Origin of the sequence: Streptomyces sp. TSRI0107, assembly GCF_001905845.1 — a bacterium.
Taxonomy (GTDB): domain Bacteria; phylum Actinomycetota; class Actinomycetes; order Streptomycetales; family Streptomycetaceae; genus Streptomyces.
Genome location: NZ_LIVZ01000001.1, coordinates 1 through 57671 on the forward strand (window position 1 = coordinate 1; position 57671 = coordinate 57671).

A 57671-nucleotide genomic window follows, 5' to 3' on the forward strand; every position below is an offset into this window, starting at 1 on the left:
CGAGGGCTTGTCCTCAGTTGCTCGCGTCCACTGTGTTGGTTCTGAAACCACGAACAGCCGTCGTAGCCGATGTGTTGCGGCTCCGGTTGTCAGTTTCATAGTGTTTCGGTGGTCATAGCGTGAGGGAAACGCCCGGTTACATTCCGAACCCGGAAGCTAAGCCTCACAGCGCCGATGGTACTGCAGGGGGGACCCTGTGGGAGAGTAGGACGCCGCCGAACAATTTTTGGGAAAACCCCCGTGCCATTCGGCACGGGGGTTTTCTGCGTTTCAGGGCATTACCCAGGTGTGGTCGGGGTTCTTTCGTCGACCCCGACCCTTCTCACATCAGAGGCGACCTGCCGTCTTGAGAGCCAGATATGCATCCGCCAGTGCTGGGGCCAGGTCGGCCGGCGTTGCGTCGACGACGGTGACGCCGTGGCGGCGAAGTTGTTCGGCGGTGCGGTTGCGTTCCGACTGGGCCTGGGCGGCTGCTGCGGCCTCGTAGATGGACTCGGTGTTTCCGCGGGCCTTTGCCATCCCGGCGATGTGCGGATCCGCTACAGACGCCACAAGAACCGTGTGGCGCTGCGTGAGCTGAGCCAGGACCGGGAGCAGGCCTTCTTCCATGGGGGCCGCGTCGAGAGCGGTGAGCAGGACGATGAGGGAACGACGCGGGGCCGTGCGGAGTGCGGTGGCGGTGAGGCCTCGGGCGTCCGTTTCAACCAGCTCCGGCTCGAGGGTGGCCATGGCGTTGACCAGGGCCGGGAGGACGTCGCCAGCCGTGCGGCCCTGGACGAGGGCGCGGATCCGGCGGTCGTAGGCGAGAAGGTCGACGCGGTCGCCGGCGCGGGAAGCGAGGGCGGCCAAGAGCAGTGCCGCATCCATGGAGGCGTCAAGGCGTGGGGCGTCGCCCACGCGGCCTGCGGAAGTGCGGCCGGTGTCCAGGACCAGGAGGATGTGCCGGTCGCGTTCAGGGCGCCAGGTGCGGACGGCGACCGTGGACAGGCGGGCCGTCGCGCGCCAGTCGATGGAGCGGGTGTCGTCTCCGGGGACGTACTCACGGAGGCTGTCGAATTCCGTGCCTTCGCCGCGCGTGAGCACGCTCGTACGCCCGTCGAGTTCGCGGAGTCGGGCGAGCTTCGAGGGGAGGTGCTTGCGGCTGGTGAAGGGCGGCAGGACGCGGACCGTCCAGGGGACCTTGTGGGTGCCCTGGCGGGCGAAGAGGCCGAGGGGGCCGTACGAGCGGATGGTCACTCGGTCCGCCTGGCGGTCGCCGCGGCGGGTGGGGCGTAGGCGTGTGGTGATGCGGCGGCGTTCGCCCGGTGGGACGGTCAGGCGGTGACGCGAGGCCGTCACCTCGGTGCCGGGCTGCCAGCTGCTCGGTGGCCATGCGTCCCGGAGGTGGGCGCGGAGCGGTCGGCGGGAGGGGTTGGTGACCGTGAGGGTGACGTCCGCGTTGTCGCCCAGGCGTGCCGAGGTGTCGCCTGAGCGGGTCAGGCCGAGGCTGCGTACGGGTGCCGCGAGGGCGAAATCGCAGGCGCAGGCGACGGCCAGGGGGCCGTTGACGGCGAGGATGCCCGCCCAGCTGGGTTCCAGGATGCCGACGGGGAGGGAGCCGAGGGCCGCCAGGAGGGCGGCGCGTCCGGTGAGGGCCATCAGCGGGGGACGGGGACGTGGGCGAGGATCGCGTTGATGACCGAGTCGGCCGTCACGCCTTCCATTTCTGCCTCCGGGCGGAGCTGGACGCGGTGGCGGAGGGTGGGGAGGGCCAGGGCCTTCACGTCGTCGGGGATGACGTAGTCGCGGCCGGTCAGCCAGGCCCAGGCGCGGGAGGTCGCGAGGAGGGCGGTGGCGCCGCGCGGGGACACGCCGAGGGTGAGGGACGGCGATTCGCGGGTGGCTCGGCAGATGTCGACGACGTAGGCGGTGATCTCGGGGGAGACCGTCGTCTTGGCGACCGCGGCGCGGGCGGCTTCGAGGTCGGCGGGGCCGGCGACCGGGCGTACGCCGGCGGCGACGAGGTCGCGGGGGTTGAAGCCCTGGGCGTGGCGGGTGAGGACGTCGATCTCGTCCTGGCGGGAGGGGAGCGGGATCGTCAGCTTGAGGAGGAAACGGTCCAGCTGGGCTTCGGGGAGGGGGTAGGTGCCTTCGTACTCGACCGGGTTCTGGGTCGCGGCGACCAGGAACGGCTCAGGGAGCGGGCGGGGGGTGCCGTCGACGGTGACCTGGCGTTCTTCCATGGCTTCGAGCAAGGACGACTGGGTCTTCGGGGGCGTGCGGTTGATCTCGTCGGCGAGGAGGAGGTTGGTGAAGACCGGGCCGGGCTGGAAGGAGAACTGGGCGGTGCGGGTGTCGTAGACGAGGGAGCCGGTGATGTCGCTCGGCATCAGGTCCGGGGTGAACTGGACGCGCTTGGTGTCGAGTTCCAATGCGGATGCGAGGGCGCGGACGAGCAACGTTTTGGCGACCCCGGGGACTCCTTCTAGTAGGACGTGTCCGCGGCAGAGGAGGGCGACGACGAGACCGGTCACGGCGGGGTCCTGGCCGACCACGGCCTTGGCGATCTCGGCGCGCAGGGCTTCCAGGGAGGCTCGGGCGTCGCCCGGGTCCCCGGTCCGCCCGGCGTTGTCAGTGGTCGGGTCCATCATGAACGGCGTACCTCTCTTTCGAGGGCGTCGAGTTGGTCGGCGAGTGCGATGAGGGCCGTGTCGTCGCTGGGCGGCGGGCCGAAGAGCAGGGATTGCAGGGACTGTCCGTCGCCCTGGAGGTGCGCGGACAGCGCGGGGAGCAGGGCTTCGGGCGTGTGAGCCCGGGCGACGGGGACGCCTACGAGGGGGGCGAGGCGCGTGCGTGTGGTGGAGCGGAGAGCGGCGGCCGCGCGGTCGCGGGCGTTGGCCTTGCGGTAGAGGCGGGCGCGGCCTTCGACGGTTTCGGAGGCGCGGATCGCCACGGGGAGTTTTTCGGGGACGAGCGGGCCGAGTCGGCGTGCCCGCCACAGGGCGGCGACGGCCGCGGCGATGAAGAGCTGCAGCGTGCCCCAGAGCCAGCCGGAGGGGAGCAGGTCCACGAGGGTCTTGTCGTCGCCGGTGTCGGTGGCGGAGGCGTCGGAGAGCGAGGGGAGGTACCAGACCAGATGGGGGCGGGAGCCGAGGAGTTGGAGGGCGAGCGAGGCGTTGCCCTGCTCGTCGAGGTGTTCGTTGTGGAGGATGTCGGGCGCGCCGAGGACGACGGTGTCGCCGCTCCCGGAGGGCTGCGGAACGCGGATCAGGGTGGCCAGGCGTTCGCTGCGGTAGCACTGGTCGGCTTCGAGGTGGGTGGTGGTGTAGCGGATGCCGCCGGTGTCCGCGGTGCCGGCGCGGCGGGCGGCGGGCAGGTCGCAGTCGGGAGTGAGTGTCGAGTCCGGGCTGGTGACGGGGTCGGCGGTGACGCCGGGGGCGAGTCGTTCGACGGATGCGCTGCCGGCGGCGATGAGGACGGTGCGTCCGCCGGACCCGGCGGTGGCGGCGTGCAGCCGGTTCTGCTGGTCGGCGGTCAGGAGGTCGGGGACGGCGACCAGGAGGGTGGTGTCGGGGGCGACGGCGGCGCGGGCCTCGTCCAGGGTGGTGGCGACGCGTGTGGAGACGCCTCGGTCGGCGAGGAGTTCGGCGACGGCGCGACTGCCCTGGGGGTCGGCGGAGCGGGGGTCGAGGTTGCCGTGCCGGGTGTCCGAGCGGATGACGGCGATCGTCACGGCGGCCGCCAGGAGCAGTACGACGGCGAGGGCGACGCCTCGTGTCCGGGTCCACAGCTGTCTGGCGGTGGTCGAGACGGAGGTGGTCGCGGGCGGGGCCTCGGTGGTCATTCGGCGGCCCCCTGGGTGGTGTGGTGGGGCTCGTTGTGGGCGCTGCTGCTCGGCAGGTGGGGTTTGGTGCGCTCCAGGTCCCGGTCGAGGTCGGCGATGCGCTGGTACGACTGCTGGGTGGCTGTTCGGCCGCCGTACGTCACGTCGTCGAAGTCGCGGGCGGCGGTGCGCAGGCGGTCGGTGTGGGAGGGCAGGGCGTGTCCGGCCTCGGCCGCGGCCTCGTCGGCGGTGCGGCCGGGGCGGGTGTCGAGGAGGGCGCGTTCCTCGAGGGAGCGGACGATGGCCCGCATGCGTTCCTGGACGGCCTGGTTCCAGTGGCCCTGGGCGGCGTGGGCGTCGGCGTTGGCGCGGTGTTCGGCGGCGCTGCGGGGGCGGTCGTCGAACAGGGCGGCGGAGGAGACCGGCCGGCGGCGCGGGGTGCCGAGGCGCCACCACAGGGCGCCGAGGACGGCCAGGACGACGAGGACGACCATGACGAGGCCGACCGTTCCGCCGGGGGTGGCGGAGGAGGCGGCGTCGAACAGGCCGTCCATCCAGTCCCAGAAGGCGTTGAGGGCGCGTTCGAGGGGGTTGGGGTCGTCCTCGTGGTACATGCGCCTGGACAGCTCGCGCCGGGCCGCCTCGCGGGCGGGGTCGCGTGGGATCGTGACCGGCGGTTCGTCGTCGGAGTGCGTGAGCGACAGCGCGGACAGGTCGCCGCCGGCCGCTGCGGCGGCGCGGGGCAGCGCCGACGCAGCGGTGAGGAGTTCCCCCGTCAGGTTCACCGCATCAGCTCCCGGGCGTGCCGGGGGAGGTGGGACCGGAGCCCTGGACACCGGCGGCGCGGGCCAGTTCGAGGTCGAGGGCCTCACGGCGGATGCGCTGGTCGATGTAGAGGAGCACGGTGACGCCGGCCGAGATCGGGAACGTGATCATGGAGCCGATCACCGAGCCGATCCCGCTGACGATGAGGAACGTCCAGCCGAAGTCGCCGGTGCCGTCGAGGAAGCCGCTGATGCCGTCGCCGCTGAGACCGGCAGCGAGGAACGTGAACGGGATGACGACGATCGCGGCGACGATGTTCGCGATGATCGTGGCCAGCAGCTGGATGCCGAAGACCCGCCACCAGGAGCCGCGCACCAGCTTGGCGGACCGGCTCATGGCCTTGGTGATGCTCTGCTTCTCCAGCATCAGGGCCGGGGAGGCGAGGGAGAAGCGGATCATCAGCCACACGGCGACGACCGCGCCGGCGAGGCTGCCGAAGACGGCGAGTGCGGCGCCGCCCCCGCCGCCGCCCGCGAGGGTCACGAGGATGCCGGGGAGCGCGCCGGCGAGGGCGACGCCGACGGCGATGACGAGCAGCAGGAAGATCAGGCCGAACAGCTTCGCGACCTGCGGGCGGGCGTCGCGCCAGGCCTCACCGGTGGTCACCGGCTTGCCGAGCACGGCGCGGCTGGTGACGGTCGTCAGCAGGGCGGTCGCGGCGACGGTGCCGATCAGGGAGATGACGAAGAGGACACCGGAGCTGAGCATGGCGTCGCCCATGGCCTCGGTCAGTTCGTCGAGGGTGGCGCTCGGGTCGCCGAGGGCGTCGGTGTCGGCGTAGTCCTGCAGGAACAGGCCCTGGAGCAGGATGACGACGATCTCGATGACGACCGCGACGGTCAGCGAGATGCCGAGGACCGTGCGCCAGTAGGTGCGCATGGTGGAGACGGCACCGTCGAGGATCTCGCCCACGCCGAGCGGGCGGAGCGGGATCACGCCGGGCTTGGCGGCGGGCGGGGGGCCGCCCCAGGGGGTTCCCCAGCCGCCGTAGCCGCCGGGGCCGGGCCCGCCCTGCCAGTTGCCGTGGGGGCCGGCGGGGCCTCCCGGAGGCGGGGTGCCCCAGCCCGGGCCGGGCGGTGGGGGCGGTGGGGTCTGGCCGGGGGCCTGGGGGCCCGTGGGCGCGGACCACTGGGCGGGTGGCGGCTGCTCCTTGGACCACTGCGCGCCGGGGCTCTGTGGGTGCGTGCCCGGCTGGGCGGGCTGCTCGGGGGCGGGCCGGTCGGCCGGCTCGTCGGGGCCGGGCTTGCCGGGCTCGTGCCCGTCGGACGGGGAGGATCCGGGCGAGGCCCAGCCCGGAGTGTCGTTCATCGTCGCTCCTTCACGGTGCCCGTCCGCGGTCGCGGTGGCAGGTTGGCAGACATCGTGCCACGGGGCGGTGGACGGGGGACCGGCCGCGGTGGGGGCTGTGCACCTTCAATTGTCCGACGGAATGCGGGCAGACTGACTGCATGGCTGATCAGCAGGCGCAATCCGTCGAGGACAAGCGGCCGACCGGGGTACCGGTGCTCCGGTGGGAAGAGCCACCGGAAGGTCCGGTGCTGGTGCTTCTGGACCAGACCCGGCTGCCGAGCGAGGAAGTCGAACTGGTCTGCACGGACGCATCCGCGCTGGTGGAAGCGATCCGTTCGCTCGCCGTGCGCGGGGCGCCGGTGCTGGGGATCGCGGGGGCGTACGGGGTCGCGCTCGCCGCCGCGCGAGGGTTCGACGTGGACGACGCGGCGGTCGCGCTGGCCGGTGCCCGGCCGACCGCGGTGAATCTCTCCGTGGGGGTGCGCCGGGCACAGGAGGCGTACCACGCGGCGCTGGCCCGAGGCGGTGATGCCGGGGAGGCCGCCGCTGCGGCGCTGGCGGCGGCGCGGCGGCTGCACCGGGAGGACGCCGAGGCCAGTGTCCGGATGGCCGAGCACGGTCTGGCGCTGCTGGACGAGCTGCTGCCCGGCGGGGGGCACAGGATCCTCACCCACTGCAACACCGGGTCGCTGGTGTCGGGCGGGGAGGGGACGGCGTTCGCGGTGGCGCTCGCGGCGCACCGGCAGGGGCGACTGCGGCGGCTGTGGGTGGACGAGACCCGGCCATTGCTGCAGGGGGCCCGGCTGACGGCGTACGAGGCGGCGCGCAGCGGGATGGCGTACACGCTGCTCACCGACAACGCGGCGGGGTCGCTGTTCGCGTCGGGGGACGTGGACGCGGTGCTGATCGGCGCGGACCGGATCGCGGCGGACGGGTCGGTGGCGAACAAGGTGGGGAGCTATCCGCTGGCGGTGCTCGCGCGGTATCACCATGTGCCGTTCATAGTGGTGGCGCCGGTGACGACGGTGGATCTGGGCACGGCGGACGGGGCGGCCATCGAGGTCGAGCAGCGCCCCGGGTACGAGGTGACGGAGGTGATGGCGCCGCAGGCGCAGGTGGCGGGGCCGGGCGGTGGGATGCCGGTCGCTCCCCTGGGGACGCAGGCGTACAACCCGGCGTTCGACGTGACTCCGCCCGAGTTGGTGACGGCGATCGTCACCGAGGTGGGAGCCGTGTCCCCGGTGACGGCTGAGGGGCTGGCCGAGCTGTGCGGAAAGGGCCGGGCCTGATCGACGTGACCGACGTGAGCGGCCCCTCTCCCCGCGGCGACACGGGGGGGAGAGGGGGCGCGACCGGGAGGTTGCCCCAGCGTGGCTTTCGCTGCGAAGCCGATGCGTCAGCCTGATGCGCTCACTACTCTGCGGCAGATTGATCGGGAGGTCGCATGAGTGACTACACGGCACACGCGCGCCGGGCTGAGGAAGTCCTCGATGAGCTTGAGCGGAAGACGAAGGGACGGCTTGGGCCCGAGAGCATGATCAGAGTGGCCCAGGTGCAGGCCATCCTGGCTCTCGCGGCCGCGATCAATGGCCGGGACGGGGACCGCGCCCAGGGTGGCCAAGTTTCTTAGGCGTGCCCGCCCGCCGGATGCGCGACATCCTTGGCCGACATCGAACGGTGATGGACGCGGGCAGACAGTGATGGCCTCGTACGACTATCGTCACTGGTCAGTGACGCTGCTCACCTGGATCTTCGCCACCGTTATGAGAATGGGATGATGTCGTTTATGAAGGGACGAGTCCTTGTCGTCGACGACGACAGCGCACTGGCCGAGATGCTCGGCATCGTGCTGCGTGGTGAAGGTTTTGAGCCGTCTTTCGTAGCTGACGGCGACAAGGCGCTGGCCGCTTTCCGGGAGACCAAGCCCGATCTGGTGCTGCTGGACCTGATGCTGCCCGGACGGGACGGCATCGAGGTGTGCCGCCTGATCAGGGCGGAGTCCGGAGTGCCGATCGTGATGCTCACGGCGAAGAGCGACACCGTCGATGTCGTCGTGGGCCTCGAGTCGGGTGCCGACGACTACATCGTGAAGCCGTTCAAGCCCAAGGAACTGGTGGCTCGGATCCGGGCGCGGCTCAGGAGGTCGGAGGAGCCGGCGCCCGAGCAGCTCGCCATCGGTGACCTCGTGATCGACGTGGCCGGTCACTCCGTGAAGCGGGACGGGCAGTCGATCGCGCTGACGCCGCTGGAGTTCGACCTGCTGGTGGCGCTCGCGCGCAAGCCGTGGCAGGTGTTCACCCGTGAGGTCCTGCTGGAGCAGGTGTGGGGTTACCGGCACGCGGCGGACACCCGGCTGGTCAACGTCCATGTGCAGCGGCTGCGCTCCAAGGTCGAGAAGGACCCGGAGCGGCCGGAGATCGTGGTGACCGTCCGTGGTGTCGGTTACAAGGCGGGGCCGAGCTGACGTGACCGGAGACAGTGCCGCTTCGGCGCCCGGCCGGTCCGGGGCCCGCGCGGGGCGGCCTGTCGGCCGGAAGGCGGCGGGCTCCCGCTGGGCAAGGTTTCTGGAGGGCGGACTGCTGCGGGGCGGAGTCCAGGGCAGCCCGGTCCTCCGGCTGTTCATGCGCTGGATACGCCGTCCGCTGCTGCCGGTGATGCGGCTGTGGCGGCGCAACATCCAGCTGAAGGTCGTCGTCACGACGCTGCTGATGTCGCTCGGCGTGGTGTTGCTGCTGGGCTTCGTCGTCATCGGACAGGTGCGCAACGGGCTGCTGGACGCCAAGGTGAACGCGTCGCAGAGCCAGGCCACCGGCGGGTTCGCCGCGGCCAAGCAGCGCGCCGAGGAGGCGGCCAGCGGCGCCACCGGCGAGGTGGCCGTGGTGGACGGACGGTCCTCGCAGAACGTCATCCAGTGGATGAGTGATCTCGTCTCGTCCCTCTCCAGCGGCGGTCAGGGCGCCTTCGACGTGGTGACGCTGCCCGCCGGGGACGGCACCGAGGGCGGGCGCGCCTCGCGTGCCTCCGGTGGGGTCAAGGCCACCGAGAGCGTGCCGGAGGATTTGCGTGAGCAGGTCGCCAGTGGTGCCGGGGCCTTTCAGAGCTACACCCGCGTCGTCTACGGGCCGGGCAAGGACTCGCAGCCCGCGCTGATCATCGGCAAGCGGGTCAACGACCCGAACGGCGACCCGTACCAGCTGTACTACCTCTTCCCGCTGACGCAGGAGGAGGAGTCGCTGAGGCTGGTGAAGGGGACGCTGGCGACGGCCGGGCTGTTCGTCGTCGTGCTGCTCGGGGCGATCGCCTGGCTCGTGGTGCGCCAGGTCGTCACGCCCGTGCGGATGGCCGCCGGGATCGCCGAGCGGCTGTCGGCGGGGCGGCTCCAGGAGCGGATGAAGGTCACCGGCGAGGACGACATCGCGCGGCTCGGCGAGGCCTTCAACAAGATGGCGCAGAACCTTCAGCTGAAGATCCAGCAGCTGGAGGACCTGTCGCGGATGCAGCGGCGGTTCGTGTCCGACGTGTCGCACGAGCTGCGTACGCCGCTGACGACCGTGCGGATGGCCGCCGACGTCATCCACGAGGCACGGGAGGACTTCGACCCGGTCACCGCGCGGTCGGCGGAACTGCTCGCCGACCAGCTGGACCGGTTCGAGTCGCTGCTGGCGGACCTGCTGGAGATCAGCCGTTTCGACGCGGGCGCGGCGGCGCTGGAGGCCGAGCCGATAGACCTCAGGGAGGTCGTCCGGCGGGTCGTCGACGGCGCCGAGCCGCTGGCCGAGCGCAAGGGCACCCGGATCCGGATCGTGGGCGATCAGCAGCCCGTCGTCGCCGAGGCGGACGCCCGGCGGGTGGAGCGGGTGCTGCGCAATCTCGTCGTCAACGCCGTGGAGCACGGCGAGGGCAAGGACGTCGTGGTCAAGCTGGCCGCGGCCGGCGGGGCGGTCGCGGTGGCGGTGCGGGACTACGGCGTCGGGCTCAAGCCCGGCGAGGCGACCCGGGTCTTCAGCCGGTTCTGGCGCGCCGACCCGGCACGGGCGCGGACGACGGGCGGTACGGGTCTGGGGCTGTCCATCGCCCTGGAGGACGCCCGGCTGCACGGCGGCTGGCTGCAGGCCTGGGGTGAGCCGGGCGGCGGCTCGCAGTTCCGGCTGACGCTGCCGCGGACCGCGGACGAGCCGCTGCGGGGCTCGCCGATACCGCTGGAGCCGAAGGACTCGAGGCGCAGCCGTGAGCTCAACGACGCCGGTGTGCCGCGCGGCGGTGAGAAGAGCGCCACCGTGCCCGCGCAGACCTCGGTCGGCGGGCCGGTGCGGCCGCTCGACTCGATGGCCCCGCGGATGGCCTTGGCTCCGACCGCCGATCCGACGGCACTGCCGGGCAACGGCGCGCGTGTGGTGCCCCGGCCCGTGGGAGGGGCGCGCCGGCCGGAGGAGCCGGCGTCGGGTCCGGTCTCGGGGCAGCCGTCGGACGCGGAGCCCGATGAGTCGAACGAGCAAGGGGAGGCATTTCGTGGGCGCTGACCGCGAGGGGGGCGCTCGGCGCGGACCGTCGCGCGCGGTGGCGTACCTCGCCTGTGGGGTCGTACTGCTGGCGGGGTGTGCGTCGATGCCCGACCACGGGGATCTGCGGGGGGTGGAGTCCACGCCGCGGCAGGACGCGCAGGTGCGGGTGTTCGCCGTGCCGCCGTCGGACGACGCCCTGCCGCCGCAGATCGTCCAGGGCTTTCTCGAGGCGCTGACCAGCGACGACCCCAACTACGAGACGGCGCAGCAGTATCTGACGGAGGCGGCCGACGACGCGTGGCACGCGCAGCGGTCGATCACGGTGCTCGCCAACGCGCCGAACATCGAGGTCGACTGGGCGACCAACAAAGAGAACAGCGACACCTTCTCGTTCCTGCTGACCGGCAAGAAGGTCGCCACTGTGGACGCGCAGCAGTCGTACTCGCCCGCGAGCGGGGAGTACAGCCAGCAGATCCTCCTCAAGAGGGAGAAGAAGAGCGGGCAGTGGCGTATCGACCGGCTGCCGCAGGGAGTTGTGCTCGGCCAGTCGGACTTCCAGCGGAACTACATGTCCGTCAACAAGTACTACCTGGCGAACAACGCCCAGACGGACACGTCCGCGCAGCTGGCGGCGGTCGCCGACCCCGTCTATGTGCGCCAGCGGGTGGATCCGACGACGCAGGTGGTGCGTTCGCTGCTCAACGGGCCCACGCGGTGGCTCGATCTGGGGGTCCGGTCGAGTTTTCCGACCGGTACGCGGCTGAAAGCGGGCGCGACCGACCTGACGCCCGATGAGAGCAACAAACTGACCGTGCCGTTGAACGACAAGGCCGCCCGGGTGGGGCTGGCCAAGTGCAACGAGATGGCGGCCCAGCTGCTGTACACCCTGCAGGACCTCACGCCCACGGTGGACGAGATCGAGTTGCAGGCGGGCGGCGCGGAACTGTGCACGCTCGATGCCGACGGGGCGACCGCGGTGGCCACCCGGGGCCCGGAGCGCAGCCCCGAGTTCCTGTACTTCCTCGACGGCGACCACCGCGCGGTGCGGATCCGCAGCGGCAGCAAGACCGCCGGCGCCGAGCCCGTGCCGGGGCCGCTGGGCGAGGGCGCGAAGGCGTTCCGCTCGGTGGCGGTGTCGCGGGACGAGCGCAGCGCGGCCGGAGTCGGCCTGAACGGTACGGAGTTGTACGTCGCGCGGATGGAGCCGGGCGCGCCGCTCGGCGAGCCCGTGCTGAGAAGTGCCGGCAAGACCGAGGACGACCGGCTGACCACGCCCAGCTGGGACGGCCGGGGCGACCTGTGGATCGCCGACCGCGACCCCGCCGCCCCGCGGCTGCTGCTGCTCCAGGAGGGCAAGGGCGAGCCGCTGGAGGTCGGGACGCCCGGGCTGGAAGGGCGCGTGAAGTCGGTGCGGGTGGCCGCCGACGGGGTGCGCATCGCGCTGGTCGTGGAGAAGGACGGCGCGCAGTCCCTGCTCGTGGGCCGGATCGATCTGGACGAGAAGGTCGGTGAGCGCTCGGGAGTGACGGTGCGTGAGCTGCGCAATGCCGCCCCGGAGTTGGAGGAGGTCACCACCATGTCGTGGAGTGGTGACGGCCGGCTCGTGGTGGTCGGGCGCGCGAAGGGAGGCGTGCTGCAGTTGCGGTACGCCCAGGTCGACGGCTCCACGCCGAAGGGGCCCGCGCCGGACGCGCTGACCGGGGTGAAGGAGATCGCCGCGTCCGAGGACGAGCGGCTGCCGCTGGTGGCGTACTCGGACGACGGGATCGTGCGGCTGCCGTCGGGCGAGCAGTGGCAGACCGTGGTCAAGGAAGGATCGGCGCCGGTCTATCCGGGGTGAGACGGGGTCTGTCCACGTTTTGCCCTCAGACGGCCGTTCTCGTGCGGGGTGACCCGGCGGGGGCGGCCGTTCCGCTGGGCGGGTCCGGAGTTTTCCACAGGGGGTTTTCCACAGGGGTGGCCGGCTTCTGCGGGCGTTGGCAGAGTGGTGCGCATGCGGGGGTGGTGGCAGGACCTCACCGACCTGGTGCTGCCGGCCGAGTGCGGAGGCTGCGGCAGGCCTCGAACGGTGCTCTGCCCGGAGTGCCGAGCGGCGCTGAGCGGGGCCGCGCCGTGCCGGGTGCGGCCGGTGCCGGAGCCGCCGGGTCTGCCGGCCGTGCACGCGGCGGCCCGGTACGGGGACGAGGTGCGGGCCGTGCTGCTGGCCCACAAGGAGAGAGGTGCCCTCGCTCTCGCCGGTCCGCTCGGCGCGGCTCTGGCGGGAGCCGTGCGGGCGGGACTGAGGGAGGCGCGGGGGAGTGACGGGGGTGTGTCGGCCGATGGGGTGAGAACGGGGGAGCCGTGCGGCCCGGTGCTGGTCGTCCCCGTGCCGTCGGGGCGCCGGGCGGTGCGGGCGCGCGGACATGATCCGGCGCGGCGGATCGCGCTCGCGGCGGCGGGGGAGCTGCGGCGGACCGGGACGCGGGCCCGGGTGCTCGCGGTGCTGCGGCAGCGGCGGGCGGTCGCCGACCAGTCGGGGCTCAACTCCCGGGAGCGGCTGGAGAACCTGGCGGGCGCGCTGGGCCTGGTGCCCGGCGGGGCGCGGCTGCTGCGGGAGGGGCCGGTGGTCCTCGTCGACGACCTGATGACGACGGGCGCGTCCCTGACGGAGGCGGCGCGCGCGGTGCGGGCGGCCTCGGTGGCCGGATCCGGCGGACATGGGGGGCCGCTGGATGTGGCACACGAAGAAGAGGCATCGGTTGTGTACGGGAGAGGAACTCGGGAAAGGACTGGGGCACGGACGGCTGGAGCAAAGGAAGGGAGCGCGGGCCGGAAGCGGGTCGGCCCCGGAATGGCGGGGCTGAACGGAGCCGGTGAAGTGATCTGCGCGGCGGTGATCGCGGCAACGCCGGATTCTTTCGAAATAAACCGGAACTGACTGCGAACTTGCATCGTTGCAGCTAGTGAGAGGCTCAATTCACCTGAACGGAGGTACGCCGCGGTAGAGGGTGACGACATCCGTCCAGGCGAGATATGTTCGGTTGTGAGGGAAAGCCGCAGGCCACACCTCTCATATCCGAATGCCGTGCCGCGTGTTTTTGAATCACCAGGCAGGCTGGGGTGCAGATCTCGCCCATGGGGGAGGAGGAGGTGGACGTCACCGAGTCCGAGGTTCCGGGGCCCACCGGGACCTGGTGCACAAGGGAGATGCTCCGCCATTGATGCGGAGCGATCCGGGAACGGAGTTCTGCGTGGACATCGTCGTCAAGGGCCGCAAGACCGAGGTGCCCGAGCGGTTCCGCAAGCACGTGGCCGAGAAGCTGAAGCTGGAGAAAATCCAGAAGCTCGATGCCAAGGTGATCAGCCTCGACGTCGAGGTGTCCAAGGAGCCCAACCCCCGACAGGCCGACCGTTGCGACCGAGTGGAGATCACGCTCCGCTCCCGCGGTCCGGTGATCAGGGCGGAGGCGGCGGCCAACGATCCGTACGCGGCACTCGACCTGGCAGCGGAGAAGCTGGAAGCCCGGCTCCGCAGGCAGCACGACAAGCGGCACACACGCCGCGGGGTCCGTCGGCTCACCGCAGCCGAGGTACCCAACCACGTTCCGGGCGCGGCGACGCTCAACGGCAATGGCGGCGGCCTTGCGGCGGACGAGCCGGAAGGCGTGCCGACCAAGAAGATCGGCTCGCTCGAGGTGCAGGGCGAGGGCCCGCTCGTCGTCCGAGAGAAGACGCACGTCGCCGCCCCGATGACCCTCGACCAGGCTCTCAACGAGATGGAGCTGGTCGGGCACGACTTCTACCTCTTCGTCGACTCCGAGACCAAGGAACCGAGTGTCGTCTACCGGCGGCACGCATACGACTACGGCGTGATCCATCTCCGGACGGACACGATGATCACCGAGCCGCCCTCACCCGAGGCGGGCGGTTCGCTGGGCGGCTGACCATTCCGGACGACAGCTGATGCCGGTGCCCCTGGAGCGCGCGTGCGCCCCCAGGGGCACCGGTGTGCGCCCACTTCGCCCACCGCTTCGTCACCGCGGTGTCGTCCGGGCATGAAATCATGGCCGTACGGCCCAACGGGTGGGCCGTTGCCTTGGGTTGGCGATGGCACAGGACCACAGGCCTAAGCCTTCAGGGGGAGGAACGATGGCGGACAGCTTCGGACCGATGCAGGCCGAGAACGCCGACGACGGCGCGGACGGCATGGGGCCGGGAGCGCGGCCGGGAGCGGGGCCGGACGTGGGCTCCTCACGTCAGGAGCCGATCCGTGTCCTGGTCGTGGACGATCACGCCCTCTTCCGTCGGGGCCTGGAGATCGTGCTCGCGGCCGAGGAGGACATCCAGGTCGTCGGCGAGGCGGGAGACGGGGCCGAGGCGGTCGAGAAGGCCGCCGACCTGCTGCCCGACATCATCCTGATGGACGTACGGATGCCCAAGCGGGGCGGCATCGAGGCGTGCACCTCCATCAAGGAGGTGGCACCCAGCGCCAAGATCATCATGTTGACGATCAGCGACGAGGAAGCCGACCTCTACGACGCCATCAAGGCGGGCGCCACCGGATACCTCCTCAAGGAGATCTCCACCGACGAGGTGGCCACCGCCATTCGCGCGGTGGCCGACGGACAGTCGCAGATCAGCCCGTCCATGGCGTCGAAGCTGCTCACCGAGTTCAAGTCGATGATCCAGCGGACGGACGAGCGCCGGCTGGTGCCCGCGCCGAGGCTCACCGACCGGGAACTGGAAGTGCTCAAGCTCGTGGCCACCGGGATGAACAACCGGGACATCGCCAAGGAGCTGTTCATCTCCGAGAACACCGTGAAGAACCACGTGCGCAACATCCTGGAGAAGCTTCAGCTGCACTCCAGGATGGAGGCCGTCGTCTACGCGATGCGGGAGAAGATCCTCGAGATCCGGTGAGCGCGGTCAGTCCAGGGCTCGGGCGAGTTCCCTGGTCAGAGGTTCGCGCAGGTCAGGGGCGTCCACCCGTTCCACCCGTACGTTCGTGCAGTCCACCCATGTCGCCGCCTCCAGCAGGGCCCGCGCCACGGCCGGGACCGCCTTCGGGCCGTCGAGGGTGACCTGCTTGGCGACCAGGGTGCGGCCCTCGCGGGCCGGGTCGACACGGCCGACCAGCCGGCCGCCGGCCAGCACCGGCATCGCGAAATATCCGTGCACCCGCTTCGGCTTCGGGACATAGGCCTCCAGGCGGTGGGAGAAGCCGAAGATCCGCTCCGTCCGGGCGCGCTCCCAGATCAGGGAGTCGAACGGGGACAGCAGGGTCGTGCGGTGCCGGCCGCGCGGGGGCGTCTCCAGCGCCGCCGGATCCGCCCAGGCCGGCTTGGCCCAGCCCTCGACCGTGACCGGGACCAGGCCGGAGTCGGCTAGCACCGCGTCGACCTGGTCGCCCCTGAGCCGGTGGTAGTCGGCGATGTCCGCGCGGGTGCCGACGCCCAGCGCCTCACCGGCGAGACGGACGAGGCGGCGCAGGCACTCCCGGTCGTCCAGGTCGTCGTGCAGGAGCGCCGGCGGGATCGCTCGTTCGGCGAGGTCGTAGACCCGCTTCCAGCCGCGGCGCTCCACGCAGACCACCTCGCCGTACATCAGCGCGCGCTCCACGGCGACCTTCGTGCCGGACCAGTCCCACCACTCGCTGGTCTTCTTCGCGCCGCCCAACTCCGTGGCGGTGAGCGGGCCGTCCGCGCGGAGCTGCTTGATGACCTGGTCGTAGGTGCCGTCCGGGAGGGCGTGGTTCCAGTGCGGGCGGTCGCGGTAGGCGCGGCGGCGGAAGGCGAAGTGGGGCCACTCCTCGATGGGGAGGATGCAGGCGGCGTGGGACCAGTACTCGAAGGCGTGCGGCTGTGCCGTGCCCCCGGGATGCCAGTAGGCGCTCTCCACCGTTCTGCGGCCCACGGCGCCGAGGCGGGCGTAGGGGACCAGCTCATGGGAGCGGGCGAGGACCGAGATCGTGTCGAGCTGCACCGCGCCGAGGTGACGGAGGACGCCGCGGACACCGGCGCGGCGGTCGGGGGAGCCGAGGAGGCCCTGGGCGCGCAGGGCGATACGGCGGGCCTCGTCGGCGGAGAGGGTGGTGGAGGGGCGCGGGGTCGTCATGCCCTCGAACGATAGGCGGTGGCACTGACAGCGGGGGCTGAGCTGCGGATTCCTCAGGAACTGCGCGGACGGGCCGGGAGGTAGGGGGCCGTCGAGGGCAGCGAGAGGTCGCAGGGGAGCAGGGAGCCCACCCAGCAGTCGCGGCGGACGCCGTTGTTGTTGAGGGCCGCGCGGAGGGTGCCTTCGAGGGTGAAGCCGGCGCGCCGGGCCACCGCGCGGGAGGCCGAGTTGCCGACCTCGGCGCGCCATTCGAGGCGGTCGACGGGGATGTGGGTGAAGGCCCAGTGGGAGACGGCCACGGTGGCCTCGGTGATGTAGCCGTTGCCGCGGTGGCGGGCGGCCGCCCAGAACCCCAGTTCGGCCGTGCCCAGGGAGCGCATGGTGACGCCGAGCATGCCGGCGAGGTCCCCGTCGGGGAGGAAGGCGCCGAAGGTGAACATCGAGGAGGTCGCCCAGCCGTCGGGGACCTGCTGCTCGACGAAGGCCTGGGCGTGCTCGGGGAGGTAGGGGGAGGGGATCGTGGTCCAGCGCTGGATGTCGGGGTCCTGACAGGCCGCGTACACCGCGTCCGTGTCGTCCGGGCCGACCGTACGCAGCAGCAGGTGGGCGGTGGGGATCGTGACGGGGTCCATCGGCCGATTCTGCTCCATCCGTGCTTCCCGGCAGGAGGGGGCCGCCCGATGGAGGCTGCCGCCCTGTGGAGAGGGCCGCCCTATGGGTGAGCGGGCGATCACGAATCGTGCAATTCGTCTGCGGGGCGCGGCACCATCCGCGACGCGCGGACGTTGTCCCTTGTGAAGGCCGTCGTCGCGGCAGGCCTCCCGGCGCGGCCGGGTCCTCGCATACGATGGCCGTTGCTCAGTAGTCAGAAGGAAAACCGACCGTCCCAGGCCCGACCGGCAAGGAGACCAACCCCCGTGTCCGTCCTCTCGAAGATCATGCGTGCAGGCGAAGGCAAGATCCTGCGCAAGCTGCACCGCATCGCGGACCAGGTCAACTCCATCGAAGAGGACTTCGTCGACCTCTCCGACGCCGAGCTGCGCGCCCTCACGGACGAGTACAAGCAGCGGTACGCCGACGGCGAGAGCCTGGACGACCTGCTCCCCGAGGCCTTCGCCACCGTCCGGGAGGCCGCCAAGCGCGTCCTCGGCCAGCGGCACTACGACGTGCAGATCATGGGCGGTGCCGCCCTGCACCTCGGCTACGTCGCCGAGATGAAGACCGGTGAGGGCAAGACCCTCGTCGGCACGCTCCCGGCCTACCTGAACGCCCTCTCCGGGAAGGGCGTCCACCTGATCACGGTGAACGACTACCTGGCCGAGCGCGACTCGGAGTTGATGGGCCGCGTCCACAAGTTCCTGGGCCTGAGCGTCGGCTGCATCCTCGCCAACATGACGCCGGCTCAGCGTCGCGAGCAGTACGCCTGCGACATCACCTACGGCACGAACAACGAGTTCGGCTTCGACTACCTGCGCGACAACATGGCCTGGTCGAAGGACGAGCTCGTCCAGCGCGGCCACAACTTCGCCATCGTCGACGAGGTCGACTCCATCCTGGTCGACGAGGCCCGTACACCGCTGATCATCTCCGGCCCGGCGGACCAGGCCACGAAGTGGTACGGCGACTTCGCCAAGCTGGTCACCCGCCTCAAGCGCGGCGAGGCCGGCCAGCCCCTCAAGGGCATCGAGGAGACCGGCGACTACGACGTCGACGAGAAGAAGCGCACGGTCGCCATCCACGAGTCCGGCGTCAGCAAGGTCGAGGACTGGCTGGGCATCGACAACCTGTACGAGTCGGTGAACACGCCGCTCGTCGGTTACCTGAACAACGCCATCAAGGCCAAGGAACTGTTCAAGAAGGACAAGGACTACGTCGTCATCGACGGCGAAGTCATGATCGTCGACGAGCACACCGGCCGTATCCTCGCCGGCCGCCGTTACAACGAGGGCATGCACCAGGCGATCGAGGCGAAGGAAGGGGTGCCGATCAAGGACGAGAACCAGACGCTCGCCACGATCACCCTCCAGAACTTCTTCCGCCTCTACAAGCGCCGCGACCACAACGGCAAGGAAGTCCCCGGACTCTCCGGCATGACCGGTACGGCCATGACCGAGGCTGCGGAGTTCCACCAGATCTACAAGCTCGGCGTCGTCCCGATCCCGACGAACAAGCCGATGATCCGCAAGGACCAGTCGGACCTGATCTACCGCACCGAGGTCGCGAAGTTCGAGGCGGTCGTCGACGACATCGTCGAGAAGCACGAGAAGGGCCAGCCGATCCTCGTCGGTACGACGTCGGTCGAGAAGTCCGAGTACCTGTCGCAGCAGCTGTCGAAGCGCGGCGTCCAGCACGAGGTGCTCAACGCCAAGCAGCACGACCGCGAGGCGATCATCGTCGCCCAGGCCGGCCGCAAGGGCGCCGTGACCGTGGCGACCAACATGGCCGGCCGTGGTACGGACATCAAGCTCGGCGGCAACCCCGAGGACCTCGCCGAGGCGGAGCTGCGCCAGCGCGGCCTCGACCCCGAGGAGCACATCGAGGAGTGGGCCGCGGCCCTGCCCGCCGCCCTGGAGCGTGCCGAGCACGCGGTCAAGGCCGAGAAGGAAGAGGTCGAGGCGCTCGGCGGCCTCTACGTCCTGGGCACCGAGCGGCACGAGTCGCGCCGTATCGACAACCAGCTGCGCGGTCGTTCCGGCCGTCAGGGCGACCCGGGCGAGTCCCGCTTCTACCTGTCGCTCGGCGACGACCTGATGCGGCTGTTCAAGGCCCAGATGGTCGAGCGCGTGATGTCCATGGCGAACGTGCCGGACGACGTGCCGATCGAGAACAAGATGGTCACCCGCGCGATCGCGTCCGCCCAGTCGCAGGTCGAGCAGCAGAACTTCGAGACCCGTAAGAACGTCCTGAAGTACGACGAGGTCCTGAACCGGCAGCGCGAGGTCATCTACGGCGAGCGCCGCCGTGTCCTGGAGGGCGAGGACCTGCACGAGCAGATCCAGCACTTCATGAACGACACGATCGACGCGTACGTCGCCGCGGAGACCGCAGAGGGCTTCGCCGAGGAGTGGGACCTGGACCGGCTGTGGGGCGCCTTCAAGCAGCTCTACCCGGTCAAGGTCACCATCGAGGAGCTGGAGGAGGCGGCCGGTGACCGCGCGGGCCTGACCGCCGAGTTCATCGCCGAGTCCATCAAGGACGACATCCTCGAGCAGTACGAGGCGCGTGAGGCGCAGCTCGGCTCCGAGATCATGCGTGAGCTGGAGCGCCGGGTCGTGCTGTCGGTCCTCGACCGCAAGTGGCGCGAGCACCTCTACGAGATGGACTACCTCCAGGAGGGCATCGGCCTGCGCGCGATGGCGCAGAAGGACCCGCTGGTCGAGTACCAGCGCGAGGGCTTCGACATGTTCACCGCGATGATGGAGGGCATCAAGGAGGAGTCCGTCGGCTACCTGTTCAACCTGGAGGTCCAGGTCGAGCAGCAGGTCGAGGAGGTCCCGGTCGAGGACGCCAAGCCGGTGGCCGACCTGGAGAAGCAGGACGCGGTGCCGGCGCAGGCGGGTGCCCGCCCGGAGATCCGTGCCAAGGGCCTGGAGGCCCCGCAGCGGCGGAACCTGCACTTCACCGCGCCGACCGTGGACGGCGAGGGCGGCACCATCGAGGGCGACTTCGCCGAGGACGAGCCGGTGCGCTCCTCCGCCGACGGCCTCACCCGCGCGGAGCGGCGCAAGCAGGCCAAGGGCGGGCGGCGCCGCAAGAAGTGACGGCGCCGTAGCGTCGTCGTAGGGCCGAAGGGCCGGGTCACCCACGGGTGCCCGGCCCTTCGGCATGCCAGTCAGTCGTCGTCCGCGCGGGGGCGGCGCGGGCCGTCCAGTTCCACGGCCGTGCAGCGCCAGCGGCGGTCCCGGCCCAGTTCCAGGCGGAAGGCCATGGCGCGCAGACGGTCGCCGGTGCGGATGCGGGCGAAGGCCTCGAAGGCGCCCGGACGGGGCTCGTAGTAGCCGATGTCGCGGAGCACGGGGCGGGGGCCGGGGGAGCGCAGGGGGCCGGTCTCGGCGAGCCGGGTGAGGTCGTCGTAGGCGTGTCCCAGCGTGTACCCGAGCATCGAGTGGACGGGGCGCCGGCCGCTGAGGACCAGCAGCAGACGTTCGGCGAAGAGGTCGGTGGGGCGGGGCTGCGGGACCGGGCGGCGCGGGGTCTGGGGCGGGACCCTCAGGGGCGCGTGCGGTGTGTGCGGTGCGGCCGTGCGGACGCCGTCGGCGGGGTGCGCGTGGGGCGCGGGCGGAAGGGTGCCGGGCGGCGCCGTGCGGGGCGTCTGGGGGCGGGCGCCGGGCGGCGGCGTAAGGGGCGCCGCCGTACGAAGTGCCGGTGCGCCCGTGTCGGCAGACCCCGGGCGCCAGGCGCGGGGCGGGTTGGCGCCCGGGCGGCGGGTGTCCCGGCGGGAGTCGCGCCGGTTCGGAGGGCGGGTGCCGGGGCGGTCGGCGGGGTGGTGCTGGGCCCTGGTCATGACCTTGTTCATGGGATCCCCGTGTTTCGCCGGGCCCGGAGATACCGGGCGGTAACTTGCTGGTGGTGATCTTGTACGGGGCGGCGGACCCGGCGGCAAGGACTCCGCAAGTCGGGGTCGGGGCCCGGGAACATTCACTTATCTGGGTGATCTCAAGGGGGAAAGGCCTGGTGGGCGAGGTGCGGCGGGTGAATTCGCGGGCCTCGGGTGGACGGCTTGCAAGGCCCGGGCAGAGACCCGAAAGGGGACGCCCGCACGTATCCTGAAGGCTCTTCGAAGCCTTGCGGGGCCCTCCGACCACGAAAGAGGCGGCCAGCCATGCGCGTCTACGTCCCCCTGACCCTCCCTGGTCTCGCCGAGGCGTACAAGACGGGAGAGCTCGGGGCGGGACCGCTCCTCGCCTACGCCGTCACGCCCGCGCTGCGCGAGTGGTACCTGTCCGACGACATCGAGGAACTGGAGTACGCGGCGCTCGGCCGGGCCGCGCTCGCCTCGCTGCGGCGGCTCGCGGAGGACGCCGCGGCACCGCGCCGGCGGGTCGTGGTCGCCGTCGACGTACCGGACGGCGCGGCCGTGGCCGACCCCGACCGGGCGCTCGACCCGGCGGCGCTCGGCGAGGTGCGGGTGGCCGGCGCGGTGCCGCTGGCCAAGGCGGCCTCCGTGCACGTCGACGCGGAGGACGCGGAGGCGGACGTGGCCGCGGCCGTGCAGGCGCTCGAGGCGGCGGACGGCGGGGACGACGACGCGCAGTTCGTGGTGGACGGGGCCGATGACCACGAGCTGCTGTGGTTCGCGACGCAGGAGATCCCGAACCTGGTCGGGCAGGGCCGCTGAGACCCCCTTTCCACCTGGGCTTCTCTTGATTGTCAGTGCCGGCGGGTACGGTTTTCGGCATGGGGAAGCTGGAAGCCGCGCACATCGTGTGGGACTGGAACGGCACGCTGTTCCACGACAATGACGCGATCATCGGGGCGACGAACGCGGCGTTCGCCGAGCTGGGGCTGAAGCCGATCACGCTGGAGCAGTACCGGGCGCTGTACTGCGTGCCGGTGCCGAAGTTCTACGAGCGGCTGATGGGGCGGCTGCCGACGGACGCGGAGTGGGAGGTCATGGACGGGACCTTCCACCGGTACTACACCGAGCACCGGGTGCGGTGCGGGCTCACCGAGGGCGCGGTGGAGCTGCTGGCGGGGTGGCGGTCGGCGGGGCGGAGCCAGTCGATCCTGAGCATGTACGGGCACGACGACCTCGTGCCGCTGGTGCGCGGCTTCGGGATCGAGAGCCACTTCATACGCGTCGACGGGCGCACCGGGCCCTCCGGGGGCAGCAAGGCCGAGCACATGGTGCGGCATCTCGCGGCGCTGGCCGGGGTGAACCCCGAGCGGACGGTGGTCATCGGCGACGCCGCGGACGACGCGGTGGCCGCGCTGCACGTCGGAGCGCGGGCCGTGCTGTACACCGGGGGGTCGCACAGCCGGGGCAGCCTGGAGTCGGCGGGCGTGCCGGTGGTGGACACCCTTCAGGAGGCGGTCGCGGAGGCGGAGCGGCTGGCGGCGGCCTGAGGCGCGGCCCTGGTGCGGCCGCACCCCCGGTCGGGTGACCGGTGCGCGGCCGCATCCCGGTCCGGTGACCGCCGCGGTCAGGTGTTCGCCGCGGTCAGGTGACCGCCGCGGTCAGGTCACCGGCGCCTTCGCGCGCAGGATCGTCAGGAACTCGCGCATCCAGGTGGGGTGGTCCGGCCAGGCGCGGGACGAGACGAGGGTGCCGTCGACCACGGCCTCGGCGTCCTGGAAAGTGGCGCCGGCGGACTGCATGTCCAGCTCCAGCGCGGGGTACGCGGTGACGCGGCGGCCGCGGAGGCCGTCCACCGCCGCGGTGATCAGGGGGCCGTGGCAGATCTGGGCCACGGGCTTGTCGGCATCGAAGAAGGACTTGAGGATCTTGCGGAGTTCAGGGTCGTTGCGGAGGTATTCGGGCGCTCGGCCGCCGGGGATGACCACGGCGGCGTACTGGCCGGGGTCGACCTCCGAGAAGGCGAGATCGGCGGGCCAGGAGTAGCCGGGTTTCTCGGTGTACGTGTCGAAGCCGGGTTCGAAGTCGTGGACCACGAACCGGAGCTTCTTGCGGGTGGGGGCGGCGATGTGGACCTCGTAGCCCTCTTCGAGGAGGCGTTGGTAGGGGTACAGGACTTCGAGGGACTCTGCGGCGTCGCCGGTGAGGATGAGGACTTTGGCGGGCATGTCGGGCGGCTCCCGTCCGGGTTGGCGTCAGGGGCAACGTGCACTCGCGGGTGCGGTCTTGCCAAGAGGACGCGCCGGTTTTGAGGCACCCCGGCGCCGAGACCGGCGTCCCGGCGCCGCGCGACAGCGCGCGACTGCCTGCGGCCGAGCGCCCGGGACTGTGCAGACTGTCAAAGTTCCCGGCCTGGTTTTGTACACATACGGCTCATGACGGGCCCCCGGTAAGGAGCGATAGCCTTGGTGGCGTGATCAGCGCGATAGTTCGCGGGGGCATCGTCGCCCCTGCCCTGCGCCCGGGACGCACGGACGACATCCGTGACCGGGCGGTGGTCGCTGGTCTTCACGGGCGGGTCGGGGCGTTCGAGGCCCCCGCCAAGGCGTCGTACGCGTCGGAAATGGCCGATTACCCCCCGCTCATCTCACCTCGCGGCATAGCGTCGAACCAGACCGGACACCCCGCGTCTCGGCGCCACGCCCGAAGGGCAGAGACCGTACTTCCTTCTACGTCACGCAACGGCGCGCGACAGGAGCCAGAGGACAATGCAGACCAAGCTGGACGAAGCCAAGGCCGAGCTGCTCGACAGGGCCGCCCGGGTAGCTGAGAACAGCCCGGTCGGGGGGCACCTACCGACTGGGACGACGGAACACGGCACCCCCGACCGGGAGGCCGTGCTCGCGTTCCTCCAGCGCTACTACCTGCACACCGCCCCGGAGGACCTCGCCGACCGTGACCCGGTCGACGTCTTCGGAGCCGCCTACTCCCACTACCGACTGGCCGAGAACCGCCCCCAGGGCACGGCCAACGTGCGCGTCCACACCCCGACCGTCGAGGAGAACGGCTGGACCTGCAGCCACTCCGTGGTCGAGGTCGTCACCGACGACATGCCCTTCCTGGTCGACTCCGTCACCAACGAGCTGACCCGGCAGGGACGCGGCATCCATGTCGTCATCCACCCCCAGATCGTCGTGCGCCGCGACGTCACCGGCCGGCTGATCGAGGTGCTGCCCACCCGTCCCACCGGTGACCTGCCGCACGACGCGCACATCGAGTCCTGGATCCACGTCGAGATCGACCGCGAGACCGACCGCGCGGACCTGAAGCAGATCACCGTCGATCTGCTGCGGGTGCTGTCCGACGTGCGGGAGGCCGTCGAGGACTGGGGCAAGATGCGCGACGCCGCCGTGCGCATCGCCGAGGGCCTGCCGGACGAGCCGATCGCCGGCGACCTGCCCGGGCAGGAGATCGAGGAGGCCCGCGAGCTGCTGCGCTGGCTGGCCGACGACCACTTCACGTTCCTCGGCTACCGCGAGTATCAGCTGCGCGACGACGATTCCCTCGCCGCCGTCCCAGGAACCGGCCTCGGTATTCTGCGCTCCGACCCGCACCACGCCGGAGACGACCAGCACCCGGTCAGCCCGTCGTTCGAACGGCTGCCCGCCGACGCCCGCGCCAAGGCGCGCGAGCACAAGCTGCTGGTCCTGACCAAGGCGAACAGCCGGGCCACCGTGCACCGGCCGTCGTACCTGGACTACATCGGCGTCAAGAAGTTCGACGCGGACGGGAACGTCGTCGGTGAGCGGCGCTTCCTCGGACTGTTCTCCTCCGCCGCCTACACCGAGTCCGTGCGCCGGGTGCCGGTGATCCGCCGCAAGGTCGACGCGGTGCTGAAGGGCGCCGGTTTCTCGCCCCACAGCCACGACGGGCGTGACCTGCTGCAGATCCTGGAGACGTACCCGCGCGACGAGCTGTTCCAGACGCCGGTCGACGAGCTCCAGGCCATCGTCACCTCCGTGCTGTACCTCCAGGAGCGCCGGCGCCTGCGGCTCTACCTGCGCCAGGACGAGTACGGCCGCTACTACTCCGCCCTCGTCTACCTTCCGCGCGACCGCTACACCACCGGCGTGCGGCTGCGGATCATCGACATCCTCAAGGAGGAACTGGGCGGCACCAGCGTCGACTTCACCGCCTGGAACACCGAGTCGATCCTGTCCCGGCTGCACTTCGTGGTCCGCGTGCCGCAGGGCACCGAGCTGCCGCAGCTGTCCGACGCCGACAAGGAGCGCATCGAGGCCCGCCTGGTCGAGGCCACCCGCTCCTGGGCCGACGGCTTCGCGGAGGCGCTGAACGCCGAGTTCGGCGAGGAGCGCGCGGCGGAGCTGCTGCGCCGCTACGGCAACGCCTTCACCGAGGGCTACAAGGCCGACCACAGCCCGCGCAGCGCGGTCGCCGACCTCGCCCAGCTGGAACGTCTCGGCGAGGACCAGAACTTCGCGCTCAGCCTGTACGAGCCGGTCGGCGCCGGCCCGGACGAGCGCCGCTTCAAGATCTACCGCAAGGGCGACGCCGTCTCCCTGTCCGCGGTGCTGCCGGTCCTCAACCGGCTCGGCGTCGAGGTGATGGACGAGCGGCCCTACGAGCTGCGCGGCGCGGACCGCCGGGTCGCCTGGATCTACGACTTCGGCCTGCGCATGCCGAAGCCGCAGAGCGGCGGCGCGGACGGCGCCTACGCCAGTGACGACGCCCGTGAGCGGTTCCAGGACGCGTTCGCCGCCACCTGGAACGGCCAGGCGGAGAACGACGGCTTCAACGCGCTGGTGCTGAGTGCCGGGCTGAACTGGCGGCAGGCCATGGTGCTGCGGGCGTACGCGAAGTACCTGCGGCAGGCGGGGTCCACGTTCAGCCAGGACTACATGGAGGACACCCTCCGCGACAACGTCCACACCACGCGGCTGCTGGTCTCCCTGTTCGAGGCGCGGATGTCGCCGGAGCGGCAGCGCGCCGGGCACGAGATCGTCGACGCCCTGCTGGAGGAGCTGGACGCGGCGCTCGACCAGGTGGCGAGCCTCGACGAGGACCGCATCCTGCGGTCGTTCCTGACCGTCATCAAGGCGACCCTGCGGACCAACTTCTTCCAGAAGACCGAGGACGGCACGCCGCACGACTACGTGTCGATGAAGTTCGACCCGCAGGCCATCCCGGACCTGCCGGCGCCCCGCCCGGCGTTCGAGATCTGGGTGTACTCGCCGCGCGTCGAGGGCGTGCACCTGCGCTTCGGCAAGGTCGCGCGCGGCGGTCTGCGCTGGTCGGACCGGCGCGAGGACTTCCGCACCGAGATCCTGGGCCTGGTCAAGGCGCAGATGGTGAAGAACACGGTGATCGTGCCGGTCGGCGCCAAGGGCGGCTTCGTCGCCAAGCAGCTGCCCGACCCGGCCGTCGACCGCGACGCGTGGCTGGCCGAGGGCATCGCCAGCTACAAGACGTTCATCTCGGCACTGCTCGACATCACCGACAACATGGTGGCCGGAGAGGTCGTGCCGCCCGCCGACGTCGTCCGGCACGACGAGGACGACACCTACCTCGTCGTCGCCGCCGACAAGGGCACCGCGACGTTCTCCGACATCGCCAACGAGGTCGCCGAGAAGTACAGCTTCTGGCTCGGCGACGCCTTCGCCTCCGGCGGCAGCGCGGGCTACGACCACAAGGGCATGGGCATCACCGCGCGCGGCGCCTGGGAGTCCGTCAAGCGGCACTTCCGCGAGCTGGGCGTGGACACGCAGACCGAGGACTTCACGGTCGTCGGCATCGGCGACATGTCCGGTGACGTGTTCGGCAACGGCATGCTGCTCAGCGAGCACATCCGCCTGGTCGCCGCCTTCGACCACCGGCACATCTTCATCGACCCCGACCCGGACGCGGCCGTCTCCTACGCCGAGCGCCGCCGCGTCTTCGAGCTGCCCCGCTCCAGCTGGGCCGACTACAACACCGACCTGATCTCCGCGGGCGGCGGCGTCTTCCCCCGCACCGCCAAGGCGATCCCGGTCAACGCGCACATCCGTGAGGCGCTGGGCATCGAGGGCAAGGTCACCAAGATGACCCCGGCCGACCTGATGAAGGCGGTCCTGCAGGCGCCGGTGGACCTGCTGTGGAACGGCGGCATCGGCACCTACGTGAAGTCCAGCACCGAGTCCCACGCGGACGTCGGCGACAAGGCCAACGACGCCATCCGCGTCGACGGCCAGGACCTGCGCGTCAAGGTGGTCGGCGAGGGCGGCAACCTGGGTCTGACCCAGCTCGGCCGGATCGAGTTCGCGCGGCACGGCGGCCGGATCAACACCGACGCCATCGACAACAGCGCGGGTGTGGACACCTCCGACCACGAGGTGAACATCAAGATCCTGCTGAACGGCCTGGTCACGGACGGCGACATGACCGTCAAGCAGCGCAACCGCCTGCTCGCCGAGATGACCGACGAGGTCGGCCGGCTGGTGCTGCGCAACAACTACGCGCAGAACACGGCGATCGCCAACGCGCTCGCCCAGTCCAAGGACATGCTCCACGCCCAGCAGCGCTATCTGCGCCACCTGGTGCGCGAGGGCCACCTGGACCGGGCCCTGGAGTTCCTGCCGACCGACCGCCAGATCCGCGAGCGCCTCGGCAGCGGCCACGGCCTGACCGGCCCGGAGACGGCCGTCCTGCTGGCGTACACGAAGATCACGGTCGCCGAGGAACTGCTGCACACCTCGCTGCCGGACGACCCGTACCTGCGCAGCCTGCTGTACGCGTACTTCCCGACGGCGCTGCGCGAGCAGTTCCCGCAGTACATCGACAGCCACCCGCTGCGCCGTGAGATCACCACGACGGTGCTGGTCAACGACACGGTCAACACCGGCGGTACGACGTATCTGCACCGGATGCGCGAGGAGACCGGCGCGTCGCTGGAGGAGATCGTCCGGGCGCAGACCGCGGCCCGCGCGATCTTCCGCTCGGCGCCGGTGTGGGACGCGGTCGAGGCGCTGGACAACAAGGTCGAGGCCGAGGTCCAGACCCGGATCCGGCTGCACTCCCGCCGGCTGGTGGAGCGCGGCACGCGCTGGCTGCTCAACAACCGGCCGCAGCCGCTCCAGCTCGCCGAGACCGTCTCGTTCTTCGCGGAGCGGGTCGAGCAGGTCTGGAACGAGCTGCCGAAGCTGCTGCGCGGCGCGGACCTGGAGTGGTGGCAGAAGATCCACGACGAGCTGACCGACGCCGGGGTGCCGGACGAGCTGGCCACGCGGGTGGCCGGGTTCTCCTCGGCGTTCCCGACGCTGGACATCGTCTCGGTGGCCGACCGCATGGGCAAGGAGCCGCTGGACGTCGCCGAGGTCTACTACGACCTCGCCGACCGCCTCGGCATCACCCAGCTCATGGACCGCATCATCGAGCTGCCCCGCGCGGACCGCTGGCAGTCCATGGCCCGCGCGGCCATCCGCGAGGACCTGTTCGCCGCGCACGCCGCCCTCACGGCCGACGTGCTGACGGTGGGCAACGGCACGTCCACGCCGGAGCAGCGGTTCGAGGGCTGGCAGGAGCGGAACGCGGCGATCCTCGGCCGCGCCCGCACCACCCTGGAGGAGATCCAGAGCTCGGACGCCTTCGACCTCGCCAACCTGTCGGTGGCGATGCGGACGATGCGCACGCTGCTGCGGTCGCACGCGTAGGCGTACGAGGTCTACGACGTCGTAGGCGTACGGCGTGAGAGGGCGCCCCGGGCCTCACAGGTCCGGGGCGCCCTTTTCGTTGCCCAGCGCTCAGCGCAGCGCGCTCGCCAGCAGGCGGGCCGCCCGCCGCACCCGGGGCCGCGCCATGCGCCGTACCACCGGGCGCACCACCCGCGCGGTCATGCCCACCGGGCGCCAGCGGACCTGGAGGCGGCCCGTGCCGCGTTCCTCCGGTTCGACCCTGATCCGGTGCGGGGCGGCACCGGAGTGGTACTCGACGCGGGCCGTGATCGGGGTGAAGGTCTCGGGGGCCAGCAGGACGCCCTTGTGGTGGAGCCCTTGGTGTGTCAGGCGCAGCACGGGGTGGCGGGCGCCGTCGAAGCCGTGCAGCGGGATCGGGGCGGCGGCCAGGTCCAGGTGGACATGGCCCTCGTAGACGCCCGGACCGACCGGGGACAGGCGGAACGGCACGCTCATGCGCCGGCGGCCGGGGGACAGGAGCAGGGTGGCGGCCTGCGGGCCCAGGGGGAGGCGCAGGGCGGGGTCGTAGGTGCGGACCGTGAGATCCACGGAGGCGCCGGGGCCGGGCGCGACCTCGACGACCTCGTGCCGGAGCAGCGCGAAGGGGAAGGGGCAGGTGTCGGGGGCCAGGTCGGTCAGGTCCAGTTCGCGGCGGCCCCAGGCGTTCTCCGGGAGGCGGTCGCCCCAGTACGTACGGCCCTCCTCGTCCGTGACCAGGTCGCGCGGGCCGACCGCGTGTCCCAGGCCGCGTGCCGCCAGCCGGGCCTCCGGCAGGCGCAGGTCGCGCACCAGCTGGAGCACGACGCGCTCGGGGCGCGGGAGACGGGCGTACGCGCCCGGCGTGAGTGTCGCGAGATACGGGTTGACGATCTCCGCGAACCCCGCCAGCCACTCCTCGTCACGGTAGGGCAGGTCACCGGCGTACATCCGGAAGTCGTGCTTGAGGAACTTGTAGTCCTTCTCCTCGTACAGCGCGGCGTGCCCGCTGCGGGCCAGGAAGTCGTCGACGAGCCGCTGGACGTGGACGCGGTCGCGGACGTTGTCGAGTTTGTGCCGCTGGTTGGAGATGGAGGCGGTGTCGGCGGACGCGAGCGGGGCGATGTACCAGCGGTAGACCGGCTGCGGGATGACGGTGAAGGCGCGGGCCAGGCAGTAGGCCTGCGCGGAGAACAGCTGGTCCTCGTAGTGGATGCCCTCGGGGAAGCGCAGCTCGTGGCGGTCGAGGAAGGAGCGGGCGTACATCTTGCTGGTCGCCAGGTGCTCGAAGAACAGCCGGGGTTCGGCGGCGATGCCGGGCACGGTGCGGCGCTCGGCCACCAGGTGCGGCATCCACCGCGAGCGGTTCCCGGTGTCCGCGCGGACCCGCTCCACCGCGCCCATCACGAAGTCGACGTCCCGTTCCCGGTGCGCGGCGAGCAGCAGCTCCACCGCGTCCGGCGGCAGCTCGTCGTCGCTGTCGAGGAACATCACGTACGGCGCGCGGGCGATCTCCAGGGCACGGTTGCGCGGCACACCGCATCCGCCGCTGTTCTGGTCGAGGCGCAGATGCAGGACGCGGGGGTCCTCCGCGGCCAGCCGCCGCGCCACCTCGGGGGTGGCGTCCGTGGAGTGGTCGTCGCTGATGACGATCTCGATGTTGGCGTGGGTCTGGCGGCGCACGGAGGCCACCGCGCGGGGGAGGCGTCCGGCGTCGTTGTAGACGATGACGGTCACCGTGACGTCGGGGGCTTCGGGAGCCTTCGGGACTGCCTGGCTCATGACGCGGTCGCCTCCTGCGGATTCGGGGCGGGGGTGCGGTCGTCGACGGGGACGACCGGCGGCAGCGCCTCCTCGGGCTCGCCGAGGAAGACCCGGCGTACGACCCGCTCGGCGGCGTGTCCGTCGTCGAACTCGCAGAACCGGCGCCGGAACACCGACCGGGCCTTGGCCGCGTCCTGGTCGCGCCAGGCGTCCGAGGTGAGCACGGCGGTCAGCTCGGCCTGGGTGCGGGTCACCGGGCCGGGGGCCTCGGCCATCAGGTCGAAGTAGACGCCGCGGGTCGCCACGTACGTCTCCCAGTCGTCGGCGTGGATGACGATCGGCCGGTCCAGGTTGGCGTAGTCGAACATGATCGACGAGTAGTCGGTGACGAGCGCGTCGGCGGCCAGGCACAGGTCCTCGACCGGGTCGTAGGCGGAGACGTCGAGGACGCGGCCCGCGCGGCGCAGGCCGGTGAGCGGGGACACCGCGCCGTCGTGGAAGTAGTGGGCGCGCACGAGCAGCACCGTGTCCTCGCCCAGCTGCTCGGCGAGCCTGACGAGGTCCAGACGCGGGGTCCAGCCGGCCTCGTAGTCGCGGTGGGTGGGGGCGTAGAGGATCGCCCGGCGGCCGGGGGCGATGCCCAGGCGGGCGCGGATCGCGGCGATGTCGGCGGCGGTCGCGCCGTAGTAGACGTCGTTGCGCGGATAGCCGTGGTCGAGGGAGACGAACCGGGACGGGTAGGCGCGCTCCCACATGCGGGTGGTGTGGCTGTTGGCGGAGAGGCTGTAGTCCCACTTGTCGATCCGGGCCAGCAGGGCGTTGAAGTCCATGCCCTGGGCGGTGGCCGGGTAGCTCATCTGGTCGATGCCCATGCGTTTCAGCGGGGTGCCGTGATGGGTCTGGAGGTGCACGGCGTCCGGTCGCTTCACCACCGCGTTGGCGAAGTTGACGTTGTTGACCAGGAACTTCGCGCGTCCCAGCACCTCCCAGTAGCGGCTGCTGCCGACGACGACATGGTCGGTGCCGGGCGGCAGCAGGCCCACGCGGTCGGCGGCGACCACCCACACCGGGTGGATCTGCGGGGCCAGCTCGGCGAGCTTGGCGGCGATGGCGGCGGGATTGCAGGCGACACCGCGGTGCCAGTACGCGGCGAACACCGCCAGGCCGGGGTCGACCGGGCGGGCGAGCGCCCTGCGGTACTGGTGGGCGCGGACCCGCGTGCCGAGCTGCCGTTTGCCCGCGCGGAGGGCCTTGCGGCCGGCGCGGCGGGCGTGGTTGGCGGTCTGGAGGGCGCGGTAGCGGGCGTAGCCGTCCGTCTCCAGGAGGCTGCGGCGCAGGCCCTCGGGGCCGGCCGGGTGGCGCAGGCCCTCGGGGCGGTGGCGGACGGCCGCCTGGGAGGCGCGGTGGAAGTAGGCGCGGGCGTCCTGCTCCGGCATGCCCGCGCGGACGAAGGTGCGCAGGCTGTCGCGGACCATCAGGTGGTACAGGACCCCGTGCGGCGCCGTACGGGAGCGGGCGCGGTCCAGCAGGGCCTCGTAGCGCTCCAGGGCGGCCAGGTGGTCGTCGAGGGTGCGTGGCGGGAGGCTCTCCGGGCGCAGCTCGCGGTGTTCGAGCGCGGGGTGGTTGAGGCAGGCGATCCGCGTGGCCGTGAGGAGGGCGGTGTGGGCGGCGTACGCCTCGTCGTCGGCGGCGAGGTCGTCGGCGTGGGCGCGCCAGTGGTCCGCACGTATGAGGCGGTTGCCGACGAGCGGGGCCAGCCGCAGCAGGTCGGGCAGGTCGTCGAGGGCGGTCTCGGCGCGGCCCGCGCGGGCCAGCAGGCGGCTGTCGGCGGACGGCCTGCCGGAGGTCCGCCAGGTGGTGCGGACGTGGTCGAAGAGCAGCACGTCCACCGTGTCGGGGAGTTCGGCGGCGCGGGCGGCGAGCAGGGCGGCGGCGCCCGCGGGGAGGCCGTCCCTCGCGGGGACGAAGTGCAGCCACCGTCCGGCCGCCCGCGCGGCGCCCGCCGCTCTGGCCGCGGCGTCGCCGGTGCCGTCGGGCAGCGGGACGACCACCGCGCCGGGGGCGTGTTCCCGGGCCGTCTCCCGGGCCCAGTCGCCGACCGCGGCCACGATCACCTCGGCCCCGGGAGCCGGGTCGGCGGTCAGGGAGTCGAGGAGGCCGGTCAGATGGCCTCGAGTGTTCGGGCCGTGTACGACGACGCTGAGCTCGGGTGGCACGGCGGACTCCCTTCACGCGTTCGGGGCCTCACACGGTGATGACCTATCGGTCATCGTGGCACTAAAACGATGAAAGGGTTAAACGGGGTTGACCCGGTCGGTGCGGGGAGGGCCGGAACGGGCTCAGGAAGCGCCGGCCTTCGCCCCCTCGCCGGCCTTCGCCTCCTCGGGAGCCGCGACCGGCTTCGGCTTCGGCTTGGCCTTCGGCTTCGGCTTGGCGGTCTTGTCCCCGGTGAAGGCCTCGTACTCCTTCATGACCTCCTCCGTCGGCCCGTCCATCCGCAGTTCGCCGCGCTCCAGCCACAGCACCCGCTCGCAGGTGTCGCGGATCGACTTGTTGTTGTGGCTGACGAGGAAGACCGTGCCGGCGTGCTTGCGCAGCTCGCGGATACGGGCCTCGGAGCGCTTCTGGAAGGAGCGGTCGCCGGTGGCCAGCGCCTCGTCGATGAGCAGCACGTCGTGGTCCTTCGCGGCGGCGATGGAGAACCGCAGCCGGGCGGCCATGCCGGAGGAGTACGTGCGCATCGGCAGGGTGATGAAGTCGCCCTTCTCGTTGATCCCGGAGAAGTCGACGATCTCCTGGTAGCGCTCCCTGATCTGCTCCCGCGACATGCCCATCGCCAGCCCGCCGAGGTGGACGTTGCGCTCGCCGGTCAGGTCGTTCATCAGGGCCGCGTTGACGCCGAGGAGGGAGGGCTGGCCGTTGGTGTGGATACGGCCGTTCTCCACCGGGAGCAGTCCGGCGACCGCCTTCAGCAGGGTCGACTTCCCGGAGCCGTTGGTGCCGATCAGGCCGATCGCCTCGCCCTTGTACGCCACGAACGACACGTTCCGCACCGCGTGCACCCGGCGCACGCCGGCCGCCTTCTCGCTCTGCTTGCGGCGCAGGATGCGGTTGAGGGCGGCGGTCGCGGTGCCGCGGCCGGCTCCGGTGCCGTTGACGCGGTACACGATGTCCACGCGGTCGGCGATGACGGTGGGGATCTTCTCGCTCACGTTGTCAGCCACGGCCGTACGTCTCCTCAGCCTTCCAGAAGTAGATGAAACCGCCGACCCCGGCGAGCAGGGCCCAGCCCGTCGCGAGCAGCCACACGTGGGGCGGCAGCTGGCCCGCCTGGAAGCTGTCGATGAGCGCGAAGCGCATCAGGTCGATGTAGACGGCGGCCGGGTTGGCCTGGAGGACGGGGGTCACCCACGACGGCAGGTCGGTGTGCGCGCTCAGGACGTGGTCGATGCTCCACATCACGCCCGACACGTACATCCACGTCCGCAGCACGAACGGCATCAGCTGCGCGACGTCCGGGGTCTTGGCGCCGACCCGGGCCAGGATCATCGAGACGCCCGCGTTGAAGGTGAACTGCAGGACCAGCACCGGGAACGCCAGCAGCCAGGACGCGGTGGGCGGCACGCCGAAGATCAGCAGGATGGCGATCAGCGCCGCCATCGAGAACATCAGCTGCTGGAGCTGCTGGAGGCAGAAGGAGATCGGCAGCGCGGCCCGCGGGAAGTGCAGGGCGCGGACCAGGCCGAGGTTGCCGGAGATGGCGCGGGTGCCGGCCAGGATCGAGCTCTGGGTGAACGTCCAGATGAACACGCCGGTGACCAGGAACGGCACGTAGTCCGGCACGCCCTTCTTGGTCTGCAGCAGCACACCGAAGATCAGGTAGTAGACCGCCGCGTTCAGCAGCGGGGTCATGACCTGCCAGACCTGGCCGAGCTTCGCCTGGCTGTACTGCGCGGTGAGCTTCGCCGTGGAGAACGCGGCGATGAAGTGGCGCCGCGCCCACAGCCTGCGGACGTACTGGGGCAGGGAGGGGCGGGCGCCGCTGACGGTCAGGCCGTGGCGCGCGGCGAGGGCCGCGAGGTCGTCGCCGGCCGGGGCCGGGGTGGTGGTCCGGGCCGGTGTGGGGGGCGGTGTGTCGAGGACCTGGCTCACATCCGCTGCTTTCGGTCGGGGGGGGAAGGGTGCGGAGGTCTTTCCGCTACTGGCTTCGGTGTTCGGTGCGAGCTCTACGTCGGGACGGGACCGTATCGTCGCAACGGGAGCGTAAGTCGTCGGAGCGTCGGAACGCAACCGTTTCGTCGCGGCGCCCTATGCTGTCCGCATGACGACGAACGCCGACGCCCCCCAGCCGCGTCCGCGCCGCCGGGCCCCCGCAGGCGCGGCGGTGCTCCGCGAGGACGTGACGGAAGCCATCCGCGCGGCCGTCTTCGAGGAACTGGCGTCCGTCGGCTACGCGCGGATGTCGATCGAGGGGATCGCCCGCCGCGCGGGCGTCGGCAAGACCGCCGTGTACCGCCGCTGGCGCTCCAAGCTGCACCTGGTGCTCGACATCGTCTCGGCGATCGCCGTGCAGGGCCTGCCCGCGCCGGACACCGGCTCCCTGGAGTCGGACCTGCGGCTGCTGTACGAGGTGACGTCCCGGGCCCTGCGCCACCCCGTCGCCTCGCAGATCATCCCCGACCTCCAGGCGGAGGCGGCCCGCAACCCGGAGATCGCCGAGGCGATGCAGAAGGCGCTGCGGGACGGTCAGGAGGGTGTCGCGCTGCGGATCGTCGCGGCGGCGGAGGAGCGCGGCGAGGTCCGCAAGGGCGTCGACGGAGAGCTGGCGCTGGACCTGATCTCGGGCCCGCTGTACTGGCGCTCGGTGGTGATCCGCAGTCCGAAGCTGCCGAGGGGCTACCTGGCGGCGCTGTCGCACGCGACCGCCGAGGCCCTGAAGGCGCTCTGACGCCGCCCGGTCAGGCCGGTCGGCCGGCCAGCCGGAGCGCCAGCTCGCTCAGCCCGGCGGCCCGCAGCACCCGTTCCCCGAAGCCGGGCAGCGGCACGTGCAGGGGCTCGGTCCACCGCTCGGGTATCGCGCCGGCCCCGTACACCGCTCCGGCGAGCCCGCCGGTGACCGCGGCGACGGTGTCCGTGTCGCCACCGAGGTCGACGGCGGCGCGGACTGCGTCCTCGTAGGAGGACGTGGTGCGTACGGCCCACACGGCGGAGCCGAGGCAGGGCCAGACGGCGCCGTTGAACTCGGTCGCCAGGCCGGGGTGCCAGTCGGGGTCGAGGACGACGGCGTAGCGCTCGCGGTGCCCGGGGTGCACGGCCGTCAGGGTGCCGGGCAGGGCGGCCAGCGGGTCGCCCCCGGTCAGCGCGACGCGCAGCAGCTCGTGGAAGATCGCCGTGCCCTCCCAGGCGGCCCGGTCGCCGTGGGTGAGGGCGGCCAGCCGGCGGGCGGCGTCCATGGTGGCGTCGCGGCCCCGGCCGGCGAAGTGCACGCCGGAGGTGGCGGCCCGCATCAGCGCACCGTTCCCCGCCGCGCGCTGATTCGTCCGGAAGTGGAGTGCCGCGGCCGTGTCCCACGGGTCGCCGCTGCCGAGGACCGCCTCCGTCTGGAGCCCGATGTCCTTCGGCTCGGCCGCCGCCCAGCGCTGGAACCGCCGGAACACGTCCGGCAGGTCGAGCCCGCCGCACTCCAGCAGGGACTCCCCGACGAGCACGGCCATCTGGGTGTCGTCGGTCGCCTCACCCGGGTCCCAGCCGCCGCCTCCGCACATCTCGCCGCCCCCTCCCGGCTGCGGGAAGCGGGCGGTGAAGGCCCCCTCGGGGCCGAACTCGAAGGGGGCGCCGAGGGCGTCGCCGACGGCGGAGCCGACGACGGCACCCACGGCACGCTCGGGCAGGAGACCGGTCATCTCGCGCACGTCAGTCCCGCGCGGCCTCCGGGTGCAGCCGCACCCAGCCCTCCCACGCGGACGTGATCATGTCCTGGACGTCGTGCTTGGCCTTCCAGCCCAGCTCGGTGGCGACGCGCTCGGCGGAGGCGACGACCCGGGCCGGGTCGCCGGGGCGGCGGGGAGTGACGGTCGGAGGACGGCCGTAGCCGGTGATCGCGTTGATGCGGTCGATCATCTCGCGCACGGAGACGCCCTCGCCCCGCCCGATGTTGAGGGTGAGGTCGCGACCGGGGGACTCCTCCAGCGCGCGGGCCGCCGCCACGTGGGCCTCCGCCAGGTCGACGACGTGGATGTAGTCCCGTACGCAGGTGCCGTCCGGCGTCGGGTAGTCGTCGCCGAAGACGCGCGGGGGCGCGCCCTCGGTCAGCTTCTCGAAGACCATGGGGATGAGGTTGAAGACGCCCGTGTCGGCCAGTTCGGGGGCCGCCGCGCCCGCCACGTTGAAGTAGCGCAGGGAGGCGGTGGAGAGGCCGGTCGCCCGGCCCGTCGCGCGGACCAGCCACTCCCCGGCCAGCTTCGTCTCGCCGTACGGCGACATCGGCGCGCACGGCGTCTCCTCGGTGACCAGCTCCACGTCCGGCATGCCGTACACGGCCGCCGAGGAGGAGAACACGAAGGACGGCACCCCGGCCGCGGTGACCGCCTCCAGCAGGACGCGCAGGCCCTCCACGTTCTCCCGGTAGTAGTGCAGCGGCAGGTCCACCGACTCCCCGACCTGCTTCTTCGCCGCGAGGTGCACCACGCCGGTGATGCCGTGCGCGGCGAGCACCCGGCTCAGCCGCTCCCGGTCCAGCGTGGAGCCGACCTCCAGCGGTACGCCGTCCGGGACCCGTTCGGCGATGCCGGTGGACAGGTCGTCGTAGACCACGGTCCGCTCGCCCGCCTCGGTCATCGCCCGTACGACGTGCGCCCCGATGTATCCGGCGCCGCCGGTGATCAGCCAGGTCATATGCGGCTGTCCCCTCGTCAGTTGGCCCCTGCTGGTGCCCGGTGGGTGTCCTCCGGACACAGTGAAGCAGGCGAATGGCCGTGGTGTGACGTGGATGTGACGCCCTGTAGCGGCGGGTCGCCGTCAATCAGCCGTCAATCAGCCGTCAATCACCTGGAAAAGGAGGTTAATAGTACAAAATCGGCTCTGTGTCGCGCATGGAGAACAGCAGCAAACCATCACTTTTCACCCACGTTTCCATCCGACTTCCCACCCGCCTTTCCGCCCGTCCTTCCGCTCGCCTCCTGGCGGTGGCCATCCCCGTCGCCGCCATGCTCGCCGTCGGCCTGTGGGGGCTCGACCGCGGCGGGATGTGGCGGGACGAGGCCGTCACCTTCCAGGTCGCGCGGCGGTCGGTGCCGCAGATCTGGCGGCTGGTGCAGAGCGTGGACGCGGTGCACGGCCTGTACTACCTGCTCGTGCGCCCCGTCCTCGCCCTCCACCCCGGCGAGGTCGTCCTGCGCCTGCCGTCCGTCTGCGCGGCCGCCGCGACCGCCGGCCTGGTCGCCGCCCTCGGGGTGCGGCTGGCCCGGCCGCGGGTCGGGCTGTGGGCGGGACTGCTGTACGCGGCCACCCCCCTGGCCGGCCACTACGCGCAGGAGGCCCGCTCCTACGCCCTGGTCGCGGCCGGTGCCGCCGGGGCGACGCTGCTGCTGGCGCGGGGCATGGAGCGGGGTGCCGCCGGGCCGTGGCGACGCGCATGGGCGGCGTACGGGGCCGTCGTCGCCGTCACCTGTCTGCTGCACATGTTCGCCGCGCTGCTGCTCCTCGCCCACGCGGTGACGCTGGCGCTCGCGCGGGTGCCGGGCCGGGTGTGGCGCGGATGGGGCGTGGCGGCGGGCGCCGCGCTGCTCGTGCTCGCCCCGCTGGCGCTGCTCGCGCAGGGGCAGGCGGCGCAGGTGGGGTGGCTGACGGCGCCCCGGTGGGGGAACGCCGAGCGGCTGCTGCGGCAGTTCGCCGGGTCGTCGGGCCCCGTCCTGTGGGCGTACCTGGCGCTCGTCGCCGTCGCGCTGACGGGGATCCGCCGGTCGCCGCTGGTACGGGTGGCGCTGCCGCTGGCGGTGGTGGCGCCGACGGTACTGATGGGCGTGTCGCAGGTGCGGCCGATGTACGACGACCGGTACGTGCTGTACGCCCTCGCGGGGGCGCCGCTGCTGGCGGCGGCGGGCGCGGACCGCGTCGTGCGGGCGCTGTGCCGCCCTTCTTCGCGTGGCTCCTGCCCGGCCGTGGCGCTCGCCGGAGTCCTCGCCGTCACCCTCGTCTTCGCCCACCAGCTCCCCCTGCACCGTCAGCACCGCACCCTCGCACAGCGCGCCGACGACCTCGCGGCGGTCTCCGCGCTCGCCTCCCGTTCGCTGCGCCCCGGCGATCCGGTGCTGTTCCTGCCGTCGATCGGGCGGCGGGCGGCGCTGGCCTATCCGAAGGGCTTCCGGCGGGCGTGGGACATGGCGCTCGCGGTGCCGGGGCCGCAGTCGGGGACGCTGTACGGCCGTGAGCTGACCGCGCCGGAGCTGCGGCGCAGGCTGGCGGGGGTGGACCGGGTCTGGGTGGTGGCGGAGTCGTACGCCCTCGGCGCGCGCTGGCGTCCGCGCGACCCGGTCGAGCGCGCCAAGCTGGCGGTGGTCGGCGAGGAGTTCGTGCCGCGCACGCGCGAGGTGTGCGGCGGGGTGACGTTCCGTCTGTACGTCAGGCGGAACGCCGGCGCCGAGACACCCCCTAGCGTGCCGCCGCCGCCCTGGCCTCCGTCTCCGCCGCCGCGTCCAGCGCCTCGGTGAGCTGGTCGAGGCGGGCCCGCAGGGCGCCGATCTCCTCGATGCCGAAGCCGGTCGCGGCGGCGATCCGCCGCGGTACCTCCGCCGCCCGCTCGCGCAGGGCGGCGCCTTCCGCGGTGAGCCGGACCTCGACGGAGCGCTCGTCGCGGGTGCTGCGCTCGCGGTGCACGAGCCCGGCCGCCTCCAGGCGCTTGAGCAGCGGGGACAGCGTGCCGGAGTCGAGCCGCAGATGCTCGCCGAGGCGCTTGACGGGCAGGTGGCCGTGTTCCCAGAGCACCAGCATCACCAGGTACTGCGGGTAGGTCAGCCCGAGGTCCTTGAGGATCACCCGGTAGACGCCGTTGAAGGCGCGTGAGGCGGCGTTCAGGGAGAAGCAGATCTGGCGGTCCAGGCGGAGCCAGTCGTCCGCGGGCGTGCTGGTCATGCTCCCAGGGTAGCTCTGGTGAGCCATTTAGTTGTGCACAACTTAATTGTGTGCTCTACTTGTGGTCGTGCGGCGGCCGGACCGAACCGCCGCCACCCGATCCGAGAGGGATGGTTCATCCATGGACGCGCTCTACACCGCCGTCGCCACCGCCACCCACGGCCGCGAGGGCCGCGCCGTCTCCTCCGACGGCACGCTGGACCTGCCGCTGGCCATGCCGGTGCAGCTCGGCGGCAACGGCCAGGGCACGAACCCCGAGCAGCTCTTCGCCGCCGGGTACGCCGCCTGTTTCGGCAGCGCCCTCGGCCTCGTCGGCCGAGCGGCCAAGGTCGACGTCAGCGACGCCGCGGTGACCGCCGAGGTCGGCATCGGCAAGCAGGGCGAGGGCTTCGCGCTCGCCGTCACCCTGCGTGTCGAGCTGCCCGACACCGTCGACGAGGCGACCGGCCGCAAGCTGGTCGAGCAGGCCCACCAGGTCTGCCCGTACTCCAACGCGACCCGCGGCAACATCCCGGTCGAGATCGTCGTCGAGTAGTCGCAGGGCAGCCCCCCGGGGGTGGCCGCCGCCTCACCCCGTGATCCGCGCCAGCACCTCCCCGGTCCGCCGGCTCCACGCCACCACGACCGCCTCCTCGGGCACCTCGCGCCAGCGCGTCAGCAGCAGCCAGCGCACGTGGTAGCGGCGGGCGACGGCGGTGCGCTCGGCGCGGGTCGAGTCCGGGGCGAGGTAGGCCGCCACGTCGGCGACCCGCCGCCGGCGCTCGGACTCGTCCAGCGCCGCGTCGGGCCACGCCGGCGCGGCGAGGTTCGGGCCGTACCCGGCGATCGCGTGCACGGCCCAGTACCCGTCGGTGATCACCACCTCGCCCGGCCGGATGTGCCGCGCGGCCCAGTCGTACGACGGCCAGCGCGGCGGCTGCCGGAAGCCGACCGGGTCCAGCGAGCGGGGCACGACCGCCCCCGCGTGCACGGTGAGGAACCCGACGCAGGCGGCGACCGCCGTGACCGCCGCGAGGAGCCGCCGCCACACCGGCCAGGGCCGGGGCGCCGCGAGCTCGACGGCGAGCGCGAACTGCAGCGGCACGAGGGTGAGGCCGAGGATCCGCCCGTAGGTGTAGTGGCCGCTGAACCAGCCGTACGCCACCACCGCCACCTCCAGCGCGAACATCAGCACCAGAGGGTCCCGCCAGGACTCGCGGCGCGCCCGCAGCAGCAGCGCGGGCAGCCCCACCAGGGCCAGGCCGAACTGGCCGCCGAGGTCGAGGTACAGCCGCCGGTGCATGGCGTCGACGCTGGTGTCGCCGGTCAGCGCGAGCACGTCGAAGTACGGCCAGGCCATGCCGACCAGCAGGGCCGTGACGCAGGTCAGGGCCCAGCGCCCCGCCACCGCCGGCCGCCATCCCCGCTGCCACCCCGCCACGAGCGCGAGCCCGCCCAGCACCGCCGCCACCGACGTGATCGGGTGCACCAGCAGGATCAGCCCGTACAGCGCGCCCAGCGCCGCGTACCCGGTCAGGCTCGGCAGGCCGCTGGGCCCGACGAACCGCACCGGCCGCCCGTCCCGGGCCCGCGCGCCGGTCCAGGCCCAGGCCCAGAAGGCGAGCCCGATCGCGAACGCCGACGGGTAGCCCAGCGTGCCGGTCATCGACATCAGCGCCAGATAGCCGCTCCACCAGGCCCGTTCGACGCCCCACAGCAGCGCCATCGCGGCCAGCGCCAGCACCGGCGCCCACGGCCGGGGCGTCAGCACCCGCACGAAGCGGTTCAGGCCGGTCAGCACCACCAGCAGGTTCAGCGGGCCGGAGAGCTTCACCACCTCCCAGCCGCTCATCCCGGTCAGTCGCGCGAAGGCGCCCTGGAGGACGGCGTAGGGGGAGTAGTACGGGCTGCCCGCGCCCGGCAGGTCCGCCGTGGGGTGGCGCGGGTCGAGCAGGTCCGCCTTGAGGCGTTCGACGACGGCCGCGTGCTGTCCGGCGTCACAGCACAGCGGCACCCGCCAGTACGCCAGCGACATCACCAGCCAGAACAGAAAGCCGAAGACCTGGTACGGGGTGGGCCGCCAGACCCGGCCGCGCAGCGCCGTCGCACCGCGCGGGCGCCGCCGGAGGAGCACTCCGGCGCTCATCGAGCCGGGTGAGGAGTAAGCATTCGGGACATTTGTCGTATGTTCCCGTGAAGGTCAATCGCATGACCTCGGCTCACCGCATCGAGTGAGCCCGATCGGCGTGCCCCTGCGCCGGCAGCGACACCGGCCGCCGCACCACCGACTCCAGCAGCAGCGGCAGCCCCACCACCGGCAGCAGCCACGCCAGCACGATCAGCCGCTCACCCCAGATGTTGATGTCCGGGTGCCCGGCCTGGGTGAGGATCCCGGTGAACGCCGCCGCGGCCAGGAACACCCCGAACGCCCGCCGCTTCGCCGCACCCCAAGCGCCGGCGGCGAGCGCCACCAGGAACAGCGGCTCCCACAGCTGCCGGCGCGCCCACTCCATCCAGAAGTTCCCCTGGAGCTGCAGGAACTCCGGCCAGGGCGCGTCGCGGTCGGGCCGCGCGAAATGGCCGGTGAGCAGGTCCTGCACGCTGTCCGTGGTGGACGGATAGCCCAGCAGATGCGCCACGAGCAGGGTCAGCAGGACCGCGCCCAGACCCGTCCCGGCCAGCGCGAGCACCCCGCGCCCCGGCGGCCGGCCGCTGCGCCACCGCCGTACGGCGATCACCGCGCCCGCCGTCGCCAGGCACACCCCGAGGAACAGGGCCTGTGAGTGCTTGACGGTGAACAGGGCCACCAGCGAGCCGCCGGCCAGCGCCAGCCCGGCCCGCTCCCGCCGCCCCTCCAGGACCAGCGCGCACGCCCACACCGCCGCCAGGGTCAGCGCCAGCAGCAGCCCCTCCGTCATGGGCCGCATGGCGGTCGTCCCGACCGGCAGGACGTAGTACAGGCCCTGCCCGGTCAGACACAGCGGGAACGGCACGCGCAGCGTCCGCAGGATCAGGCAGACCAGCACACCGCCCGCGACCGCGGTCACCACACTCGCCGCCCACACCCCCCACAGCACCCCGAACACGGTCACGAACGGCAGCAGGAACACCGGGTAGCCCGGCCGGACCTCGAAGATCCGCATGAACCGCTCCGGCATGTACGGCAGGGTGTGCCCGCCGGTCTGCCCGGCCCTCAGCCGCCGCTCCACGACCCGCCACTCGGCCGCCCGGCAGTCCCGCGTCACCCGCGGGGCCGGGTCGGGGCCGTGGAAGTGCACCACGTGCACGTTCTGCGCGCGGTGGGCGAGCGAGGCCCGACCGCCGCACACGTAGTCGATGGTGGCGGCGGCCGCCTCCCGCTTGGAGTCACCGCGCAGACTGAGCGCGTACGACAGGTAGTTCTTCGTGTCGGGGGTGTCCCGGCCGCTGACGTTCGCCAGCTGCAGGAGGGCGAACAGCCCGGCCAGGAGCAGCACGCAGGTGCGCGGTCGCGGGCGCATGGTCACGAAGCGGTGAGCACGTCACGGCCGGAGGCGGAGGCCGGCGACGGCAGCGTGACCCGCCGCGGCGTCCACGCCTCCTCGCCCAGCATCAGCGTCCGTACGACCCGCTCGGCCGCGTGCCCGTCGTCGTACTCGCAGAACCGCTCCCGGAACCCGGCCCGCAGCCGCTTCGCCTCCGCGTCCCGCCAGGTCCCCGAGGCGAACAGCCAGGCCAGTTCCCGGTAGGAGCGCGAGACGTGGCCCGGCGGCTCGGCGGTGATGTCGAAGTAGGCGCCCCGGCTCGCCGCGTACGCCGGCCAGTCGTCGGCGTGGACCACGATCGGCCGGTCCAGGTTGGCGTAGTCGAACATCAGGGCGGAGTAGTCGGTGACCAGGACGTCCGAGGCGAGCATCAGGTCCTCGACGTGCGGTTCGTCGGTGGCGTCGATCAGCACGCCCCGCCGGTGCAGATCCGACAGGCCCATCCCGCGCGCGTGGCCGGTGGCGAGGGACGGGTGCAGCCGGACCACGAGGGTGTGGCCGTCGCCCAGGTCCTCCGCGAACCGGGCCAGGTCGATCCGGTCGACGTGTCCGCCCCGCCGGTACTCGCGGCGGGTCGGCGCGTACAGCACGACCGTGTCGCCCGCCGGGACGCCCAGCCGCTCCCGCACCCGCGTGCCCGCCCGCGGGCCGGCGTTCACCAGCGCGTCGTTGCGCGGGCTGCCGGTGCGCGCCGACGTGAAGTGGCAGGGGAACGCCCGCTCCCACACCAGCTCCGAGTGCCGGTTGGCGACCAGGCTGTAGTCCCAGCGGTCGGCGCGGCGCAGCATCTGCGGCACGTCGATGCCGTGCCGGGCGCCGGGCTTGGCCAGCAGGTCGGCCGCCATGTACTTCAGCGGGGTGCCCTGGTGGGTGTGGATGTGGACGGTGCCGGGGCGTTTGACGAGCGCGCCGGGCCAGTTGACGTTGTTCACGAAGTACTTGGCCCGCGCGACGACCCGCTCGTAGCCGGCCGAGCCGAGCAGCACGTGCTCCACGTCCGGCGGCAGCAGCGCGGCCGCCTCCTCGTCCTTGACCACCCACACGCCCCGCAGGTGCGGGGCGATCTCGCGGGCCGCGCGGTAAATCGCCCCCGGATCGCCGAGCACGCCCCGGTGCGAGAACGCCGAGTACACGGCGAGGTCCGGGTCCGGGGAACGCCTCACCAGCGGGGCGGTGCGGGCCCGGCGTGCCCGCACGGCCGCGGCCGTCCGCACCCGCAGCGCCCGCCGCTCCAGCGCCCGCCCGGCCCGCCCCGCCTGCCGCCGTGCCACGTAGGCGGCGTAGCCGCCCTCCAGCACCCGGTGCTCCCCGGCGACCGTGGCGCCCTCCGGCTTGTGCGCGCGGAACATCTCGGCCGTACGGCGGAAGAACTCGCCCTTGTCGGCGGGCGGCAGCCGGTCCGGCTTGGCGAGGATGTCCAGGCAGTGCTCGCCCATCTTGGCGTGCAGATAGCCCCGCCAGCCGTGCAGCTCCGGGTGGGCGTCGACGAACGCGAAGACCCGCTCGTACTGGTCGTGGATGTCGAAGTGCTTGCGGCTGGTGGTGGACAGGATGTTGCCCTGGCGGCGCTGCCGGTACTCCAGGCAGACCCGGTCCAGCGCGGCCATCCGCTCGGCGCTGAGCATGACCGGGAACGTCCACGGCGTGTCCTCGTAGTAGCCGGGCGGGAACGCGAAGCCGTGCCGCTCGACGAAGTCCCGGCGGTAGACCTTGTTCCACACGACCATCAGCAGATCGAGGATCTCCGGCCGCTCGGCGGCGCTGAACGTGCCCGCGTCCGCCGCCTCGCCCAGCACGTGCGCCAGCACGTTGCGCCGGGTGCCGCCCCACCAGTAGGTGCGCACGTAGTCGAAGACCAGCACGTCCGGGTCGCCGGTCTCCGCCAGCCGGTCGGCCATCGCGCGCAGCGCGCCCGGCGTGAGGGTGTCGTCGCTGTCGAGGAAGAACAGGTAGTCGCCGGTGGCGTGCGGCATCCCGGCGTTGCGGGCCCGGCCGAGGCCCACGTTCTCCGGCAGGTGCAGCGCCGTTACGCGTGGGTCGCGGGCCGCGTACTCGTCGAGGATCGCCCCGCAGCCGTCCGGCGAGCAGTCGTCGACGGCGATCACCTCGATGTCGCCGTACGACTGCTCCAGGACCGAGTCGAGGCATTCGCGCAGGTAACCCTGCACCTTGAAGCAGGGGATGATGAGGCTGAAGCGGGGCACGTCAGTTCCTTACGAGGGTCGTCGCGGCGGGTGCGGGGATGCGCTCGGCGAGGGGGATCACCGGCGGGATCGCCTCCGGCGGTTCGCCGAGGAACACCCGGCGGACGACCCGCTCGGCGGCCCGTCCGTCGTCGAACTCGCAGAACCGCTCGCGGAAGGCGGCCCGCAGCGCCCGGGACTCCTCGCCCGCCCAGGACCCGTCCCGGAACACCCGCGCCAGCTCCTCGGGGCTGTGCGTGACCGGGCCGGGCGGTGCCGCCATCAGGTCGAAGTAGACGCCCCGGGTCTCCCGGTAGACGTCCCAGTCGTCGGCGTACACGACGATCGGCCGGTCCAGGTTGGCGTAGTCGAACATGATCGACGAGTAGTCGGTGACCAGCGCGTCCGCGGCCAGGCAGACGTCCTCGGAGGACCGGTGCGAGGTGACGTCGATGATCCGGCCCGAGGCCTGCGAGCGCCCCCGGTCGTAGAAGTAGTGGGCGCGCAGCAGTACGACGACGTCCTCCCCGGCCGCCTCGCAGAACGCCTCCAGGTCCAGGCCGGTCTCGAAGCCGGTGTGCCAGTCGCGGTGCGTGGGCGCGTACAGCACGGCCGTCGCGCCCTCGGGCACGCCCAGCTCCGCGCGGATCCGGGCCACGTCGGCGGCGGTCGCCGTGTAGTACACGTCGTTGCGCGGATAGCCGTACTCCAGCTGCTCGTACGACCCCGGGAAGGCGCGCTCCCACATCTGGGTGGAGTGGCGGTTGGAGGACAGGTTGTAGTCCCAGCGGTCGACCCGGCCCAGCAGCTTGGCGAAGCTGCCGGACTGCGCGGCCACCACCGGGTACGTCGACTGGTCGACGCCCATCTTCTTCAGCGGCGTGCCGTGCTGGGTCTGGACGTGCACGCTGCCGGGCCGCTTCACCACGCCCTCGGCGAAGTTGGCGTTGTTCACCAGGTACTTGGCGCGGGCCAGCACGTCCCAGTAGCGGCGGCTGCCGATCACCGCGTGGTCGACATCCTTCGGCACGGTGTGCGCCTGGCCGGGCTCCACCAGGAACACCGACCGGATGTGCGGGGCGAGTTCACGGGCCTTGGCGTGGATCGCCGCCGGGCTGCAGGCGTAGCCGCGGCCCCAGTACGCGCAGTACACCGCCAGGTTGGGGTCGAGCGGGCGGCGCAGCCGGCGCCGGTACATGATGCGGGTGCGCAGCCCGCGCGGGCGCGGCAGCCGCTCCAGCGCCTTCGCCGCCGTCTGGTTGGCGCCGCGCAGCACCCGGAACGCCGTGTACGTGCCGGTCGCCAGCAGCCGGTGCTGCACGCCCAGGCTGCCGCCCGGGGTGCGGTGACCGGCCGGACGGTGCCGACGGTACAGCCTGCTCGCCCGGCGGAAGAAGGCACGCCGGCCGTGGGCGGGCACCCGGCGCGGATGGCCCGCCGTCTTCAGGACGGTCGCGAAGAGCTGGTCGAACAGCGCGTGCGCCCGCTGAGCGGACAGCTCCGGCGCCAGCGCCAGGGCGCGCTCGGCCTGGTCCAGCAGCTCCGCGTGGTGCTCGCCGGGCAGGGAGAGCCGGTTGCCCTGCCGCCGCACGTGATGCCGTACGACCGGATCGGGCCGTACGGCGACCCGCTCGGCCCGCGCCATGACCTCCGCGCCGAAGGCGAGGTCCGTGAAGTGGCCCGCGGGGAAGGCGATGCCGTGCTCGGCGAGGAAGGTCCGCCGGTAGGCCGCCGCCCACGCGGGCAGCAGGACGCCGGTCAGCTGCGGGGCCCGGTCGGGGTGGAAGGCACCCGCCGGGGTCCGGTCCAGCAGCGGCTTCGCGGGCTGCGTCGGCTCGCCCTCCCACCAGGGCGTCTTCTCGTACCCGAAGAGCAGCACGTCGACGTCGCCGGTCTCGCCCAGCCGCGCGTCCAGCGCGGTCAGCGCGCCCGGCAGCAGGAGGTCGTCGCCGTCGAGGAACAGCAGATACGCGCCGGTCGCCGCCCGTGTCCCGGTGTCGCGCGCCCCGGCCAGACCGGCCGACGGCGGCGAGTGGACGGGGGCCACCCGCGAGTCCCGCTCGGCGTGTGCGGCGGCGACGCCGGCCGCGGCGGAGTCGGGCCCGTCGCACACCGGGATCAGCTCGAAGTCGCCGAAGGACTGTGTGAGGACCGAGTCAAGCGCCTGGGCCAGCCGGCCCGCGACCCCATGGGACGGGACGATGATGCTGAAGCGGGGCATTCTGCTCTTTCTGTCGTTCTGGTCCGGATCGGGCGGGAGGTGCGCGCCTCGGACCGTGCGAGGTACGGCCGGGCCGCCCCGACGGCCGCCACGTGGACGGCCGCGACGGAGTCGGCCACGACGAACTGCGGGGCATACGGACTCCCGGAAGGTGAAACGGTCATCGGCGGCCGTCGGTGACGGTGACGGGGCCGGAAGGTTGCGGCACGGTGGCCAGCGGGCTGCGCGGCGACGCCGCCGCGGCCGACGGCACCGGGTGGCGCTCGGCGAGCGGAACGACCGGCGGGATCGCCTCCGGCGGCTCCCCGAGCACCACGTGCCGTACGACCCGCTCGGCGGCGCGGCCGTCGTCGTACGCGCAGAAACGCTCCCGGAACGCGGTGCGCAGCTGGGTGGAGCGGGAGCCGCGCCAGTGGCCGGTGGCGAAGATGTCGATCAGCTCGTCCTCGCTGCGCGCGACCGCGCCCGGCGGGCAGGACCGCACGTCGAAGTAGGTGCCGCGGGCCGCCTCGTACGCCTCCCAGTCGTCGGTGTGGACGACGATCGGCCGGTCCAGGTTGGCGTAGTCGAACATGATCGACGAGTAGTCGGTGACCAGCGCGTCCGAGGCCAGGCAGAGCTCCTCCACGCTCGGGTGGCCGGTGACGTCGACGACCCGGCCGTTCGTCGTGGCGAGCGGACCGCCGTGCCAGGCGTGCGCGCGGGCCAGGACGACGAAGCGCGGGCCCAGGCGGCGCACCACACGCTCCAGGTCGAGGGTGGTGCGCTGGGTGCGGCGGTAGTCGCGGTGGGTCGGCGCGTACAGGATCGCCACGCTGCCCTCGGGGATGCCCAGCGACTCGCGCAGCCGGGCCACCTCCGCCGAGGTCGCCCGCTGGAAGACGTCGTTGCGCGGGTAGCCGTACTCCAGCGTGGTGTAGCGGCCCGGGTAGACGCGCTCCCAGGTCAGGGTGGTGTGGCGGTTCGCGGACAGCACGTAGTCCCACTTGTCGACGCCGTCCAGGAGCCGCCCGAAGTCCATGTCCCCGGCCGCCGCCGGGTGCTCCCGCAGGTCCAGGCCCATGTGCTTGAGCGGGGTGCCGTGCTGGGTCTGCACGAAGACCTGGCCGGGGCGCTTGACCAGCCGGTGGTCGAAGTTGACGTTGTTGACCAGGTACTTGGAACGGGCCAGTGCCGTCCAGTACGCGGCCGTGCCCGGGGTCAGGCGCCGGGTGCCGGCCGGGACCGTGCCGTGGTGCTCGGGCCGGGCGATCCACGCCGTGCGGATGTGCGGGGCGTGCGCGCGGAACGCGGCCTCCAGCGCGCCCGGGTTGCAGCCGTGGCCGCGGCCCCAGGAGGCGGCGAACACGGCCCGGTCGGCGCGCACGGGCAGCCGCAGCTGGATCCGGTAGTGCAGCCGGAGCCCGGCGGCGCGGACGGCCCGGGCCAGGCCCCGGGCGGCCCCCGCGGCACGGCGGCGGACGGCCAGGGCGAGGTGCAGGGTGCGGAAGACGCGGTGCGCGCCGACGCGCACCAGCGCGTGCCGCAGGCGGGTGCGGGCCGGGACCGGAGCGCCCGGGACGCGGTAGCGGCGGTAGTGGGCGCGGGCGCGGCGCAGGAACGCGGCGCGGCTGCGCGGCGGCAGCCGGTCGGGCTTGCGGTACACGGTCGTCAGGTGGTCGACCATGCGGCGGAACAACAGCGGTCGCCAGCGGGCGAGTTCGGGACGCGCGTCGAGATACGCGAACACCCGGTCGTACTGCTCGAAGACGTCGAAGTGCCGGTCGCTGGTGGTGGACAGGATGTTGCCCTGCCGGCGCTGCCGGTAGTGCACACAGACCCGGTCCAGGGTGGCGATCGTCTCCGCGCTCAGCATCACCGGATACGTCCAGGGCGTGTCCTCGTAGTAGCCGGGCGGGAACGCGAAGCCCTCCCGCTCGACGAACTCCCGCCGGTACGCCTTGTTCCACGCCACCATCAGCAGCCGCAGCACACCCGGCCGGTCCTCCAGCCGGAACGGCGCCGGGCCCTCCTCGGCGAGCTGCCCGGCGAGCTTGTTGCGGACCGTCTCGCCGGTCCAGTACGTGCGGGCGTAGTCGTAGACCAGGACGTCCGGTTCGCCGGTCTCCTTCAGCCGGTCGGCGACGGCGAGCAGGGCGTCCGGGGTGAGGGTGTCGTCGGAGTCGAGGAAGACCAGGTAGTCGCCGGTCGCCTGCGCCATACCCGCGTTGCGGGCGGGGCCCAGGCCGGTGTTGCCCGGCAGGTGGACGGCCTTCACCCGCGGGTCGCGGGCCGCGAACTCGTCGATGATCTCGCCACAGGCGTCCGGCGAGCAGTCGTCCACCGCGATCAGTTCGAGATCGGGATACGACTGCGTGAGCACCGATTCCAGGCACTCGTGCAGGTACGCCTGAACCTGGTACACGGGAACGATGACACTGAACCTGGGCAAGGGGACATCCAAGGGTCGGCGGGTCTGCTCGGGCGTTCTGCCCGGGAACGGCCGATGAGGCGGATGGGTTACGGTCCGTACGGCATGTGGGGGAATCAGGGTGAACGCCGAGGGGCGGACCGGTGTGTCCCGGCCCGCCCCGGCGAAGTGACGTGCTGAGCCCGCTACTTCACCGCGCCCGCCATCACTCCCGACACGAACTGCCGCTGGAAGGCGAAGAACACGGCCAGCGGAACCACCATCGAGATGAACGCGCCCGGTGCCAGCACGTCGATGTTGTTGCCGAACTGCCGTACCTGCGTCTGCAGCGCCACCGTGATGGGCTGGCTGCCGGCGTCCGTGAACACCAGCGCCACCAGCATGTCGTTCCACACCCACAGGAACTGGAAGATGCCGAGGCTGGCGATCGCGGGCCCGCCCAGCGGCATCACGACCCGCGCGAACAGCCGCAGTTCACCGGCCCCGTCCAGGCGGGCCGCCTCCAGCAGCTCGCGGGGGATCTCCGCGAAGAAGTTCCGCAGCAGGAACACCGCGAACGGCAGCCCGAACCCGACGTGGAACAGGATCACACCCAGGATGGAACCGAACAGACCGACGTTGCCGAACAGTTCGGCGATCGGGATCAGCGCCACCTGCACCGGCACCACCAGCAGCCCGACCACCGCCAGGAACCACCAGTCCCGGCCCGGGAACTCCATCCACGCGAACGCGTAGCCGGCCAGCGCGCCGATCACCACCACCAGCACCGTCGCCGGGACCGTGATCAGCACCGTGTTGACCAGGGAGTCGGTGATGTCGCCGTTCTCCAGCAGCTTCTCGTAGCTGTCCACGGTGAGCTGCGCGGGCTCGGTGAAGACCGTCCACCAGCCGCTCTCGTTCATGTCCTCCGTGCTGCGCAGCGACGACAGCAGCAGACCTATGGTCGGCACCAGCCAGAACAGGCCCACGACGATCAGGAAGACCCGCACCGCGCCGCCGCTCAGCCTCTCCACCAGCCGCGCCCCGAGAGAACGCCGGTTCATCGCCGCACCTCCCGCCTGAGCCGCCGGACGTTGAACCACATCACCGGGATCACCAGCAGCAGCAGGAACACCGCGATCGCGCTGGCCACGCCCGGCTGGTCCTCGGCGAAGCCCTTGCGGTACAGCTCCAGGGCGAGCACGTTCGCGTCGTCCTGCGAGGAGCCCGGCGCGATGATGAACACCAGGTCGAACACCTTCAGGACGTTGATCATCAAGGTGACCGTGACGACCGCTAGGACCGGCGCCAGCAGCGGCACGGTGACCCTGCGGAACACCTGCCACTCGTTCGCGCCGTCCACCCGCGCCGCCTCCAGCAGCTCCCGCGGCACCCCGGCCAGACCGGCCGCGATCAGCACCATCGCGAAACCCGCCCACATCCAGATGTACGACCCGATGATGGCCGGCGTGACCAGCGACGGGCCCAGCCAGTCCAGCCCGTTGTACGGCTCCTGGAAGTTGTCCGCGGGCAGCCGCAGCAGCGCCCCCTCGGCGGAGGCGGGCAGCGTGAAGGTGCCGTCGCCGGCGGCCGTCGTGGAGGCGACCACCTCGCCGTCCTTCACCGCCTCGATCTTCATCCCGGCATAGCCCAGCTCGGCCGGATCGGGCGCGCCGAGCGTGCCCACGCCCTTGCCCCGGGTGAAGTCCTGCCAGGTGGTGCCGGTGATCTTCCCCGGGTCGGAGGGCGGCTGCCCGGCGGGCTCGGCGTCGTCCGGCATCAGGTCCGGCGCCACCCCCACCAGCGGCAGCGTCACCGGCTCGCCCGGACGGACCGGCTCCTTCGTGACGAACGCGCCCCCGCCGGCCGCCTCCAGCGGCGACTGACGGCCCGGATGCGCCTTCGGGAACGCCGACGACTGGGCGAACGTGTCGTGCACACCCACCCAGACCGCGTTCGCGACACCCTTGTCCGGGTCCTGGTCGTACACCAGCCGGAAGATGATGCCCGCGGCGAGCATCGAGATCGCCATCGGCATGAAGACGACCAGCTTGAACGCGGTGCCCCAGCGCACCCGTTCGGTCAGCACCGCGAAGATCAGCCCGAGCGCGGTCGCGACCGTCGGCGCGAACACCACCCAGACGATGTTGTTCTTCAGCGCGGTGCGGATGCCGTCGTCGGTGAACAGGGCCTGGTAGTTGTCGAATCCGGCGAAGCCGTCGCCGGACTGGTCGTAGAGACTGCGGACGACCGAGTACCCGATCGGGTAGACCACGAGCGCGCCGAGCAGCACCAGCGCGGGCAGCAGGAACAGCGCCGCCATGGTGGTGCGGGTGCCGGTCACGCTCTTGCGCCTGGATGGCCCGGCGGGGGCCCCGGGGACCCCCGCCGAGGGTGCCGACGACTTCATCGCCGGCTCAGTTCCCGTAGGCCGCGGCCGCGTCGGCCTCCAGCTTGCGCTGGGTGCCCGCGATGTCCTTCGGGTTCTTCAGGAAGTCCTGCAACGCCTTCCACTCGCCCTTGCCGGGCGTGCCGCCGAACGCCTGCGGGGCCTGGTCGGACATGTCGAAGCGGAAATCGTCACCGGCCGCGATCAGCGACTTCGCCATCTCCTGCTGCACCGCGTTCGGATACGCCTTCGGGTCCACGTTCTTGTTCGGCGAGAGATAGCCGCCGAGCTTCGCCTGGATCGCCGCCGCGTCCGGGGACGCCAGGAACGTCGCCAGCGCCTGCGCCGCCTTCGAGTCCTCCAGGATCACCGCCGCGTCACCGCCCGACACCACCGGCGCGGTGTCACCGACCGCCGGGAACGCGAACACCTTCGCGTCCGTGCCCACCTTCGCGTCCGTCTCGGCGATGTTGACCTGCACGAAGTCGCCCTCGTAGACCATGCCCGCCTTCGGCTGGTCGCCGCCCGTGAAGGTCTGGGTGACGGACGCCGGGAACTCGGTCTGCAGCGCGCCGCTCGCGCCGCCCGCGAGATAGTCCTGCTTGCCCCAGATCTGCGCGAGCGTGGTCAGCGCCTCCTTCACGGAGGGGTCCGTCCACTTGATCTCGTGCTTGGCCAGCTGGTCGTACTTCTCCGGGCCCGCCTGGGAGAGATAGACGTTCTCGAACCAGTCGGTGAGGGTCCAGCCGTCCGCGCCGCCGACCGAGAAGGGCGTGACGCCCGAGTCGTAGACCGTCTGCGCGGTGCTGAGCAGGTCCTCCCAGGTCTTGGGCTCCTCGGCGCCCGCGTTCTCGAAGACCTGCGTGTTGTACCAGATCAGCGACTTGTTGGCGGCCTTGTAGTAGACGCCGTACTGCTTGCCGTCGACCTTGCCGATGTCCTGCCAGCCCTGCGAGAAGTTCTTGGCCAGCTCCGCCTGCGCCTCCGCTCCCAGCGGCTTCGCCCAGCCCTTGTCGACGGCCTGCTTGATGGCGCCGGGCTGCGGCAGCATCGCGACGTCCGGCGGCTGGCCACCGGCGATCTTCGAGCCGAGGAAGTTGATGATCGGGTCCTGCGCGGGCACGAACGTGACCTTCGCGCCCGTCCGCTTCTCGAACTCCGCGAGCACCTTCTTGAAGTTGGCCTGCTCCGGGCCGGTCCAGACGGCGGCCACCTCCAGGGATTCGCCGTCCAGCTTCGGGAGTTGCACGGTGGCGGTGGTCTGGGTACCGCCACCGCCGCCCTCGGTCTCGCTGTCCTTGTCGTCGTCGCCTCCGCAGGCGGTGAGCGAGAGCGTCAACGCCCCCGCGAGGAGAGCCGCGGCGGCCCTCGCGGCCCTGCGTGTCGTCGTCCGGCTGGTGCTGCTCCTGCTGTGCATCACGGCCCCGTTCTTCGTCCTCGTCGAACGTCCAGCGCTGCTCCGTGAGCACTGGTCTACGCCGGGTGACGGGGGTCGGCAAGGGCGCGAACCGTGTCAAGGGGGTGATCGTGACCGCGCTGTGACTCGCGAGGCCCTGGGGCGTGTCCGCCTAGGGGGTGTCTCGTCGATCAGGCCGGATCAGGGAGCGGCGTCTGGTGCCGTGCATCGCAAGGCGGAGGAGGGAGTCGATGCGGAGCGATGGGGGTGCCCCCGCGGGAGCTCGTTCGAGCGTGGGGGAGAGTGACGACAACGCGGCGAGGCGCGGTGCCAGACGCCGCGAGCCCGGCATGATCGACGAGACGCCCCCTAGAGCAGCGACGGCGCCCGGGACGCCGACACCTCCCGCGCCGCCCGCTCCAACGCGCTCGCCAGCAGGGCCAGATCCGTCGGCCCGTTGCCCAGCTCCCGCACCGGACGGCGGGCCGGCGGATCACCCATGCGGTGCCACTCCAGCGGCACGACCGTCGGCCGCAGCGTCGCGGTGCGCGGGATACGTCCCGTGACCCGCCCGCCCTGGAACGGCGTGACCCGCCCGTTCGGCCCCGTCAGACCGCCCCGCCCGGGCGCCGGCTCGTCCGGGCCCGCCGCCGGGGCCTCCAGCACGATTCGCAGCCGGGCCCGCCGCGCCGCCTCCGACTCGGCCGTACGACCGCCCGGCCCGGCCGCCGCGACCAGATGAACGCCCAGCCGCTCGCCCTCCCGCGCCACCGCCTCCAGCGCCCGCACCACCGACCCGGCCGCGGGCCGGCCGGGCGAGCCCAGGGCGGGCTGGAACAGCGCGTCCAGATCGTCCACGACCACCACCAGCCGCGGCAGCGGCGGCGGCGCCGCCTCGGCCGGGCGGCGCGCCCCGCCCGGCCGCAGCCGCAGCGTCGAACTCGGCGGCGCCTCCAGATCGCCCGTGGCGGCCTGCCCCGGCGCGGAGCGCTGCGTGACCATCCGGTCGCTCAGCTCCCGCCCCGTGTGCCACTCCGCGAAGTCCGAACGGCCCAGCAGCTCCGCCCGCCGCTTCAGCTCGGCGCTCAGCGACTGCGCGAACTCCCGCATCCGCACCGGGTCGTTGGCGGTCAGGTGGGTGGTGACATGGGGAACGTCCGTGCAGACCCGCAGTCCGTCGCCGTGCCCGGCGCCCGCGCCCACGCTGTCCCGGCCGTCCATCAGCACGATGCCGAGCCGGTCCGGACGCTCGGCGGACGCCAGCGAGGCGACGACCGCGCGCAGCAGCTCCGTACGACCGCTGCCCGCCGGGCCCTCCACCAGCAGATGCGGGCCGTCGGCCACGAGGTCCGCGACGACCGGCCCGCGCGGTCCCGCGCCGAGCACCGCCCACGCCCGGCCGCCCAGCGACCGGGTGTCGTCGGCCGCGTCCGCCCAGCGGGCCATCAGCGACGCCGGGGTGGCCCGGGCCAGCCCCAGCTCGTCCAGCAGCCGGGCCGACTGCGGCAGCGGCGCGGACACCCGCGCCTGCCGCTCGGCGCCGACGCCGGAGCCGTCCGGCCGGAGCGGGGCCAGCGCCCGCGCGAACCTCTCCGCCCACGCGGGGGACACCGCGTCGACGGTGGCTATCGTGCCGTGGCCCACGGGCCCGCGCGCGGCCGTCCGCTCCGCGGGGGCCACCCGCAGCAACCGCAGTGCCGTGGCCACATCGCCGCTGAGCAGCGCCACCGCCCCGCACTCCCGGAACGTCGGCGCCACCGCGCAGGCCGCCTCGTACGTGTCCGTCACCGGCGAGGCGGGGGACGCGGGGTCCGTCTCGGCGAGACACACCACGTGGATCCCGGCCCGCGGCCCCTCCCCGGCCAGCCGCGCGATCGCGTCCCGCAGCCCGGCACCACCGGGGTCACCGTCGACGACGACCACCGTGTACGGGCCCGGGAAACCAGGCTCGGGATCGTCCTGCAGGGCCCAGGAGGGGCGGTGGGGCGGGGTGCTGCCGGGTGTTGCCGGGGGCCGGCGGTCGGCGCCGGCGCCGGGGGCGGAGCCGGTGCCGGGTGCGGGGGAGGCTGGGGTGCCGCTGTGTGCTGCGGCGGGCTCGGTGGCGTTGCCCGCGGCGGTACCGGAACCCGGGTGCGAGCCGCTGTCGGCGGGTGCGGGCTGGACGCCGTGACCCGCGCCGGGCCCGCCGGTGCCGGTCGTGATGCCGGTGGGGCCCGTCGTGGGCTGGGACGCGGTCCCGTGGGCGGGGGCCGGGGACCGGAAGTCGGCGCCGGGGCCTGTGCCGGGGGCACTCGTCCGGGCCTGTGCTGCGGGGTCGGACGCCGTGCCGCCCGGCCGGCCCTGCGCCGCCGTGCCGCCCGGCCGGCCGTGTGCCGTCGCGTCGGGACCTGCGTTGCCGTGCGAGCCGTGCGCTGCCGCGCCGGAACCCGTGTCGCCGGGGCGGCCCTGTGTCACCGGGGCGGACGCCGTGGCGCCCGGTCGGCCCTGCGCTGCCGCGCTGGTGCCGGGGTAGCCCGGCCGGCCGTGTGCGGTTGTGTCGGGACCTGCGTTGCCGTGCGAGCCGTGCGCTGCCGGGCCGGAACCTGCGTCGCCGCGCCGACCGTGCGTCGCCGGGGTGGACTCTGAGCCGCCCGGCCGGTCCTGCGCTGGCGCGCCGGAACCCGCGCCGCCCGGCCGGCCGTGTCCCGCCGGGCCGGAACCTGAGTCGCCGGACCAGCCGTGTGCCGCCGCGCCGGGACCTGCGTTGCCGTGTGGGCCGTGCGCTGCCGGGCCGGAACCCGCGTCGCCGGGCCCACCCTGTGCCGCCGCGTCGAACGCGTTGCCGCCCTGTCGGCCCTGCGCCGACGCGCCGGCGCCGGTGTAGCCCGGTCGCCCCTGCGCCGACGCGCCGGACCCCGCACCGCCCGGCCGGCCGTGTCCTGCCGGGTCGGCACCTGAGTCGCCAGACCAGCCGTGTGCTGCCGGGGCGGATGCCGTGTGGCCCGGTCGCCCCTGCGGCGACGCGCCGGAACCCGCGCCGCCCGGTCGGCCATACGCCGTCGCGCCAGACCCCGCGTCGCCGGGCCGACCCTGTGCCGCCGGGTCGAACCCGATGCCGCCCTGTCGGTCCTGCGCCGCCGCGCTTGCGCCGGTGTAGCCCGGTCGACCCTGTGCCGCCGGGCCGGAACCTGAGTCGCCGGGCCAGCCCTGAGCCGCCGGGCCGGAACCTGAGTCGCCGGGCCAGCCCTGTGCTGCCGGGCCGGAACCTGAGTCGCCGGGCCAGCCCTGTGCTGCCGGGCCGGAACCTGAGTCGCCGGGCCAGCCCTGAGCCGCCGGGCCGGAGCCCGAGTCGCCAGGTCGGCCCTGCGCCGCCGCGCCGTAACCCCCGCCACCCGGGCGGCCATACGCCCCCGCGCCGGAACCCGCGCCGCCCCCCTGGCCGTGCGCCCCCGCGCCGCCCGCCGTATCCCGCCCGGCCGCCCCGGCCGGAGTCATGTCGGCGGCCGTCGTGGTCGTGGGCCCGGTCGGCTGTGCGGCCGGTGCTGGCTGTGCCGTCGTTCGGGGGCCGCTCGTGCGGTCCGTGAGGTGGTCGTCCAGGCGGCGGAGCAGTTCGTCGGTGCGGGCGGCGGCCTGTTCGCGGTCGTAGGCGAGGAGGAGGCGGCAGTCCTGGCCGTGGCCGGGGCGCACCTGCGGGAGCCAGCCCAGCCAGGACCACTCGGTGGTGCGATCGGCGATCGAGCGGGAGCGGTCGGTGCTGATCAGCACGATCTCGAGAGTGCCGGGGGAGTGCAGCGCGGCGAGCTGCGCCAGCACCGCGCGGGCCAGCCCGGACAGCCGGGGGCGCGGCCCGGCCAGGCCCAGCGCACCCACCTCGCGCAGATCGGCGGTCACCGGCACGGCGGGCAGCAGCCCGGAGCCGTCGGGTGCCGCGCGGTCGGCCGTGCCGAGCCGCACGGTCAGTGCTTCCGGGTGTCCCGGCCCGCGTTC

39 protein-coding genes and 1 rRNA gene (1 of these 40 running past the window's edge) are annotated in these 57671 nt (G+C 72.5%); 15 read left to right on the top strand and 25 right to left on the bottom strand.

Annotated features, from left to right (window positions below):
- The first annotated feature begins 104 nt into the window (after positions 1–104).
- A 5S ribosomal RNA gene (gene rrf / locus AMK31_RS00005) occupies positions 105–221 on the top strand.
- A gap of 106 nt (positions 222–327) precedes the next feature.
- On the opposite strand, the gene AMK31_RS00010 is transcribed toward rrf, so the two are convergent.
- The 5 genes from AMK31_RS00010 to AMK31_RS00030 are packed head-to-tail and all read right to left on the bottom strand — an operon-like array spanning position 328 to position 5935.
- Positions 328–1638, bottom strand: coding sequence for a DUF58 domain-containing protein (locus AMK31_RS00010; RefSeq protein WP_073938171.1), 1311 nt, complete (start codon positions 1636–1638; stop codon positions 328–330).
- Entirely contained in the window at positions 1638–2627 is a 990-nt protein-coding gene (locus AMK31_RS00015) for an AAA family ATPase (protein ID WP_107468476.1), read from the bottom strand. The genes AMK31_RS00010 and AMK31_RS00015 overlap by 1 nt, the downstream gene beginning before the upstream one ends.
- A complete protein-coding gene (locus tag AMK31_RS00020) occupies positions 2627–3823 on the bottom strand; it encodes a DUF4350 domain-containing protein (RefSeq protein WP_073938173.1) in 1197 nt (398 codons plus the stop codon). Before AMK31_RS00020 ends, AMK31_RS00015 begins: the two co-directional genes overlap by 1 nt.
- Positions 3820–4587, bottom strand: a complete 768-nt coding sequence (locus tag AMK31_RS00025) for a DUF4129 domain-containing protein (protein ID WP_073938174.1) — start codon at positions 4585–4587, stop codon at positions 3820–3822. The genes AMK31_RS00020 and AMK31_RS00025 overlap by 4 nt, the downstream gene beginning before the upstream one ends.
- A 4-nt stretch (positions 4588–4591) precedes the next feature.
- Positions 4592–5935: a glycerophosphoryl diester phosphodiesterase membrane domain-containing protein gene (locus tag AMK31_RS00030; protein ID WP_073938175.1), complete on the bottom strand. Its 1344-nt coding sequence runs from the start codon at positions 5933–5935 to the stop codon at positions 4592–4594.
- Positions 5936–6075: 140 nt separating this feature from the next.
- On the opposite strand from AMK31_RS00030, the gene mtnA reads away from it, so the two are divergent.
- The 7 genes from mtnA to AMK31_RS00070 all read left to right on the top strand — a co-directional run bounded on the left by mtnA (position 6076) and on the right by AMK31_RS00070 (position 15318).
- Positions 6076–7206 carry an S-methyl-5-thioribose-1-phosphate isomerase gene (mtnA, locus tag AMK31_RS00035; RefSeq protein ID WP_073938176.1) on the top strand — a complete coding sequence of 377 codons (1131 nt, stop codon included), beginning with the start codon at positions 6076–6078 and terminating at the stop codon, positions 7204–7206.
- A gap of 485 nt (positions 7207–7691) precedes the next feature.
- Positions 7692–8381, top strand: coding sequence for a two-component system response regulator MtrA (gene mtrA / locus AMK31_RS00045; protein WP_198948386.1), 690 nt, complete (start codon positions 7692–7694; stop codon positions 8379–8381).
- 1 nt (position 8382) lies between these two features.
- On the top strand, positions 8383–10437 hold the full coding sequence (gene mtrB / locus AMK31_RS00050) for an MtrAB system histidine kinase MtrB (RefSeq protein WP_073938178.1): 2055 nt from the start codon (positions 8383–8385) through the stop codon (positions 10435–10437).
- Positions 10427–12259, top strand: a complete 1833-nt coding sequence (locus AMK31_RS00055) for an LpqB family beta-propeller domain-containing protein (protein ID WP_073938179.1) — start codon at positions 10427–10429, stop codon at positions 12257–12259. The genes mtrB and AMK31_RS00055 overlap by 11 nt, the downstream gene beginning before the upstream one ends.
- 153 nt (positions 12260–12412) lie before the next feature.
- A complete protein-coding gene (locus AMK31_RS00060; RefSeq protein WP_073938180.1) occupies positions 12413–13336 on the top strand; it encodes a ComF family protein in 924 nt (307 codons plus the stop codon).
- A 313-nt stretch (positions 13337–13649) separates the two neighbouring features.
- The gene (gene hpf, locus AMK31_RS00065; protein ID WP_385310421.1) at positions 13650–14342 is read left to right on the top strand and encodes a ribosome hibernation-promoting factor, HPF/YfiA family; all 693 of its coding nucleotides are present in this window, start codon (positions 13650–13652) and stop codon (positions 14340–14342) included.
- A gap of 205 nt (positions 14343–14547) precedes the next feature.
- Positions 14548–15318: a response regulator gene (locus tag AMK31_RS00070; RefSeq protein WP_073938182.1), complete on the top strand. Its 771-nt coding sequence runs from the start codon at positions 14548–14550 to the stop codon at positions 15316–15318.
- A gap of 6 nt (positions 15319–15324) precedes the next feature.
- Here the strand turns inward: AMK31_RS00070 and AMK31_RS00075 are convergent, their stop codons facing one another.
- Together AMK31_RS00075 and AMK31_RS00080 are read right to left on the bottom strand one after the other, a co-directional pair.
- Positions 15325–16512 (bottom strand): winged helix-turn-helix domain-containing protein, encoded by a 1188-nt coding sequence (locus AMK31_RS00075; RefSeq protein WP_073938183.1) that lies wholly within the window; start codon positions 16510–16512, stop codon positions 15325–15327.
- A 53-nt stretch (positions 16513–16565) separates the two neighbouring features.
- Positions 16566–17144 (bottom strand): GNAT family N-acetyltransferase, encoded by a 579-nt coding sequence (locus tag AMK31_RS00080; RefSeq protein ID WP_073938184.1) that lies wholly within the window; start codon positions 17142–17144, stop codon positions 16566–16568.
- A gap of 285 nt (positions 17145–17429) precedes the next feature.
- Between AMK31_RS00080 and secA the strand changes: the two genes are divergently transcribed.
- The gene (gene secA / locus AMK31_RS00085; RefSeq protein WP_073938185.1) at positions 17430–20273 is read left to right on the top strand and encodes a preprotein translocase subunit SecA; all 2844 of its coding nucleotides are present in this window, start codon (positions 17430–17432) and stop codon (positions 20271–20273) included.
- A 71-nt stretch (positions 20274–20344) separates the two neighbouring features.
- Here secA and AMK31_RS40840 read toward each other — a convergent pair whose 3' ends face one another.
- The gene (locus AMK31_RS40840; protein WP_073938186.1) at positions 20345–21028 is read right to left on the bottom strand and encodes an Rv3235 family protein; all 684 of its coding nucleotides are present in this window, start codon (positions 21026–21028) and stop codon (positions 20345–20347) included.
- A 306-nt stretch (positions 21029–21334) separates the two neighbouring features.
- On the opposite strand from AMK31_RS40840, the gene AMK31_RS00095 reads away from it, so the two are divergent.
- Together AMK31_RS00095 and AMK31_RS00100 are read left to right on the top strand one after the other, a co-directional pair.
- Positions 21335–21850 carry a DUF6912 family protein gene (locus AMK31_RS00095; protein WP_073938187.1) on the top strand — a complete coding sequence of 172 codons (516 nt, stop codon included), beginning with the start codon at positions 21335–21337 and terminating at the stop codon, positions 21848–21850.
- 59 nt (positions 21851–21909) lie between these two features.
- On the top strand, positions 21910–22578 hold the full coding sequence (locus AMK31_RS00100; protein ID WP_073938188.1) for an HAD family hydrolase: 669 nt from the start codon (positions 21910–21912) through the stop codon (positions 22576–22578).
- Positions 22579–22689: 111 nt separating this feature from the next.
- On the opposite strand, the gene AMK31_RS00105 is transcribed toward AMK31_RS00100, so the two are convergent.
- Positions 22690–23256 (bottom strand): DJ-1/PfpI family protein, encoded by a 567-nt coding sequence (locus tag AMK31_RS00105; RefSeq protein WP_073938189.1) that lies wholly within the window; start codon positions 23254–23256, stop codon positions 22690–22692.
- Positions 23257–23796: 540 nt separating this feature from the next.
- Between AMK31_RS00105 and AMK31_RS00110 the strand changes: the two genes are divergently transcribed.
- A complete protein-coding gene (locus AMK31_RS00110; RefSeq protein ID WP_073938190.1) occupies positions 23797–28734 on the top strand; it encodes an NAD-glutamate dehydrogenase in 4938 nt (1645 codons plus the stop codon).
- Between the two features lie 90 nt (positions 28735–28824).
- Here the strand turns inward: AMK31_RS00110 and AMK31_RS00115 are convergent, their stop codons facing one another.
- From AMK31_RS00115 to AMK31_RS00130, 4 genes are all read right to left on the bottom strand, one after another.
- Positions 28825–30513: a glycosyltransferase family 2 protein gene (locus tag AMK31_RS00115; protein ID WP_073938191.1), complete on the bottom strand. Its 1689-nt coding sequence runs from the start codon at positions 30511–30513 to the stop codon at positions 28825–28827.
- A complete protein-coding gene (locus AMK31_RS00120) occupies positions 30510–32711 on the bottom strand; it encodes a CDP-glycerol glycerophosphotransferase family protein (RefSeq protein WP_073938192.1) in 2202 nt (733 codons plus the stop codon). The genes AMK31_RS00115 and AMK31_RS00120 overlap by 4 nt, the downstream gene beginning before the upstream one ends.
- Before the next feature lie 123 nt (positions 32712–32834).
- Positions 32835–33719 carry an ABC transporter ATP-binding protein gene (locus AMK31_RS00125; RefSeq protein ID WP_073938193.1) on the bottom strand — a complete coding sequence of 295 codons (885 nt, stop codon included), beginning with the start codon at positions 33717–33719 and terminating at the stop codon, positions 32835–32837.
- Positions 33712–34647: an ABC transporter permease gene (locus AMK31_RS00130; RefSeq protein ID WP_073938194.1), complete on the bottom strand. Its 936-nt coding sequence runs from the start codon at positions 34645–34647 to the stop codon at positions 33712–33714. Before AMK31_RS00130 ends, AMK31_RS00125 begins: the two co-directional genes overlap by 8 nt.
- 169 nt (positions 34648–34816) lie before the next feature.
- Here AMK31_RS00130 and AMK31_RS00135 point away from each other — a divergent pair, with 169 nt between their 5' ends.
- Positions 34817–35443, top strand: coding sequence for a TetR/AcrR family transcriptional regulator (locus AMK31_RS00135; RefSeq protein WP_073938195.1), 627 nt, complete (start codon positions 34817–34819; stop codon positions 35441–35443).
- Positions 35444–35453: 10 nt separating this feature from the next.
- On the opposite strand, the gene AMK31_RS00140 is transcribed toward AMK31_RS00135, so the two are convergent.
- The gene (locus tag AMK31_RS00140; protein WP_073938911.1) at positions 35454–36398 is read right to left on the bottom strand and encodes an ADP-ribosylglycohydrolase family protein; all 945 of its coding nucleotides are present in this window, start codon (positions 36396–36398) and stop codon (positions 35454–35456) included.
- Positions 36399–36408: 10 nt separating this feature from the next.
- Positions 36409–37389 (bottom strand): UDP-glucose 4-epimerase GalE, encoded by a 981-nt coding sequence (gene galE, locus AMK31_RS00145; protein ID WP_073938196.1) that lies wholly within the window; start codon positions 37387–37389, stop codon positions 36409–36411.
- Between the two features lie 290 nt (positions 37390–37679).
- Here galE and AMK31_RS00150 point away from each other — a divergent pair, with 290 nt between their 5' ends.
- Positions 37680–39203, top strand: coding sequence for a glycosyltransferase family 39 protein (locus tag AMK31_RS00150; RefSeq protein WP_073938197.1), 1524 nt, complete (start codon positions 37680–37682; stop codon positions 39201–39203).
- Here AMK31_RS00150 and AMK31_RS00155 read toward each other — a convergent pair.
- Positions 39145–39624 carry a MarR family winged helix-turn-helix transcriptional regulator gene (locus AMK31_RS00155; RefSeq protein WP_107468477.1) on the bottom strand — a complete coding sequence of 160 codons (480 nt, stop codon included), beginning with the start codon at positions 39622–39624 and terminating at the stop codon, positions 39145–39147. The two genes, AMK31_RS00150 and AMK31_RS00155, sit on opposite strands and share 59 nt — an antisense overlap.
- Before the next feature lie 121 nt (positions 39625–39745).
- On the opposite strand from AMK31_RS00155, the gene AMK31_RS00160 reads away from it, so the two are divergent.
- The gene (locus tag AMK31_RS00160; protein ID WP_073938199.1) at positions 39746–40159 is read left to right on the top strand and encodes an organic hydroperoxide resistance protein; all 414 of its coding nucleotides are present in this window, start codon (positions 39746–39748) and stop codon (positions 40157–40159) included.
- A 33-nt stretch (positions 40160–40192) separates the two neighbouring features.
- On the opposite strand, the gene AMK31_RS00165 is transcribed toward AMK31_RS00160, so the two are convergent.
- The 9 genes from AMK31_RS00165 to AMK31_RS38865 form a co-directional block, all read right to left on the bottom strand.
- Complete coding sequence (locus AMK31_RS00165) at positions 40193–41749, bottom strand: hypothetical protein (RefSeq protein WP_073938200.1); 1557 nt, start codon at positions 41747–41749, stop codon at positions 40193–40195.
- A gap of 73 nt (positions 41750–41822) precedes the next feature.
- The gene (locus AMK31_RS00170; protein WP_073938201.1) at positions 41823–43103 is read right to left on the bottom strand and encodes a hypothetical protein; all 1281 of its coding nucleotides are present in this window, start codon (positions 43101–43103) and stop codon (positions 41823–41825) included.
- Positions 43104–43105: 2 nt separating this feature from the next.
- A complete protein-coding gene (locus tag AMK31_RS00175) occupies positions 43106–45331 on the bottom strand; it encodes a bifunctional glycosyltransferase/CDP-glycerol:glycerophosphate glycerophosphotransferase (RefSeq protein ID WP_073938202.1) in 2226 nt (741 codons plus the stop codon).
- 1 nt (position 45332) lies between these two features.
- Positions 45333–47531 carry a bifunctional glycosyltransferase/CDP-glycerol:glycerophosphate glycerophosphotransferase gene (locus AMK31_RS00180; RefSeq protein WP_073938203.1) on the bottom strand — a complete coding sequence of 733 codons (2199 nt, stop codon included), beginning with the start codon at positions 47529–47531 and terminating at the stop codon, positions 45333–45335.
- Positions 47532–47691: 160 nt separating this feature from the next.
- On the bottom strand, positions 47692–49962 hold the full coding sequence (locus tag AMK31_RS00185) for a bifunctional glycosyltransferase/CDP-glycerol:glycerophosphate glycerophosphotransferase (protein WP_073938204.1): 2271 nt from the start codon (positions 49960–49962) through the stop codon (positions 47692–47694).
- A 164-nt stretch (positions 49963–50126) separates the two neighbouring features.
- Positions 50127–50984, bottom strand: a complete 858-nt coding sequence (locus tag AMK31_RS00190; RefSeq protein WP_073938205.1) for a carbohydrate ABC transporter permease — start codon at positions 50982–50984, stop codon at positions 50127–50129.
- Positions 50981–52264, bottom strand: coding sequence for a carbohydrate ABC transporter permease (locus AMK31_RS00195; protein WP_073938206.1), 1284 nt, complete (start codon positions 52262–52264; stop codon positions 50981–50983). The genes AMK31_RS00190 and AMK31_RS00195 overlap by 4 nt, the downstream gene beginning before the upstream one ends.
- A gap of 73 nt (positions 52265–52337) precedes the next feature.
- On the bottom strand, positions 52338–53726 hold the full coding sequence (locus AMK31_RS00200) for an ABC transporter substrate-binding protein (protein WP_073938207.1): 1389 nt from the start codon (positions 53724–53726) through the stop codon (positions 52338–52340).
- Positions 53727–54074: 348 nt separating this feature from the next.
- Positions 54075–57671, bottom strand: partial view of an FHA domain-containing protein gene (locus AMK31_RS38865; protein ID WP_079186619.1) — the 3' portion only. Its footprint extends 1215 nt past the window's final position; 3597 of the gene's 4812 nt are visible here — the last part of the coding sequence; its start codon lies off the right edge, out of view; its stop codon occupies positions 54075–54077.

Bases quoted from the DNA above. Each gene is read 5' to 3' on its own strand.
- AMK31_RS00010 (WP_073938171.1), bottom strand. From the start codon at position 1,638: ATGGCCCTCACCGGACGCGCCGCCCTCCTGGCGGCCCTCGGCTCCCTC.
- AMK31_RS00015 (WP_107468476.1), bottom strand. From the start codon at position 2,627: ATGGACCCGACCACTGACAACGCCGGGCGGACCGGGGACCCGGGCGAC.
- AMK31_RS00020 (WP_073938173.1), bottom strand. From the start codon at position 3,823: ATGACCACCGAGGCCCCGCCCGCGACCACCTCCGTCTCGACCACCGCC.
- AMK31_RS00030 (WP_073938175.1), bottom strand. From the start codon at position 5,935: ATGAACGACACTCCGGGCTGGGCCTCGCCCGGATCCTCCCCGTCCGAC.
- mtnA (WP_073938176.1), top strand. From the start codon at position 6,076: ATGGCTGATCAGCAGGCGCAATCCGTCGAGGACAAGCGGCCGACCGGG.
- mtrA (WP_198948386.1), top strand. From the start codon at position 7,692: ATGATGTCGTTTATGAAGGGACGAGTCCTTGTCGTCGACGACGACAGC.
- AMK31_RS00060 (WP_073938180.1), top strand. From the start codon at position 12,413: ATGCGGGGGTGGTGGCAGGACCTCACCGACCTGGTGCTGCCGGCCGAG.
- AMK31_RS00070 (WP_073938182.1), top strand. From the start codon at position 14,548: ATGGCGGACAGCTTCGGACCGATGCAGGCCGAGAACGCCGACGACGGC.
- AMK31_RS00075 (WP_073938183.1), bottom strand. From the start codon at position 16,512: ATGACGACCCCGCGCCCCTCCACCACCCTCTCCGCCGACGAGGCCCGC.
- AMK31_RS00080 (WP_073938184.1), bottom strand. From the start codon at position 17,144: ATGGACCCCGTCACGATCCCCACCGCCCACCTGCTGCTGCGTACGGTC.
- AMK31_RS40840 (WP_073938186.1), bottom strand. From the start codon at position 21,028: ATGAACAAGGTCATGACCAGGGCCCAGCACCACCCCGCCGACCGCCCC.
- AMK31_RS00095 (WP_073938187.1), top strand. From the start codon at position 21,335: ATGCGCGTCTACGTCCCCCTGACCCTCCCTGGTCTCGCCGAGGCGTAC.
- AMK31_RS00100 (WP_073938188.1), top strand. From the start codon at position 21,910: ATGGGGAAGCTGGAAGCCGCGCACATCGTGTGGGACTGGAACGGCACG.
- AMK31_RS00105 (WP_073938189.1), bottom strand. From the start codon at position 23,256: ATGCCCGCCAAAGTCCTCATCCTCACCGGCGACGCCGCAGAGTCCCTC.
- AMK31_RS00110 (WP_073938190.1), top strand. From the start codon at position 23,797: ATGCAGACCAAGCTGGACGAAGCCAAGGCCGAGCTGCTCGACAGGGCC.
- AMK31_RS00115 (WP_073938191.1), bottom strand. From the start codon at position 30,513: ATGAGCCAGGCAGTCCCGAAGGCTCCCGAAGCCCCCGACGTCACGGTG.
- AMK31_RS00135 (WP_073938195.1), top strand. From the start codon at position 34,817: ATGACGACGAACGCCGACGCCCCCCAGCCGCGTCCGCGCCGCCGGGCC.
- AMK31_RS00140 (WP_073938911.1), bottom strand. From the start codon at position 36,398: ATGACCGGTCTCCTGCCCGAGCGTGCCGTGGGTGCCGTCGTCGGCTCC.
- galE (WP_073938196.1), bottom strand. From the start codon at position 37,389: ATGACCTGGCTGATCACCGGCGGCGCCGGATACATCGGGGCGCACGTC.
- AMK31_RS00155 (WP_107468477.1), bottom strand. From the start codon at position 39,624: ATGACCAGCACGCCCGCGGACGACTGGCTCCGCCTGGACCGCCAGATC.
- AMK31_RS00160 (WP_073938199.1), top strand. From the start codon at position 39,746: ATGGACGCGCTCTACACCGCCGTCGCCACCGCCACCCACGGCCGCGAG.
- AMK31_RS00165 (WP_073938200.1), bottom strand. From the start codon at position 41,749: ATGAGCGCCGGAGTGCTCCTCCGGCGGCGCCCGCGCGGTGCGACGGCG.
- AMK31_RS00170 (WP_073938201.1), bottom strand. From the start codon at position 43,103: ATGCGCCCGCGACCGCGCACCTGCGTGCTGCTCCTGGCCGGGCTGTTC.
- AMK31_RS00180 (WP_073938203.1), bottom strand. From the start codon at position 47,531: ATGCCCCGCTTCAGCATCATCGTCCCGTCCCATGGGGTCGCGGGCCGG.
- AMK31_RS00190 (WP_073938205.1), bottom strand. From the start codon at position 50,984: ATGAACCGGCGTTCTCTCGGGGCGCGGCTGGTGGAGAGGCTGAGCGGC.
- AMK31_RS00200 (WP_073938207.1), bottom strand. From the start codon at position 53,726: ATGCACAGCAGGAGCAGCACCAGCCGGACGACGACACGCAGGGCCGCG.